We start from the raw sequence: 57671 nt of genomic DNA, 5'->3' as shown, positions 1-57671 counted from the left end.
GACGTTTACAGGAAGCACAACTTGCGGTAGTTTCACGACTTTGTGGTACAATGCGGCAACAAACCAAGCATTACCCAATTTGCCAACGACGCCACCGACAACCACTACATCGTACTATGCTCGTTGTCAAAATGCAGAGGGCTGTTTGAGTACGCCTAGCAACACCGTTACTTACACAGTGTTACCTGTGAACGTGGCGCCCATTGTGACTGCAAGTGCAGAATCAGTTTGTACAGGAACTTCGGTTACGCTTACTACAAACTGCCCATCAGGTGCGAGTGTTTTGTGGAATACATCAGCAACAGATGCCGTGTTGACAGTAGCATTTAACAACGCAATTACGCAATCATACTCGGCGCAGTGTATTTTTGCTAATGGCTGTCAAACGCCATTTAGCGAACCTAAAAGTATCCTTTGGAAGTCATTTGATATAACTCTAATCAACATTGGCCAAAGCCAATCGGCGGTGAAACCAGCGAATGACAAGGCGCTGTGGAGTAGTCAATTTATCACAAAGGATGGTGGCCCAGATTTAGATTTCAGTAACCAAGGTAATCCGACGATTTATTTTACAGAAAACGTAAATAAAACGGCTCCGCGTTATTGGACGATTCATGCCGATGCTTGTGCTTTGGGGACAAATGGTTCGTTGACGTTTGATATGAGAGCAACGCCTGAAACAGGTGTAGTGCGTTCGTTCAATACGCACGAAAACAATGCTCCTTATTTTATGTACGCAAACCGCGAAGGCTGGACAGAGTTATATGCGCCCAACCACCCTGCTTATGGCTTCTATCAACTGAATGAACAGGGTCAAAATATCTATGACGAAGGTTTGCCCAAAGGGTTGTACAAGCTTAGTGTTCGTTACTGGGATATGAAGGGTTGGGGAAGTATCTATCCAGCTACACGTCAAGCACAGGGTAATGTGTTAGCCTACCAAGAGTTTTGGTTCCGCATTGTTTCAAAAGATGGCCCAGGCCAAGGTGCTGCTCGGACAGCGGTGAGCGGTCATCCGTTAGCAGACGGAGATATGTCATCAAATTCTAGTTCTTTCGCGCAGGTAATGCCAAACCCAGTCACGAAAGTGATGCGTTTGGGTATTCAAGGTGCCAAAGGACAAGCTGTAAAAGCAGAACTGGTCGATGTAGCAGGTCGCTCAATGTTAGAGCGTAGATTTGTACCAGAAACCCAATCTCATCAAGAAGAGTTTGAGGTTGAGAAGCTGGTAGAAGGTATCTATTTCTTACGTGTAACTACCCCAGATAAGCAAGCAACGCTCAAAGTGGTGAAGTTCTAGTTGAATAAATAGAATCTATAAACAGAAAAGCCCCTGCTTTGGCAGGGGCTTTTCTGTTTATAAATATATTGATGTACTATAACAAGGTACTTGGACAAACATAATCTGAAACGGGGACTTTAGCTGTAGCTTTAATGGCGGCAAACCCACCTGCTACGTCCACAAAATTATCCCAACCTCTGGATTTTAAAATCGACGCAGCCAGCATACTGCGGTATCCGCCTGCACAATGTAAAATAAAGGGTTTGTCTTTTGGAAATTCGGCTAAATGTTGGTTGATGGTATTTAATGGAATATTGGTGACACCCTCCACGTGTTCTGAATCAAATTCACTTTTTTTGCGCACATCAATCACAATCGGCTGCTGCGTCGTGAATTGTTCTGCAAACTCCTCAGCGGTGATTCTATCGACGGTTTCGATGTCTTTGTTGGCAGATTTCCAAGCGTTAAAGCCACCTTTGAGATACCCCAATGTGTTGTCATACCCTACCCGAGAAAGACGGATAATAGACTCCTCCTCGCGGCCTTCGTCGGTCACTAGCAAAATCTCTTGTTTTACGCCAGGAATCATTTCACCGACCCATTGGGCAAAACTACCATCGATGCCAATGTTGATACTGTTAGGAATAAAGCCTTTGGCAAAGTCGGTTGCGCTGCGGGTGTCGAGTACCAGTGCTTGGGTTTCATTAGCTGCCGTCTCAAATTCTTCGGCCGAAAGTGGACGGTTTCCGCGATCCATGATATTGTCCAAACTTTCGTAACCTTTGATGTTCATCAAAACGTTTTGCGGAAAATAGCCAGGCGGCGTTGTCAATCCAGTCAATAAGGAGGTGATAAATTCGTCTTTTGTCATGTCAGGACGAAGGGCATAATTAAACTTCTTCTGATTGCCGAGGGTGTCGGTTGTCTCTTTACTCATCATTTTACCACAGGCACTACCTGCCCCGTGGTTAGGATAAACGATGAGGTCGTCGCTGAGGGGCATGATTTTATTTCGTAACGAATCGAAAAGATAACCAGCTAGTTTTTCTTCTGTCAAATCTGCAATGACGTGTTGTGCCAAATCAGGCCGACCAACGTCACCTATAAATAAGGTGTCTCCCGTAATCAGGCCATGCTCCTTGCCATTTTCGTCGATGAGCAAATAGGTGGTGCTTTCCATGGTGTGCCCAGGCGTATGAATGACCTTCACGGTGCAGTCGCCAACCTGAAAAAGTTGGTTGTCTTCGGCAACAGTAGCTTCGTAGGCAGGTTTGGCAGTAGGGCCAAATACAATGGTCGCGCCCGTTTTTTTCATCAAATCCAAGTGACCGCTGACAAAATCGGCGTGAAAGTGGGTTTCAAAAACGTATTTGATTTTGGAATTGTCTTTGGCCGCGCGGTCGATGTACGGCTGTACTTCGCGGAGAGGGTCAAAAATGGCTGCTTGGCCGTTGCTCTCCAAATAATAGGCCGCGTGGGCAATACATCCCGTGTAAATTTGCTCGATTTTCATGTTAGTAAATGTGTTTTTGTGTTGTTAATTGTTGGAACAAAAGTAGGGGGTTACCCCACGGCCTTTTGTAACATCTCTCACACACAAAAACTGATTGTCGTCAGCTTTTGTCATTGCCATTGACAAGCGTGGAGTGCCCAAAAAGCCTTTGCAGAATGCTGCTACAATTCGTATTTTTGTAAAATATTCGTTTATAGCTCTACATGAATTTCCCCTCCAAACTGATCGAAGAAGCCGTTAGTGAAGTAGCCAAATTGCCTGGTATCGGAAAAAAAAGCGCACTTCGTATTGTGTTACACATGCTCAAACGGCCAGAAAAAGATGTTCAAAGCTTGGCTACTGCTTTGGTGGCAGTGCGGACAAAAACGCAATACTGCAAACAGTGCCACAATATTTCGGATGATGAGCTCTGTGGGGTGTGCCTCAGTACCAAACGCGATCGTAGTATTTTGTGCGTTGTACAAGACAGTCGCGACGTTTTGGCCATTGAAAATACGGGGCAATTTAATGGGCTATATCATGTACTAGGGGGGATAATTTCACCCCTAGAAGGGATAAGTCCGAGCGATTTGAACATAGAAAGTCTGCTTTCACGCCTACAAAGCAATACGGAGGTCAAAGAAATTATTTTGGCCCTTAGCCCCACCATGGAAGGCGATACTACTTCGTTTTATTTGCAGAAAAAATTGAAGCCTTTTGGCGTAAAAACCTCAACCATAGCGCGTGGCATCCCCATCGGAGGTGATTTGGAGTATGCCGACGAAATCACCCTCGGGCGCAGTATCGTAAGCCGTATTAACTACGATTAAGACACACTTAAAAGTCTGTTTCTAAAATTTAGGTTTTTGTCAGTAGAATCGTGGAGTTGGTCGCTTATTTGGCAGTATTTATTCTTAGTTGAATTGCCAAAGTACCCGATGAAAAATTTTGCTCAGTACACCGTTGAGGATTTTGCAGCAGAACCACTTTTTATAAAGTGGGTGCAGCAACCTGACGATATGGAATTGAGTAACTTCTGGCAAGTTTGGCTCAATAACCACCCCTACAAATCAGATGAAGTCGAAGAAGCACGGGCATTGGTAGGCCAATTGTCGGATGCTTATATGGGTATGTCTGCCCAAGAGGTGCGTGGTCTTTGGAAGCGTGTGATTGAGACTGTAAACACCATTCCCGAAATTGACCCCCTCGATCAAGAAGTCAAACCTTTGGCTTCTGCCCTTTATTTTATTCGCTGGTTTATTGCCCTAGTGGTAGGGGTTGCTCTCCTTGGTTTGATTATCTGGAAAATTTCTTAGAAATAAATTACATCGGCAAAAAAAGCCTATTGGTGTACTGAAATAACTTTTTGATATTAAAATAGTACAAAAATATAGTCGATTGTTCAAAGTGAAAACAAAGGTAATATGCCTAAAAAAAAGGAATAAAACCAACTTTGAATTTGAAAACTACCATTTTGGCAACGTTCCCGATAACGTTTGCGTAGAATAATCTGGATAAAATATTGTCTGTTTTGAAGAGTAATCTTAAACTCGAACGTGTTTCAAACCTATTAGTAAATACAAAAACCCAAAATAATTCTATCTCCTACTTAAAATCACCTTGACAAATCATGAGGAAAATTTCTATCTTGTGTAGTGTGTGGGCGGCGGCTGTGGTGCTTAGTGCATCAGGGGCAGAGGCCAAAACCCCACCAACGAATGGCAGTGGCGTGAGAGTAACTGCAACTGTGAATGCAGATAAGACGGTGACAGGTAAGGTTGTGTCTTCCGAAGATAATACTGCAATCCCTGGCGTAAGTATTATCGTAAAAGGTACTACAACTGGGACTAATACCGACGCTGATGGTAACTTTAAGCTGACTGTAAAAGACAATAGCGCTGTGTTGGTTTTTTCGGCCGTTGGTTTTGAAAAGCAAGAAATCACCGTTGGAAACCGTACAACGATTAATGTGACGTTTGTGGTTGACCAAAAATCACTAACGGAAGTAGTCGTTGTGGGTTATGGTACGCAGAGAAAGAGCCAAATGACGGGGGCGATTTCGCAGGTAACGGCCAAACAACTTCAAGAGATGCCTATCACCAGTATCGGCCAGGCCATGCAAGGACGCGTAGCTGGGGTTGATGTATCTCAGTCAGGTTCGAGACCTGGGTCAGTTCCTAAAATTTTGATTCGTGGTCGTCGTTCGTTTAATGCTGGAAACGACCCACTTTATGTAGTTGATGGGATTCCTCTTTCGGCTGGTTATGAAGACTTAAACCCAAGTGACGTGGCCTCAATGGAAGTATTGAAAGATGCTACGGCTACGGCTATCTACGGTGCCAGAGGTGCCAACGGGGTAGTACTTGTAACAACGAAAAGAGGCCCAGTGAAAGGAAAAACGACGGTAACATTTGATACGTACGGTGGGGTTTCTAAGCCACTCGATAAGATTCAATTGTTTAGCGGGCCAGAATTTGCAGAATATGTTCGTGAAGCCTATCGTGCTACCAACGGTTATAAAGATGCTGCTGGAAATCCTGTTCCAACGGGTGTTGCTGATGCCGCAGCAGATGCCAAAGTGGCCGTTTTAGGTGGTGACCCTGCCGTAGCGAAAGGACTTGCCGCTGGTACAAATACAGATTGGCAGGATTTGCTTTTAAGAAACGGAGCTATGCAGAACCACTCTCTAGGTGTACAAGGTGGAAATGATAGAACGCAGTTTTATATCTCGGGAGGTTATTTTCAAGATAAAGGGATTACCGCTGGATTAGATTATACGCGTATTTCGTTGAGAGCTAATATCGACCATAGTGTTAACAAGTGGTTGAAGGTCGGTCTTTCTTCTTATACGATGTATAGTATCAGAAATGGCGAAAACTTAAACCCTTATGGTTTTACAATTCAGCAAAACCCATTGGCGCGTCCTTATGATGATAATGGAAACATCATCTTTTCTCCAACGAATGATGCCTTGTTGACCAACCCATTGGCCGAGATTGTTCCAGGTGCTCAGGTAGATAATACTAAAAAGTACCGCATCTTCAATAGTATTTATGCGGAAGTGAAAATTATTGAAGGCTTGAAGTATCGTGTAAACTTTGGCCCAGATTTTACGATTTCACGTTGGGGACGTTTTATTGGTGCAGCTACCAACGCACGTAAATTAGGCGATCCGCAAGCTTCTACACGCAATGACTTTGGTTTCAACTGGACATTAGAGAATATTGTAACGTACAATAAAACTTTCGCTCAAAAACACAACTTTGGTGCCACAGTACTTCAATCTATCCAAAGAGATAATTTTGAAAGATACACGACTGACGTACAGGGTGTTCCTGCTGAATCACAACAGTTTTATAACCTTGGAAACGCAGGGTCAGTATTGGGTGTAGGTAGTGGTTTGACTCAATGGACGATTAACTCGTACATGGCTCGTATCAATTACGATTTTAACGATAAATACCTCTTGACGGCTACTATTCGTCGCGATGGTTCTAGCCGTTTCGGTGAAAATACGAAATATGGTAACTTCCCTGGAATTGCATTGGGATGGAACATTAGCAATGAGCCTTTCTTGAAAGGGGTGACTTGGATTGATTTATTGAAACTTCGTGCAGGTTGGGGTAAAGTGGGTAACCAAGGGGTGGCACCTTACCAAACACAAGGGTTGTTGACAAGAACTGCTTATGCTTGGGGAACTACCGCAGCCTTTGGATACCGTCCAAATACCATCGGAAACCCTGACTTGAAATGGGAAACATCGGCTACTGCTAACATTGGGGTTGACTTTAGTTTCTTGAGAGGCCGTATCCAAGGTTCGTTGGAATTGTACGAAACAAATACAACCGACTTACTATTGTCTGATCAGCTGCCAGGTTCAATTGGTTTTGGAGCCGTGACTCGTAACGTTGGTCAAACGCGTAACAAAGGAATTGAGTTAGGCTTTACGACTGTTAACGTAAATACTGCGAGTGGTTTCAAATGGACTACTGATTTCACATTTACCAAAAATAAAGAAGAGATTATCTCACTTTACAACGGAAAAGTGGATGACTTAGGTAACCGTTGGTTTATCGGACAGCCTTTGAACTCGTACTTTGACTATAAAAAGTTAGGTATTTGGCAATTAGAAGAAAAAGAAACTGCTGCTAAATTCTATCCAGGCGATAAAGCGAACCCACTTGGCGCAGGTGTAGGCCAAATAAAAGTACAAGATACGAATGGAGACGGTGTCATCAATGCCTTGGATAGGGTATTGCTCGGCTCGGATATTCCTAACTTTAGCGCAGGGTTTACAACACGCTTTTCTTACAAAGGATTTGATTTGTCAGCCTTCTTGTTCGGTCGTTTCGGTAATATGATTGTAAGTGGTTTCCACCAAGATAGAAACCAATTGGCTGGTCGTTACCAACAAATCAAAGTAGATTATTGGACACCAAACAATCCAACGAATGAGTTCCCTCGTCCATTTAGTACCCAAGAATTCCCTCAGTACAATACTACATTGATTTATTTTGACGGAACATTCGTTAAATTAAGAAATGTTAACTTTGGGTACACGGTTCCACAAAGTGTTGCTAATAAATTGAAATTAGAGTCGCTACGTCTGTATGTGAGTATTCAACAGCCAAAAATCTGGTCTGAATACCGTAGCAAGTACAATGGTATCGACCCTGAAGCAACAATTACTTCATCGGGTAATGGTACAACATCGGTTAGCTCAAACGTTGTTCCTGCAACGTCGGTTACAACGGTGGGTTTGAACGTTCGGTTCTAATTTAGATTTTTAAACAAAGACTTTTAAAACATTCACGACAATGAAATTAAACAATATAATAAAACCCATTAAAATCTTTGGTGTGGCAGCGTTGTTATTAACAACTCAGTCATGTAAGGATCTTTTGGATGAAAAAGTCGTATCAGGCATTGGTAATGACTACATAAATACCCCGAAAGGATTTGAAGACGCAGTAAAGTCAGCTTATTCCTCACTTAGGTATTACTACGCAACTCAGCAAGGGCTTACCCTCACGGAGTATGGCACCGATATTTATGCGACGGGTGCGGATGGAGGTTATAAAGGTTTTCACTTTTACGATACCCAACTTAACCCAACTGTCGATTATATCATTAATACGTGGGATGAACTTTATCGCGGTATCAACACTTGTAATGCAATTATTGATAGAGCCCCAGCGGCAACAGTTTCGGATGCTGTCAAAAAATTGAGAGTTGCTGAAGCTAAGTTCTTGAGAGCGCATTATTACTATATCTTACACCAACAATTTGGTGGGGTTGATTTGCGTTTGAAGGAAACTTTGGCTCCTACCAAAGAGACCAAAAGAGCTTCGGATGCTGAAATGTATGCGGCTATCATCAAAGACTTGGAAGATGCCATTCCTGCATTGGAAGCAAAAGCACAATCATCTGACTATGGACGTGCAACAAAACCTGCAGCTGAAACTTTGTTGGCGAAAGTATATTTAGCCAAAGCTTATTCTGCTTCTAAAGCCGCTGACGACTTTGCCAAAGCTGCGGCTTTGTGCAAAACAGTAACTACAGCGTATGGCTTTAAGTTGTTGGATGATTTTGCAAGTGTTTTTGACGAAAACAACCAAGTGAATAGTGAAGTAGTATTTGCAGTTCAATATACGTCGGATCCTTTGACTAACTTGACCAACAACACAGGGGCAACTAACGGTGGAAATAACCTTCACTTGTTCTTTGGGATGCAGTATGATGTGCAGCCAGGTATGAAACGCGACGTATTCTATGGTCGTCCGTTCAAACGCTTGAGACCTACTTCGTATTTGTTGAATACGCTTTTTGCAGATAGAACCAATGACTCACGCTACAAAAAGACGTTCAGAGATACGTGGCTCTCAAATAACCCAGGAGCCAACTTGAATCCTTCTTTTGATGATTCAAAAACGAAGATAACCTTCGCTGCTGGCGACACGGCCATTTTTATTCCAGGAGTTGAATGGACTAAGGCGCAACGTGCTGCCAAAAAATACCAAGTATTGGTGCCAAGTATGTACAATGAGGCTTTATTTCCTACATTGACCAAGTTTTTTGATACCAAGCGCCCTGACCTAACGTATGAAGCAGGTAGCCGTGATTATTTTGTGTTCCGTTTGGCGGATGTGTTACTGATGCAAGCAGAAGCTTATTTGCAGTCAGGAAACAAGGCAGAAGCCGTCGCAGCATTCAACCAAGTACGTTTCCGTGCAGGTTGGCCAGGTAAAAAAGATGCCATGCTTATCAAAGAAGCTGACATGAACTTTGAGCAAATCATTGAAGAGCGGGGTCGTGAGTTGGCGGGTGAGCAAACTCGTTGGATGGATTTGAAACGTTGGGGTTTGTTAGTTGAGAGAGTACAGAAGTACAATCCGCAAGCCGCCACTAACATCAAAGCTATTCACAACGTGCGCCCAATTCCACAAACACAGATTGACCGTAGTGCAAAAAATGCAGAAGGGGTTTCTGTATTCCAGCAAAATCCAGGGTATTAATAATTCAATCAACCCCCACCAAGAAAAAAGAGGCGCAATTTGCGCCTCTTTTGCTTTTAAGCCTATCAAAAAAATTATTTGCGATTGTCTTGCCCGCCGACCATGCTCAAGTAGCTTTCGTAGCGACTCATGGCAATGGTACCTGCTTCTACGGCGTCTTTGACGGCACATTTGGGCTCGTCAATGTGAAGGCAGTTGTTAAAACGACATTCGTTCAACAAATCACGCATTTCGGGGAAATAGTGACTGATTTCCTCTTCTTCAATCTCCGATAAACCCAACTCTTTGATGCCAGGCGAGTCAATGATAAAGGTAGAGGGCGCCAGCTCAAACATTTCGGCAAAAGTCGTGGTATGGACGCCTTTGTTGGCAAAGGTCGAAACTTCGTTGGTGCGTAGGTTAAGATGCGGAGCGATGGCATTGACCAATGTTGATTTACCCACGCCTGAGTGCCCCGACAAAACCGAAATCTTCCCCGAAAGAAGCTCCCGAAAAGATTCCACGCCTTCACCTGTGACGCTCGATGTGGTAAAACACGTATAACCCAACCCTCGATAGAGCTGAATCAAGTAGTCTTGGTATTCTTTGGTTTCCTCGTCAAACAAATCTTGTTTGTTGAAAATGATTGCACTCGGAATCCGAAACGATTCGGCAACCACCAGCAAACGGTCGATGAACCCCAACGATGTACGAGGAAATGTCAAAGTGGCTACGATAATCGCTTGGTCAACGTTGGCGGCAAGTAAGTGAGAGTGGGCCGATTTTTGAACCGACTGCCGTGCAATGTAGTTGGCACGTGGTTCAATGTCGTTAATGATGCCCGTTTGCAACGATTCATCCTCAATTTCCCAAAACACACGGTCACCTACAGCCACGGGGTTGGTTACTTTTAAGTCCTGAAACTTAAATTTTCCCCGCAGTCGGCAGCGCCAGATTTGTGCTTCTTCATCACGAACGTCGTACCAAGAGCCTGTCGAACGAATCACCAAGCCTTTCAATGAATTTGCGTTGATTTCTTCGGTTCGTTTTGCAATGGCCGCCGCACTTTTGGTCTGAAATTTAGCGGGAGGTGTCTTTATTTTACCTGATTTTTTCAAATTACAGTCGTCTAAAAATTGCTTCGATGTCTGCAATTGTCACTTTCTCTCTCCAATCATACCCGACAGCATGATTCCACATGTGATCAAGCTTGTACGAGACATGGGCCATCGCTGTGATTTGCTCATCGGTCCAGTCTTTCGACAATCCTTGTGGTAATGTGATGTTATGTTGAGCCACCATTTGTTTAAATTCGGCTACTCCTTCTGGATAGTAATCTGCCAAATGATTGAAGGCGATGCAGTTGGAATAACAATGGCGCATTCCCAAAATCTTTGAAAGACCATAGCTAATCGCATGGCAAATACCCACTTCTGAATACGTCAAGCTCAAACCACCCATCAACGAGGCAACCATCAGTTTGTCGTCATTTTCGGCCGTTTGTCCGCTATTTTCACCCAAATAAATATCACGGCAAAGCTTCATCGATTGCTCCGCAAAAGCGTGCGAATAGGCATTGTTAAACTGCCCATTTTCTGACTCGATGCAATGAATATAGGTATCCATTCCCACATAAAACCACCAGTCGCGTGGAACAGTCGCAATCAACTCGGGGTCAAGTACCACTTGGTTAAAAACCGTCCATTCGCATTTTAAGCCCAGTTTTTTCTCAGGGCCTGTCAATACGGCCGTCATCGAAACCTCCGCGCCAGTTCCAGAAATAGTAGGAACGCCCACGTGGTAAATGCCTGGTTTTTTGATGAGATTTAAGCCTTGGTATAAGGTAGAAGACCCTTCGTTGGTTACCATCAACGACACGCACTTGGCAATGTCCATAATGGCCCCGCCGCCAATTCCAATGATGCCCGAAGGCAAACCTTTGCTGGCCAAAATCTCATCGCGCAAGGTGTCAATTTGCTCAGTGGTAGGTTCGTGCGGGTCAACGTCGATGAAATAAACGGTATCCTCGGGCTGAACGGGCAAGCGGCCTTCTAATTCTTTTCCTTTGAAATAGTTGTCAACAATAAACACCATGTAGCCGTTGTTTTCGCTACGGTGTGGGGCGATGATTTCACCCAATTGGCTAAAACTTCCCCGTCCAAAAACGGTTTTTTCGATTCCTTTGAAATTTTTATGCATGAATCTAAGGTGCTAAAGCACTGTTATCCGTTAATACAAATTACCATTGATTTATTAAAACTTTTGAAAATGAGCATTAGCACGTATAAGCTGCCATTGCTTTGCGAATCGCCTTTTCGAGGTTATTGGCAAGCGTTTCAAGCTCAGTTTGTGTCCACGTAACGCGTACTCCAAACGATATCAAACGTCCAATTACTTCTTGCGATTTTGGTAAATCAAGGTTAGCATAATCTTGCGGAGCACCCAATACTTGAACCGCTAATTTACCCGCTGTACGCATTTCTTTGAGGTGATCCCACTGGTTGATAAAGTGGTACATGTTGGTAAACCAATAGTTGAACCCACCTACACCTGCAGCGTTTAGTTCGGCCACTACGGCTTGGGCACTTTCAGTATCTGGCAACAATAAATTCAAAAACGTAGCTGAATCGCCTTCAGTATCGGGGATGCGCGCAAAAGAAACCCCAGGTACGTTGGCAAGGCGGTTCATCAACCACTTTTTGTGCTCGTTGTTCTTTTCTACTAAGTATGGTACACGACGCGTTTGGGCCAAGCCTACAGCCGCATGAAGTTCTGAAATGCGGTAGTTGAAGCCTATAATCGGGTGTTGTTCCATACCACGGTTGTTGCCAATGTGGTCGTGACCGTGATCAGAATAGCTATCGGCAAATTTATAGGCTTGTTCGTCGTTCGTTACGAATACGCCGCCTTCACCTGCGGTAGCGATCTTGAAAAAGTCGTACGAATAGGCACCTGTTTTACCCCAAAGCCCCGTAAACGTTCCTTTGTAATGGGCGCCCATCGCCTGTCCTGCATCTTCTACCAAAATAAGGTTATGCTCATTGACAACCTCCATAATGGCATCCATGTCAGCCATTTGGCCACACATGTGTACCAAACAAATGGCTTTGGTTTTAGGCGTGACAACTTTGCGGATTCCTTCGGCTGAAAGGCAAAGTGTTTCGTCGATTTCGGCAAAAACGGGTAAGGCACCAATCATCAAAACGGCTTCAACCGAAGCGATATACGTGAATGGTGGTACAATCACTTCGTCGCCTGTGCCAATACCTGCTGCTACAAGCGCAGTTTGAATGGCCGTCGAACCGCTTGAAACGGCATGGGCGTATTTGGCACCTACTACTTTACACACTTCCGCTTCCATTTCGCGGGCTTTCCAAATATTATTACGTTGTGCTTCGTGGTTAAAACGAAAGAAAACTCCTGTCTCTAAAACGTCATTAATTTCTTTGCGCTCTTCTGCGCCGTATAATTCTGTTCCTGGCATACAATTTACTGGTTATAGCCCCCTAATTCCCAAAAGGGAACTGTTTATTATTCATTACAAAGTTTTTAACAATAACGTCGCAAAGTTAGTGATTTTGTAGTGTAGAAGTATAACATTTTATGCGGTCATTCCTGATTTACAGTCGAAAGGAATGCTATATAAATCTAAAAAGTTTTTTTATCTTCGGCCTTTAGACCATTGATTATTAAACCTATGATGAACGTAGTAAAATCCTTTTTCCTTGCCTTGTGCGTGGGAGGGCTAGGGCTGTCTTCTATCGCACAAAATCCAGACATTCAACATTTGCATCCGACCAATTGGTGGATTGGAATGAAAAACCCGAATGTGCAACTGTTAGTCCACGGTAAAAACATCAGTACTGCCAAAGTGAGTTTGGCTTATCCAGGTGTTCAGATTAAAAAAACGCAAAAGCTGGAAAACCCCAATTACCTTTTGATAGACTTGGTGATTGCCAAAACGACCAAACCTGGGGTTGTTAAGTTGGTGTTTAGCAATGGCAAATTTAAAAATACCCAGCCTTTTCCTTTGGCAGCCCGCAAACACAAGCCAAACAACATTACCACCGCCGATTTTATTTATTTACTCATGCCCGATCGCTTTGCCAACGGCGACGAGTCGAACGATAAGTTTTCGGATATGCTCGACACGCAAGCGGATAAAAATGTGCCTTATTTACGCCACGGAGGGGATTTTCAGGGAATTATCAATCACTTGGATTATCTACAAGAATTTGGGGTAACGACGTTGTGGAATACGCCCGTCATTGAAAACAATACAGGCTTAAAAAAGGAGCTTCATGGCAATATGCAAGCGGCCTATCACGGGTATCACTTTAGCGACCATTACAAAATCGACCGTCGTTTTGGCGGCAATGAGGGCTATAAAAAGTTGTCGGCGGCGCTGCATCAGCGTGGAATGAAACTGGTTCAGGATGCTGTTTATAACCATGTGTCAGAAGACCATTGGATGTTTCTGGACCCGCCAACGAAGGATTGGTTCAATATGTGGCCGACTTATACCGCCACTAGCCACAAAGAACAAGTCATGCTTGATCCTAATGGGACAGAGGCCGACCGCCGATTGTTGATTGATGGTTGGTTTATGCCATTTTTACCCGACGTCAACGCCCGAAATCCACATTTTGCAACTTACATGATTCAACACGCTTTGTGGTCAACGGAAGAGTTTGGGGTGGACGGCTGGCGGATTGATACGTACAAATACAACGACATGGAGTTTATGAATCGTTGTAATAAAGCCTTGTTGGATGAATATCCTGACATGCTCATTTTTGGGGAAACGTTCGTGACTAACCCTGCTTTTATGAATTATTTTGTGCAAAACAACGTCAATTATCCCTTCCAATGTAACCTTCCTGGTAGTTGCGATTTTCCAAGTTACTCGGCTATCGGTGATGCCCTCACGCAGCCTTGGAGTTGGGATGGAGGAGTAAATCGCCTTTACAGTACGTTGGCGCAAGATTATTTCTACAAAAACCCGTCTAAGATGGTTACGTTTTTGGACAACCACGATACCGACCGTTTTCTGTCGGTGATAGGGGAGGACTTTGCCAAATACAAAATGGGAATCACGTGGCTGTTGACGACGCGCGGCATTCCGCATCTTTATTATGGGACAGAAGTGTTGATGAAAAACACCAAAAACCCCACCGATGCCGAGGTTCGCCAAGATTTTGTGGGAGGCTGGAAAGGCGATAAACAAAACAAATTTACGGCCGCTGGGCGCTCTGCCAAAGAAAATGAAGCCTTTGATTTGGTAAAAAAACTGGCCAATTACCGTAAAAACACCCCATCATTGTACAACGGTAAGTTTACCCAATACCTTCCCCAAAACGGCGTGTACGTGTATTTTAGGCACGATGCGGCCAAAACAATCATGGTGGTAATGAATAGCAATTCGGTCGAAACTACGCTCGAAACGGCTCGTTTTGCTGAACGTACAAAAGGGTTTATGGGGGCAACGAATGTTTTGACGGAAGAAAAGATAAATTCACTCGGAAGTCTCAAAATACCTGCAATGACAACTTGGGTATTGGAGTTGAAGTAAATTTCTTTGTCAATCCGACATTAGGAGGGGTCTACATCCAAATCGGGTATAGGCTCCTCCTATCGTCGGAGTGAAAAGGAATGTATGTGTCAAATTTTTATGCCATATTCCAAAAAATGACAAGAAAAATAAAAATCAAGCTCATTCCTATAATTGTAGGTGTGACAGCCTTTAATCTGTCTTCTTTGGGGATTACTTGAAGTCGTTTGTAATAGGTGTAAATCGATATTGTTGCGAATAAAGGTAAAAACCAGTATTGTTTTAATAATATCACCAATACAAAAAGTGAAATCAAGGTTAAAATTGTTATGGTTTTGTATTTATCCTGCAACATAATAATGTTTGATTTAGTAGTCATTCAACACAGTGAGCATCAAAATATGTTCTAATCTACTTTATTGCTGCTTTTGAATGTTTCTTCCGCATGGGTATGGGGAAAGATGGTCCAATCTAAATCAGAATTGAAAGAATTATTTTCGGTGCTGTTCAATTAATTTAAACAAGGCTTTTTGCTTTTCTAAATCAGGGAAAAAAACGTACAACTGCTCATGCGCATTGTAGTCGAGGGTGAGGGCAATTTCGAGATGAAGGAGTGCTTCCTTGTATTCGCCACCATGAAGCAAATAGGCCACCGCCCGATAATACATGGCGGCGCTGTCGGGAATGGTATCTAACCCTTCCTGAATTACGTCAAAGGCTTTCTTAAAATCGCTCTGGTCAAACAACGCCAACGACCACTTGAGCCAAACATCTTCAAAGTCAGGTTCAAGGTCAGCGGCTTTTTCAAACGCCTCCATACTAGAGAAGACATTCCCAATTTTGTATTCCAAGTCGCCCACCAACAACCAATAGTCGGCAATGAATTCATTGATTTTAATGGCTTTCCGAATGCAATTGAGCGCCTCTACCCATTTGTCCTCAACGGCCAAGCAAACCGCAACGCCGTACCAAGCTTCATCCCATTCTTTGTCCAGTTTGAGGGCATCGCGGTAATGTTCAAGGGCTTTGCCAAAATCTTTGATTTTTTCAAAACTAGCGCCAATGTGGCAATGCAAATCGGCCGTGGGAGATTCGTATTGAAGCGTACGTAAATAATTGGTATTTGCCTCCGCAAATCGGTCTAAGTTCATGTACGCATTGGCCATGTTGAAATAGGCCGACGAAAAATCTTCTTTGATGACCGTGGCATAATCATACGCATGGAGCGACTCTTCGTAGCGCCCGAGTTTGCTATAGACGATACCCAGGTTATACCAGGCATTGTAGGAATACGGATCGCGATCAATGAGTTCGTTGTAGTAGTCGATACTGTCTTCCAATTGTCCCATGATTTCGAGGCAAAAGGCCAGTTCGTACAACGCGCTTTCGTTGTCTAGGTTAATTTCAAGCGATGATTTGTAGTACTTTATTGCCTCGTCGTATTTGCCCGAATTTTGGTAGGCTTGGCCAATTTGGAACAGCACGTCATCTTTATCGCCGTCTTCGATGTAGCGAAGCATTTCTTCATATACTTCCACCGACTGTTCATAATCGCCCATCATGTTATAGATGCCACCTTGCATAAAAAGGACATCTAGGTCGTGGGGATGAAAAAGAGAGGCACGTTCAAGTAATGCGAGTGATTCTTCGTAACGTTGTTTTTGAGCAAGTAAATGTGCTTTGTCCAGTAAAAGCTCTAACGAATGTGGAAAATGCTCTAGTCCATACTCACAGGCTTGCAAGGCACGCTCCCAGTTCCCCTCTCCAATGTAATGTTCTACGATGTGTTCGTAGGTGTCCAAATCAAAAAAATCGTGTTCTTGGTTCTTGAGCATTACCTCAAATCGTTGAACCGAATCCCGCCAATCGGGTTGTCTCTCCTCGAATTCTGGTTGCATATCCTGAATGTATGGGGTCAATGTCTTAGTCGAAAGATAAGAAAATTTCTTTTCCTGTCAAATTTTTAACGTAATATCCTTCGACTAAATTCCGTCATTTACCCCACACATTTTCAAGATAATTGATAATCAGGTATTTTTTATTTCTTCATCACGTCTTCGATGATGTGTCCGATGTTTCCGCTTGGCTCCAATAATTTGAGCAATGCAGCCACGGTTGGAGCAGTATCAGCAACGGCCGTACGGCTGAAAGTTTCTCCTGGTTTGATTCCCCAACCGAAGAAAAGCAACGGAATGTGGGTGTCATAATTATAGGGTGCTCCGTGGGTGGCAGCAATGGAACTCGACATCCAGCCTGGTTCGGTCACAATCTGAATATCTCCGCTGCGCTTGGCGTGCGTCCCGTTTTTGTAGAGGGTAAGCAAATAATCGTTGATGTTGGCATTGCTCAAATCGTGGGTATTGAGTACTTCGGCTATGCCGTCAAAATCAAGCATGGTTGGGCGGATGGCTTCTACGATTTTATCAACCGATAAGTTTTTTTGTTTCAACAAATCGTGGTTGAGGTAAAACTGGTAATTTTCGGAAGCACGAATAAAATCACCGTCGCCAAATTTCTCTTTCAAAACTGCTTTTACGGCCGTATTGACTTGTCCAATGTTCAAACGTCCCGCAGGCAAACGGTTTGTTTTCCAAAGGTCTGTTACGTCCATTACTCCGTGGTCAGCTGATAGGAAAAGTAAGTAATTCCCTTTCCCCACTTGTGCGTCGAAAGCATTGAGCAATTCGGCCAAGTCGCGGTCGAGGCGGAGGTAAATGTCTTCTTCTTCTACTGAGTTGGGGCCAAAACCGTGTCCTACGTAATCGGGAGTGGAGAAACTTACGGCCAAGAAATCGGTTGATTTCCCTTTGCCAAGTTGCTCGTTTTTCAAGGCTTCCAAGGCCATTTCTTTGGTAATGGTGTTGCCGTGTGGGGTACTTGCCAACACACCAAACGCGTCACCTGCAATTCCTGCTAAGTCATACGGGAAAACTGATTTTTTTGCCCCAGGAAGCTTGGCTTCATACGGTTGGTCATCGGCCGTACTTTCGGTGTATTTTTCAATCGGAAGCAAAGTGTTCCAGTTTTGTTTCATCAACGCTGACGGACGTTTCTTCGCATTGTAATCTTTTACCCACTGTGGTAGGTCGTTCATATAAAACGTACTGGTAATCCAGCTTCCCGTTTTGCTGTCAAACCAATAAGCGCCGTTGGCCGTGTGACCTGCGGGTAAGATAGCCCCACGGTCTTTGATGGCAATTCCGATGGTTTTGTTTTGGTAGTTGGTACCGATGCGTAACTGGTCAGTAATGGTGCTTACCAACATATTTTTTGGCGACATTTTGCCTGCGGGAGCGTTGGTTGTTCCCACGGGCTGTACGGTTGAGTCAGCTACGCAATACATGCCTTTGCCGAGGCGTTTGTCGAACCAATCGTTCCCCACAATTCCGTGAATGGCAGGCGTAGAACCCGTATAGACTGAGGCGTGGCCAGCCGCCGTCACCGTAAGCGCGTAGTGATAATGGTGGTTTCGGCAGTTGAAACCTTCGCGCATGAGTCGTTTGAATCCTCCTTCACTGTATTTGTCATAGTAACGGAACCAATAATCGTAACGCATTTGGTCCACGACAACGCCGACCACTAATTTGGGACGTGCTAACGACGCGGGTTTGGTTGGTTTGGTTTGCGCCCAAAGCGTACTCATGCTCAAAAGCGCTAAGGTTAGTTTGAGGTACTTCATTTGTATAGGTGTAGTTAGAAACTAAAAAAATTGCGGCTAAGTTACGTTAAGTTTTTGAACCTTATCTTTATAAATACGAAACTCAATTCTATAAAGGCTACTACTGTTTGTTTCTAGTGCGTTGGCTGGATTTAAAAAAGTCCGTCTGCCAAGAAACCTCAGCAGACGAAACAAATGGATGAAAACTAGGTAGGTCAATGAATGCAAGCAAATTAAAAGGAATAGGTAAGGGAAGTCCAGAAACTGCGTGGCAAAATAATGCGCCCAATTTGCAACGAGCCTTTTTCAAAGTTTCCGTTCAATAAAAACTGGTCGCCACGTATATTCCCTTCGGTCAAGCCACGGCTATTGGTGAGGTTGTCGCCCCACACGCGGAAGCCCAACTTTTTGGTGATTTTGCAATCTAACCCCATCGAAAGTTCATCGTATCCACCCATGTGATAGACGTTACTCGGTGAGCTCCAACGCTTACCAATGTGGCGGAAACTGGCAAACAAATCGAAAATTTTGTAGTTATACGTTCCCGAAAGCTCCCAAATGACGTTCGGAATCCGCTCTGCGTAGTTGCCCGACCAAGAGTATAGCTTACCAGCTAAGTCGGCACGAGCATTGGAAGGGGCCGTCACTTCGTATTGGGTGTATTTGCTGTTTTGGAAAGTGGTGACTAAACGGAAATTGAGGTTTTTAGAAGGAGTATAAGTTGCTTCGATTTCGGCACTTAGGTTTCGGCTAGAGGCAAATGTACCAATGGAAATAAACCCAGCGGTTGTATTCGGAATCAACATACTAGAAGCAATATTGGTCAGTTTTGCATAGACCAATGAGTTAAATAATGAAAACTTAGGCGTGTTGATTTTGTAGCCTACTTCTGACATAAACACGCCACGGTCTTTGACGGCATCAGGATTAAAGGTAAAGTTAGAATAGTCGCCGATGTTCAAAGCACTGTACGTTCTTGTTGCGCGTCCAAACAAGGCGTGATGGTCATTGATTTTGTAGTTTAAACCCACCGACGCGGTGCCGTACGTTCGGGTTTCATCGAAGGGAGTGTAATTCGTGAACGGAGCCGTGTTTTGTAAACGTTGCCCTTTGATGTGGAAACGGTCGGCACGTAAACCAAGGTCAAGGGTGAGGTTTCCTAAACTTACTTCGTCGGAAGCCCAAGCCGAGGTAATGCCCGTCGTTCCTTTGCGGTAGGTACCAATGTTGATGCCGCTGTAGCCATTGCCAGTAGCAGCTCCAATAAGTAAGGTACGAGGTTGATTCGTGATTTCGGTGTTGAATGTTGCTCCTAGTGAGAAAAGGTCAATGTCATAAGTGTGAATTCCCGTCCCAAACGAAAGTGAATGTTTGCCTAATTGTTTGTTAAAGTCTAAGTTGTCAGAAAATTGTTTATCGGTACTGTTGGTTCCAATAAACGATTGCCCTGTGTAAAAACCCGTCGGATTATTAAGTTTTTGTCCGTCTAAAGCATAATAGTTGACGTTCGCTTTGTAGGCAGTGGCAGCGGTTACAATCGAACCAGTAAAATTGGAAGTAGTACTTTGGTAGCGCAAATTGTTCTTAATCGTCCACTCGTTTTTGGTAATGTGCTTAAATTCAATGCCTCCTGCTAATGACTTCAAATGGACGCCGTCCGAAAAATCGTAGTTGTAGGTCTTGCCAGTAGGTGCTACCAATGATACTTTGGTGTCGCGGGTGGCTAAGATTTGGGTCAACAAATCAAACTCTGGTAGTGCTTTACCTTGTCCTGAACCATCGTAGCTGTAGTACGAAGGCACGAGCCAAGCTGTTTTATCGTTGAGGTATTTTCCGTAAAAACGAAGGTAGCTATTGGGTTTGATTTCGTAAGTAAGGTTCATTTTCAACTGACCACCTTCGTTGGCGCGGTACGAAGGCGGGCGAATTCCATCGTCGGCGCGGTAAAAACCACCTACGTTAAACTTGAGCTTGGGTGCGATTTTACCCCCAAAATTGGCATCAAAACGATTGGCATTCTGCGACAAACCACGGGTGTATTTTACTTTCCCCGAAAATTTATCGCCCCCTGTATTTGAAATCACATTGATGAGGGCACCAGGGGTATTGGCCAACAACACGGCGGCGTGGCCACCGCGAACTGCTTCAACGGTTTTGATGGTTAAATCTACCTTGTAGTACTGGTCGGCGGAGGGGCTGGTACTAAAACCCGTCGGAAGCACAGGAAGTCCGTCTTCCATTACACCCATAAAAACGTAGCCACCGCCAGGTAATCCGCGAACGCGTACACTTCCTGGGCCGTCGCCTCCACTGCTTTCAACCGAAAGTCCTGGAATGGCCTTCAACATATCGGTACTGTTGAGGGGAGGGCGTTGGCTCAGTTGTTTGGCGTTGATGGTCGAAATTGCTACACTCGATTCAATTTTTTTCTTGGGCGAACCGCTAGAGGTAACCACTACTTGTTCGAGCTGAAGATTGTCTTCTTGAAGAACGATAGTGATTTGAACGTCGTTGCCTGCGACGGCTACTTCTTTTTTGAGCGAGATAAAACCAATGCTACTTAGGTTGAGGGTGTAGTTGCCATTGGGAATATCGCTAAAGGTAAACATTCCATTTTTATCCGCGACTTGGCCTTTGTTTTGGTAGCTCAAAATCACCGTCGTTCCGATCAGTGCGTCGCCTTTGGCATCGGTTATTTTTCCCGAAATGGTATGCCCTTCGGCTTTTGCGGCCTCCTCGTTTTGAAAGGAGGGCGGAAAGGAGGAGGAGCTTTTGGCGGTTCGACTGATAATGATGAGGTTGCCCGTTACTTTATAGTTGAGTTCCAACGATTTGGTTACGTCATCCAAAACTTTTTGTAGAGGTTGTTGGTCGGCATTGATGTTTATTTTGCGATTGGCCTGAATCATCTTTGAGCTAAAGACAAACTTGGCGCTTACTTGTTTTTCAATGAGGTTAAATACGGTTTCGACGTCTTGTTTTTGGAGACGAAGGGTGATTTTTTGGTTCAGCACCGACTGAGCGTTGCTGTCGGTAGCGTAGGCATTGCTCATGAACCAAACGGCGATTAAAATCTGAGTGAGCGAGATACGCATAGCTCGGAGGAATACTTGGAGGTGTACGCTTTTTTTCATACTTTTGAACTGTTTTATTAAGGTGAAAATTTGGTAAAACAATCCCCTGCATCCTTGAAAAAAGATGTGCTTAGGCGTCAGAACCATTAAGGGGATTTCGAAACTAGGAGGGCGATGCTGGTACCATTACCCTCCTTTTTTATTTACATCCTTTGCTGTGTACCACTATCTGCCCGTCGATGATTTCGTAATGGGCTTCAATGGCTTCACAAATGATGGTCAATTTCTCATAAAGGCTTTGGTTAGTCAATGTGGCGGTGAGGGGACAGTCAGAAAGCAAATCTTCGTCAAAAAGAATGTCAACTTGGTACGCTTTTTCAAGCATTTTAAGTACTTCCGTAACGGGCGTATTGTGAAATGTAAAGCTGAGTAGCTCATTGGCACTGGTCACCATTTGGGGCGTTTCACTGAGGGTTTTTACCAATTGATTGTTTTCGGGTTCAAACACCAGTTTTTGATTGGCCGTCAAAACAACGCCCTTAGATTCTTGACCTATGAGGTTTTTTTGGCTTTCAATGTCACGTTTTTTGAAGACAGAAACCCGCCCTTCTCGGACTTCAACGATGGTTTTGGCAGCGCCTTCTTGCGCATTTACCAAAAAACTTGTCCCCAATACTTTGGTAACCAAATCGTTGGCATCTACCAAAAAAGGACGCTTAGAGTCTTTGGAAACTTCAAAAAAAGCAACGCCCGAGAGATACACTTTTCGATGGTCTTTTTGGAAGGATGCAGGGTAACTAAGGCGCGCCTTGGGCTGTAGGGTTATTTTGCTGCCATCGCTCAACAAGACGGATTGGGGAGCATTGCTTTCGTTTATTTTTTCTACCAATTGTTGTCCCGCCGTGCTTTGCTGGTACGAACTTTGGGGTGATTGGGTAACTAAAAACCGAATGCCTAATCCCAAAACAACAACGGCGGCGACTCGCCAAATCCACGTCAAAACTGGCCGAAAACGTACTGTCGGAGTGGGCTCATCGGTGATCTCTAACACTTGTTTTTCTTTTTCGGCCCGCGCTTTTTCGACCAATTTTTGGATTTCAAGCTGAATCTCTACGTCGCTTATGGGCGACTGGTAACGGCGATACACGCTGCTCAAGAGTGTTTTCGCTTGCTTAATTTCTTGTGCTTGGTGTGGATTTTTTGCGAGGTAGCCTTCCCAAAACGCAACGTCTTCGGGCTGTTGGTAGCGCACCCACTGTTGAAAGCGGGCGTCCAACACAAAATCTTCGAGGCAATAGTCGTGGTATAAATTCATTGTAATAAAGGCTTCTATCTATACATAGGCAGCCTTTAACCTTGAATAATCAAAAAAAATCACATTTTTTTTCAAATGTTGATTTTGAGCCAATAGCGCTACATTTTTTCTTTCAATTCCTTCAAGGTACGGTACAATAAATTGGCTACGGCTTGCCTCGAAATAGACATTACCTGAGCGATGGATTCGTTGTCGAGGTTTTCGTAAAACTTCAAGTAAATGATTTCTTGTTGGCGTTTGGGCAGTTCGGCCAACTGTCGATTGAGCTGTTGAAGCAATTCTTGGTTGGTTTCAACCTCAATGATTTGTTGTTCCACCGAAATTTCCCCCAAATCTTCTGCATCGAAGTCTAGTTCGTCTTCGTCGGTGAGCCATTGTTGTTTCAAACTTTCGCGGTGAATTTTTCGTCGCAGCGATTTAAGAAGGTAAAATTTAACAAAGTCGGTGTCACCGAGCGTTTCGCGCTTGTACCAGAGTTCCATAAAAAGGTCTTGCAGACAATCCTTGATGAATTCTCGGTCTTTGGAAAATTTGGTTCCGTAGCTAAATAAGCTTCGATAATACTTTTGGGCAATTTGACCAAACGCATTTTCATCCCCTTCGCGAAAAGCATTCCACAAGTGAGCATCTTCGGGAGATGTGTTAGGTACGTTAGTCATATAGGTTAGTAGAATGGGAATTGGCGGGTAATCCTACGATAAATTATAGAAATTTGCAAAATTATTCAACCATTGTGCTGTAAAAAAGGAAGGCGTTGCCGTTATGGATTCAGTGTAGTCGGTTTCTCAAAACCGAATGAAGATTAGACCCAAGTTGATTTTGACTTTTGGGGCGTAAAGTGTACTATTAAAACATAAAATGAACTTATGAAAAAAATTGGTGTTTTGCTTCACGGAAGTGGGGTGTTTGATGGCTCAGAAATCCACGAATCGGTTTTTACGTTGTTGGCAATTGCCGAAGCAGGGGCGGAGGCGGTCTGTTTTGCGCCCAACGTCAATCAGCATCATGTGTTGAATCATACCACGGGCGAAGAAATGCCCGAAACCCGCAATGTGTTGGTAGAATCGGCGCGAATTGCGCGGGGCAATATCAAAGACATTGCCGATATTCAGGTGTCGGAATTGGATGGATTGGTAATGCCAGGAGGTTTTGGAACGGCCAAAAACATTACAAAATGGGCGTTTGAAGGGCCTAACGGGCCAATTTTGGAATCGGTGAAAAACCTGATTGTGGAGCTAGTAGCCCAAGGAAAACCGATTGCAGGGTTATGTATGAGCCCCACGACCATTGCCAAAGCTTTGGAAGGAACAGCATACCACGCGCATTTGACCGTTGGAACGCCCAACGAAGCCTCTCCGTACGAAATCGCGGCCATTTCGGCAGGCATGGAGTCGATTGGACAAGTGGCAACAATGGCGTCGGTGCGAGAAATTGTGGTGGACGAAAAACTCAAAATTGTAACCGCTCCCTGTTATATGATGGAGGCGAACATTGTCGAAGTTCGTGATAACATCAAGCAGGCGGTGGACGCGCTGATTACATTGATGTAGTTACCAACGAAAAAGGCGGCCATTCGGCCGCCTTTTTCGTTGGAGTTTATAGAAATTATTCGCTTTCGTTATCCGAAATAATACCTTCTTTTTCGGCTTGCGCTTTATAATCGTGAAGCTGAACAGGTTTGCTTCCCTTACGCATTTGAATATTGAGTACTTCCACTAGCAAGGAGAATGCAATGGCAAAGTATAAATAACCTTTTGGAACTGAACCCACGTGCGAACCAAAGACAGATACGTTGGCAAGGTGCGCTCCTTCGGCAATGAGCATAAATCCAATGGCAATCAAGAAGGCCAAACCGAGCATTTGCACCGATGGGTGGCGGTTGACAAAATCGCCAACAGGGCCTGAGAATGCCATCATAATAATGACCGAAAGCACTACCGAAATAATCATTACTGTGACGTTTTGGGTAAGACCAATGGCCGTCAAAATGGAGTCAATCGAAAAAACGACGTTGATAAGTGCAATTTGCATGACCACATTTGTCAACTTGCTTGCGGCACTTCCTTTTGGTTTTTGAACTTCTTCTTCCGCACCTTCTAATTTATGGTGAATCTCTGAGGTACTTTTGTACAACAAAAACAATCCTCCGACTACTAAAATGACACTTTGACCAGAAAAGGCCGCATGAAACCAGCCTGCGTCAATGTGCGTAAAGGGTTTTGATAGAGAAATAATAAATGAAATTCCAAATAACAGCGTCACGCGGAAAATCATGGCCAACAACAAACCGATGTTACGAGCTTTGGGTTGGTCTTTGCGGGCAAGTTTGTTGGCAGCAATTGAAATAAAAATGATGTTGTCGATCCCCAAAACAATTTCTAGGAATGTAAGGGTTAACAAACTAACGATGGCCTCTGCAGTAAATAGTGAATCCATTTTGATAAATGAGTGAGTAAATAAGTTGTTTAGTTAAGAAAGTTCAAAATTGAAGGGCTATTCGGTTTCAATAAGCTAATTTTACACGAAAAAACCAAACCCTCCATGAGTGGTAAAAAAATAACCTCAAAACTTCCCAACGTTGGTACAACGATATTTACGGTAATGTCTGCTTTGGCGGCAGAACACAAAGCCATTAACCTTTCGCAGGGTTTTCCTGACTTTGATATGCCCGATGAGCTGGTCAATCTTACGTGCGAAGCACTGCAAAATGGCTATAATCAATATTCGCCCATGGCAGGTTGGATGCCTTTGCGGGAAAGTATCGCGGCCAAAGTTCATGATTTGTACGGAGTTGAAATCAATCCTGGTTCCGAAATTACCATTACCCCTGGTGGAACATACGGGATTTATACGGCTTTTACCACCGTGTTACAGCCTGGCGACGAGGTAATTGTGTTTGAACCCGCCTACGATAGTTACATTCCTAACATTGAAATCAACGGTGGGGTGGCGGTTCGGATTCCGCTGGAGTTCCCGACCTATCGGATCAATTGGGAGTTGGTTCGGGCTAAAATTACGCCCCGCACCCGCATGATTGCCCTCAATACGCCCCACAATCCAACGGGCAGCATTTTGCGGGCTTCGGACATCGAACAACTGCGTCAGCTAGTGGAGGATTTTGATTTGCTCATCATGTCCGACGAGGTGTACGAACATTTGATTTACGACGAAGAACCTCATCAAAGTATTTTGAGGTACGAAGATTTACGCCAACGGGCGTTTGTCAATTTTTCGTTTGGGAAGGTTTATCATTGCACAGGCTGGAAAATGGGGTATTGTATTGCGCCACCTGCGTTTACGGCTGAGTTTCGTAAAGTACACCAGTTTAATTGCTTTAGCTGTTATACCCCCGCCCAAGTTGCTTTGGCCGAGTACCTCAAAAACAAGGAAGCTTACCGTTCAATTTCTGGTTTTTATCAAAAGAAGCGTGATTATTTTGCCGAATTGATGAAACAAACGCGTTTCAAGCCCCTCCCGAGTTACGGTAGTTATTTTCAATTGTATTATTTCGACCACCTTTCCGATTTGTCCGACAAAGACTTTTCTATTTGGCTAACCAAAGAACACGGCGTGGCTTGCATTCCTGTTTCGGCATTTTACCAAGAAGCTATCGACAACGGTGTTGTGCGTTTTTGCTTTGCAAAAAAAGAAGAAACGCTCGACAAAGCGGTGGAAAGATTGGTGAAACTGTAGTAGTGTGGCAAAATTGGGTTTCTCAAAATATCATGCAAAAAGGGCGGGTTGTGAGCAACCCTTTGCACGATGCGCAACAAAGAAGGGGCGGGTTTTGAGAAACCCTTTGCACACTCGACATTACTTAATCACTCTCCGCACACCTACATATCTCTTTTTGTAATAGTCGGCATGAAGGACGTCGTAGCGGATGCCACCTTTCCAGGCTGAGTGGATGAATTTGACGTAGCCATCGCTAACGGCGACAATCATTCCGACGTGGCCAATACGGGCGCTTTTTGAGTTGCTTCCTTTGAAGAAAATTAAATCACCTGGACGTGCTTCGCCAAGGGCGATTTCGACGCCGTGGGAGATTTGGGCGGCGCTAGAATGGGGAAGGAGCATCCCAAATTTAGAAAAACAGTATCGTACAAAACCTGAGCAGTCGAAGCCTTTGGGAGAACTCCCGCCTGAGCGGTAACGGTAGCTAAGGTGCTTTTTTGCAAATGACAGAATATCAGTCGTTAATGAGTTGGTTTGGGTCGAATCGACTGCTTGTTTTTGGGCAAAAGAAAAGGTCGATAAAAGGCATAATCCTAGAACAAAAATCCACTTCTTCATCAGTTAGGTACTTTTTTATAGGGTTGAACGCTTCCCCAAGTAAGTAAAGAAAGTTTTGTTAGCCAAATTTTTTGGATTAAAATTTATATCGTAACATTGCGATAAATTAGCATTTTTACACCAAATGGGAACAACAAAATCGGAGGTTTTTACCGAAGAAGAAAACCGAATTGCGGACTTGGCCAAGGCGTTTGCGCATCCTGCCAGGGTGGCTATTTTGCGACTTTTAGCCGAGAAAAAAGCCTGCGTTTGTGGCGATTTGGTGGATGAATTACCGCTTTCCCAAGCCACCGTTTCGCAACATTTGAAGGAGCTGAAACGCATCGGAATCATCAAAGGGGACATTGCTCCTCCGCGTGTTTGTTACTGCATCGACGAAGTTGTTTGGAACGAAGCAATGCAGTCTTTCGGGCTGTTGTTTTCGTTGTACCTTAAAAATGATTGCTGCTAAAATTTTTTGCTTATATTTATCGTAATATTACAATTAAAACCAATGCTTACAATGACAACAGACGAATCGCTCAAAAACTTGGTGCGTGAAAAATACACCGAGGTGGCTAATCAATCAAAGGATTTCAAGGCGGCTTCTTGTTGTGGCTGTGGCCCAAGTTGTGAAACAGACGGCGAATTTTTGGGAATCATGGCCGAAGACTACACACAACTAAGCGGATACGTGGCCGATGCCGACTTGGGCTTGGGATGTGGGCTTCCTACCCAATTTGCCCAAATCAAAGAAGGCGATACGGTCATTGATTTAGGCAGTGGCGCAGGTAACGATGCCTTTGTAGCGCGGGCCGCAACGGGGAATTCGGGCAAGGTGATTGGAGTGGACTTTACGGAAGCCATGATTGCCAAAGCACGGGCCAACGCCGAAAAATTGGGCTTCAATAACGTGGAGTTTCGCCAAGGGGATATTGAAGCGATGCCCGTTAGTGATAATGTCGCTGATGTGGTTGTGAGCAATTGTGTATTGAATTTGGTGCCGAACAAAGCCAATGTGTTCAAAGAAATTTACCGCACCTTGAAGCCTGGTGGGCATTTTAGCATTTCTGACATTGTGTTGGAAGGGGAACTGCCAGCGGGGCTACAACATGCCGCTGAAATGTACGCAGGCTGTGTGTCGGGGGCGATTCAGAAATCAGACTATTTGGGGTTGATTGAAAAAACGGGATTTGTCAACATCACTCTTCAGAAAGATCGTGAAATTGTACTTCCTGATTCGATTTTGGCCGAATACATTTCGAGCGAAGAAATTGAGGCGTACCGTAAAGGGAATTTGGGAATCTATAGCATTACAGTTTACGCCGACAAACCATCGCCAGCGGCGGCAGAAATCCGAATTCGTACGGCAAAACCAACTGACAAAGAATCGGTTACGGAATTGTTGCAATCGGCAGGTTTGCCTACGGAAGATTTAAACCCTGAGTTACCCAATTTCTTACTTGCATTTGTGGATGGTCAGTTGGTTGGTACGGCAGGAGTGGAGGTAACGGGCGACTACGGACTTTTGCGTTCGGTAGCGGTGAAAGAGTCCTTTCGGAACTATAAAATTGCGCAACGTTTGGTCAATGATTTGACGAAACAAATGCGCTTGCAGTGGGTAAAAGAACTGTATTTAATCACAACGACAGCCGAAACCTATTTTGCGAAACAGGGTTTTGAAAAAGTAGAACGCGCCGCTGTTCCCGCTGAAATAGCACAATCACAGCAGTTTAGCGGCCTATGCCCAAGTTCGGCCACGGTGATGAAGAAGTCGGTAGAGAAACCCAAAATCAAGCTGTTGGAGTTAGAACAAGCGTCGTCGTGTTGCACACCCAATTCGGGTTGTTGTTAGGATGTGCTTGGAAAACGGATTGAATGGATTAAACGGGTTTTTGTGGATAGAATCCGTTTAATCAAAATCGGTTTGATAGACCACTTTTCCCGTGTAGGAGTTGGATACTTTGACCCAATCTACAGAACCCGTTCCTTTAAACGTAAAACGAATATCGGTTAGGTTGAAAAAGTTTTCTCGGCCTTCATACTCGCCCTGAAATACCGAAATTCCATTGACAAACACTTCGACTTGCTTGCCCCTCAATTGGAGTTTAAAGGTATTCCATTCGTTGTGGTTTATCCCAAAATTATCTAAATCTACATTTTTGCCCTGTTGGAGGTTGCCTTTCCTAAAAATCGTTTTACCTACGATCAATTTGGCATAATCGGAGCAACCCTTCATCGTAAATTCTGACTCGGCAATATTAAGGTGTTTATCAGTTAGCAAAATATCGGTATTAAAACAGCTTTCGCCGCCTTCATTTTCAGGGTTTTTCAGGCGGGCTTCTAAGGTCACACTATCAAGACGAAGACCGAAATCTTGCGTGAGTGCATACACGGAGTGGCGATAATCGTCTTCTCCTTTTATTTCGTTGGGTAATTCGCGCGGATCCAAATGAAGCACCCCATCGTTGATGTAGGTCTTAACAGTGCTGATGTTGGTCGTCCAATTCTTTTCGTATGCTACCCCAAAACCCCAAGCTGCCCATTGATTTGGATAAGAAAACACGGTATGATAGTCGGTTTTGATGTTGTGTTTATTGACCAATAAATTGAGACGATAGACCCCAGGGTAAAAATACGTTTGAGAAACTGTGTCACAAGGCTTGGCACTGCTCGTGATGTAACTGACGTAATTGTTTGCGGATACAATTCTCCCAACCCCCAAAATCAATTCGACGTCTCGAACGCGTTTAAGCGACTGTACATCGTACATAATACGAACCGATTGAGGATATTTTCCCACCGTTTTGATGACATTAAACTGTACTCCTTTGACCTCTTCGGAAGAAAAGGGGCGGTTTTGCCACCAATTAAAACCCAAATAAATGAGAGCAAACACGGTCATTATTCCCAAGAGAATGGGTACAAATCTCGGGAGAGTGAACTTTGGTTGTATAATTTGAAACGTCGTATTAGCCTCATCAGAGAGCGGAATTATCTGCGTTTTACGAAGGGCTGGTAAAAAAGATTCTTCGATATTGACGTAGTTGATGTGGATATTTTGGCGGTCGATTTCGTTGTTTTTTTGTTGAAAGTCAGTCCAGTCAGCATAACCTAAATAGACTGCTATGACGTTGCGGAAGCGGGTCTGAATGCGTACCTCTTTGGTACCATATTCAAAAATAAAGCGACGCAGAAAATCTTTGCTGAAGAGTTCATTTTTGATTTCTCCATTGAGTTGTTGGTGTAAGACTTCCTCAATATCAGCCAGCAAGGCTTCCAAAAACGCATTTTTACTTTTAAGGGCTTCAAAACTGCTGAACTCCTCAAACTCCTTTTGCCATTTGGAAGGCCATTCATTGACCACCTGTTGTAAGAATTGTTCGCGAAGCTCGTGCAAGTAAATTTTGTCTTTAAGCAACATAAACCAGTGAGTAGTAGGGTAAAGGTAGATAAATATACCCTTTGCAAAATCTTTTGCAAAAATAAATCCTTGGCAAACCTGATTTTGCCAAGGATTTATTCTGTGCTGGGCTTTATTTCATGCCTTCAAACTCATCATTCATCCTCATGAAAAAAACAGCTATTTCCCTTCTGGTTCTATTTTTTGTCGCTTTTACCGCTTTTGGACAGAGTGTTACGCTAACCCCCACCACGGATAAGCAGCTTACCTTGACTGCGGCGGGGGTAGCAGTACCCAACATTACCGGGCAACGATCGGATGGGACATCGGCAGCACCGACTGCTTTACCGAGTGGTGCCTGGATGATGAGTATCTATGGACGAGGCTATAATGGCAGTGGATATTCCACTAACGCCAGCTCGGCCATTACTTTTGGAGCCGCCCAAGACTTCACCCCCACGGCAAACGGCTCCAATATTCAATTTTATACGACCCTTTTGAATACGCTCTCCACTCAGGAAAGAATGAGGATTGACCACAATGGCAGAGTAGGGATTGGACTAATTAACCCAGCTACCACTCTGGATGTAAACAGCCCTTCAAATTTTATTGCTAAATTCAACGGAGTGGGTGCACAAACGTATATAGCCCTTCATGAAAATGGAGTCTATCGCGGCTATTTGGGTTCCTTTGCTGGTGCTGCCGAAGATGTTGATTTTGGAACGGGTGCCAGCAACTCCACGGGAAAACTGCATTTGACCATAAAAGCCATTCCTCGACTCACCATTGACACAACGGGCAATGTGGGTATTGGGACAAGTATCTTCGCAACAGGCGAAAAATTTGCAGTGAGAAATGGTACAACGCAATTTGGGATATTCCCAGGGTATTTTGATGCCATCCCAGACGCCAACTGGACTACTTTTAAAACACCCTTGAGGATTCAGAATGATTTTTCAGTGAGTGGTAGGATAACCACCAATAATGCATTAGATGTAAATGGCTTTTCAAAATTAGGCAATGATGCCCCTGCCATCAAGGTGAAGAAATTGACAGGTACTACGGGGGCAGCACAGGGAGATATAATTCCTATCAGTCACGGGCTTACGAGCACAAAAATACTGTCAATTACTGTGTTGGTTCAATTTGAGACAAATGGGCAGTATGTCCCTCATTCTTACACAAATATGAATGGGTACCAGTTCGATTTTTATTCAGATGCAACTAATATTCAGATTCGAAACCACCCCACAAACAGTGGTCAAATTTTATCAAAACCTATTAAAGTTATGATTACGTATGAGCAGTAAAGAAGAGAGGGGTTATTGAACCCCTTTTATATCATCAATCAGCCATTGGTTGGCCACATTGTTGAGTGTGACGGTTGCGGCTTTTCCCCCAAACATCCATAACTCAAAAGTAGCTTTGGTAGCCGCACTGGAGATGGGCTTGATTTTAAATTGATCATCAAAATCTTGCGCCTGAACGATGGGGTCGTAGCCGCCTTCGTTGTCTTTTTCCATTTTCTGGTAAAAGACGGTTAATCGTTTACGAAACGCAGTATTAAACTCGGGTCGCTTGAGCACCTGACGCCATTCAAGCATGGCGCCTTTGGTAGTGTACCATTTGTAAAAGTCCTGAACCGTTTGAGCGGCGGTTTTGGTTTGCCCATAAGAGGTGTTTGCAAAGTACCCCAAAACGAAAAATAATACAAGAATTCTGCGCATTGTGAATAAATAAAAAGATAGAGTTAAAACTTGTTTAAAATAGCAATAAGTTGCTTTTTATCAGCACTATCAGCGGTTTTGCTAAGGATGTTTTTCCAATCATTTGCCGATTTTTTTACTAATTTTTTGTCGGCGGCATCGTAGGTTTTGGTCTCCGCTGGATCTGAGTACTTAAACTCTTCGAGAACGGACTGAACCAGCGCGTTGGCATTTTTTCCTTTGGGATGTCGTTTTAGGTATTCACCTGATTTGGATAGGGCACGGTCCAACACACACACCCAATAGCCTTCACATTCGCCACCCGTTTCGAGTTGGCTTGCTTCGTAGGCGATACGTTCTTTGAGCGGGTCGGTGGCAGGGACTGTCGCTTCCAGTTTCCACAAAAGGTCTTGTTGTAAAAAATGGCCTGCGTTCCCATAGTCGCTGTAATAGACCTCTTTTTTATGGCTATCAGTCCAAGATTTTAATTCATTGGTGCCAAACGGAATGCTGCGTGCAATGCGTTGAATGGTGACCAAACGAAAGAATTCTATCTCTGCCAATTCGGTAGGAGTGAGTGTTTTATCCGTTTTGAGGGAAGTAAGCCAGCTTTCCACTTCCACGTTGGCGGCTCCACCTTCTTTGGGTTTGTTGTTATAACTACGAGCGATGCTCAAAGAGACTTCCTTCGGCGTAGGTTTATCTAATGCCACAATTTGGGAAGGGGTTACCCAACCCGTGGCTCCTTTGTCTTGGCTAATTTTTAAAAATTTACCATTGGCTGATTTTTCAAGAAGTTTGACTTTGGCTCCGATTCGATAACTGCCTGCGGTTGCCCCCGTTGAGGCAGGATTTTTGAAGGCGCTCACTTTGGGTTGTGCGACCATGTATTCTTGAGCAACGACGCTCAAGGAAAAAAGCAATACAAAAAGTATAGAAAATAGGTTTTTCATTGGATTTAAAGGATAGGGTTTGAGTCATATTAGAGGTAAACGTCTTTGTAAATCGCGTACTGAACGGGTTTAAACGTTTTGAGTTTCAAGAGTGGCTTCTTGCCAATGTTGAGCTTAGTAACTTTGTCTTTTGGCGTATTTCCTTTGGCATCTTCTCCTGCACCTTTGGAAATCTCGGTGGCACCCGTGATGAGGTTAAAGTCGTATTTTTCGTACGAACCGTCGTGCGTAGAGCTTGCCGTGTATGTGGCACCAATCATAAACCAATCATTATCTTGGAATCTCCAACGGTAAGCATATCCCCATCGACTAGAGCTCCCTCCGTAAAAACGTACCAAAAGGGTGCCTCTTTCCACCGAAAGCCCTTCCCACGGGTCGCCAAAGACACCGCCTTCGTTGGACAGCATGATTGATTCGTTGGATTGAATCGCAAGTTTGTAACTTCCATCGGCTTGTTTGAACGCCACCAAAAGAATACGGGGTTGCTGGTCGTTGTCGGTTTCTTTTAGGTTTTTAACGGGTTTGTCGGCTTCAATAACCGCCGCGAGGTCGGGAAGGTTGTCTTTATTAAGGTCGCCTTCGGCTTTTTCGTGAATGTGCCAGCCCTTCGGCACAAACGATTCCACTTTGGTACCCGCAACGGGTAAAATGGGGTACTTATAGGATTGAAAAAATAGAGTAACTGAGAGTAAAGTAGGTAAGAACATTGTGAGTAAGTTTTGCCCAAATGTACGTAAGATTCTATTTTATTATCCATCATTTTGGGCTGTTTTTTATCGTCCCCCTTTGTTAGGAAGAACTTTCAAAAAAAACGTAATTTGCGTTGGTAAAAGAAAAATAGGAACGTATGGTTCAGCAAGTAACGATTGAGAATTTCAAATCTATCGAATCCTTAACCTTAGAGTTGGGGTGGGTAAATGTCTTTATTGGTGAAAACGGAAGCGGGAAAAGCAATATCCTTGAAGCAATTGCTATGGGTTCGGCAGCAGCGGAAAATAAATTGAGCAATGAGTTTTTAGTTTCGAGGGGAATTAGAGTGACTGAACCTCAGGCTATGCGGAGTGAATTTGTTTAAATAAATATATGCTTAAACGTGCTTAATGACGCAAAGGGTTATGTACTAATTGTGTCTACAGTTTTTTGTAATAAAAATATTCTTCCTAGAATAAACGTTGTTATTAAAGGAAGAATATTGTGGTTTATAAAATTGGAGAATCTAAAAGAAATATGTGCCTTTAATTGACGCATAACTTCGCCCTCTATACTCTCCAGAATTACCCCACCAACTTTTAAATCTTCCATGTTCATTATTCTCCCACAATGGGTTTATTTCTGCCATAAAGGAAAGCTTAGAAGATGCTAATCCAGCTCTAAAGAGAAGCCCAGAACATGACCCTAACGTAATTTCTCTATTATTATAGGCCATTAATTGCCCTTGCCCTCTGTAAAATGTACCTACTCCAGCTCCTATGAATGGAGTGAAGGTTTTTGTGTCATTTTTGAAATGTTTTTCGATTGTCAATGCCCAAGATAACAATGAGTTAGCTTTGATTTGCCCATAGTCGTTGCTTGTTTTTGCATCAATCGTGTAAGTAGCTCGGTAGTTTTTTAAGAAGGAATTTTCTAATCGTAAGCCTAGGTATAACCCCCTTGAGATTCTATATTGAGGCTCTAAGTGAATGGAAGGAGCCATTTTGGCTAACCAAAGCCCTCCATAACGGTAGGTAGAACCTAGTCCTACTCCAATGCCTAGCCGTAATTTTTTTGGCTTTGAGTCGGTTTCTTTGTTTTTTGAATCATTTTGGGATACGGCAGCCAATGAAATGGCAATAAATGCAAAAAAAAGTGTTGATTTTTTCATAATTCTCAATTGTTTATGTTTTTTTAGTATAAAATAAGTGTTCTAAAAAAAGAGCCGTATTAGTTGCAAATCTTTTATTGTAACACTCATTTATTAGTGAGACTGACTTTTTGTAAAAAGTAACATTTTTTTAATATTTTGTAAATTAAAAAAGCAAAATAATGACAGTAAATAGGATTTGGTGACTTGTTGATTTTATGTTGTTTGCTGTGATAACAAAAGTTTTATTGGTAAAATTTTAGAAAATGAAATTAGTATGAGGGTTTAATAGTTTTATAAAACTTTCAAAAAAAACGTAATTTGCGTTGGTAAAAGAAAAATAGGAACCCCTACACACATGACGCCTCAATTTGAAGGAACCGAAAAGTACGTCGCAACGCGTGAGTTGGCCGTGGCCGTGAATGCCTCAGTGAGTTTGCAAAAACCGCTGCTGCTCAAAGGCGAACCTGGCACGGGCAAAACCATGCTTGCCTATGAAGTGGCCAAAGCGTTGGGAAAACGACTCATTACGTGGCACATCAAATCAACGACACTGGCGCACCAAGGTTTGTACGAATACGATGCCGTTTCGCGACTGCGTGACTCACAGCTTGGTGATCAGCGGGTGTATGATGTGGAGAATTATATCAAAAAAGGCAAATTGTGGGAAGCCTTTGAGGCCGAAGAGCAGGTCGTGCTGTTGATTGACGAAATCGACAAAGCCGACATTGAGTTTCCTAACGACTTGTTGCAAGAACTCGACCGTATGGAGTTTTTTTGCTATGAACTCAACCGAACCGTTGCGGCAAAACATCGTCCGATTGTCATCATTACGTCCAATAACGAAAAGGAATTGCCCGACGCGTTTTTGCGGCGTTGCTTTTTCCATTTCATTCGTTTTCCTGATCGGGAAACCATGCTCCAAATTGTCAATGTTCACTATCCCGACCTTGATAAAGAGTTGTTGGAACGGTCGTTAAAACTATTTTTCGCCGTTAGGGACGTGAAGGCGCTGAAAAAGAAGCCCTCTACCAGCGAATTGATTGATTGGATTAAGTTGTTACTTTGGGCGAAAGTATCCGCCGATGACCTCAAAGACCTTGAGTCAATGCCCGAGGTGCCGCCTTTTTTGGGGGCATTGCTCAAAAATGAACAAGACAATGACTTGTACGCAGCCTTACGATCCAAAGGTTTTCGGCCTTATTAAGCGCTTGTGATTATCCATTAACTCTTTATTCCTTCGCTCACAAAGATGTTTTTAGACTTTTTTTTATTGCTCAAAAAACACGCACTTCCAGTATCAGTGGGGGAGTATCTGAACTTATTGGAAGGACTCAAGCAGCAGGTCATTCAAATGAGCGTGGAAGAGTTTTACTACTTCAGTCGGACGGTATTGATTAAGAATGAAATGCACTACGATTTGTTTGACCGACTGTTTGCGGAGTATTTCAAAAACGCCGAAACTGTCGAAGCCAAATTGTTGGAAGTGAATGTGCCGCCCGATTGGTTTGAAGACGCCCTCAAACGAGAATTGACGGAGGAAGAAAAAGAATTGATTGAAAAAATGGGCGGTTTGGAGAAACTCTTTGAGCGCTTTCAACAATTATTGCATGAGCAAAACGAACGTCATTCGGGAGGAAATACGTGGATTGGTTCGGGGGGAACGTCTCCTTTTGGCAATAATGGTTACAATCCTGAGGGTTTTCGAGTGAAAGGCCCTTCGGCAGGAAACCGAACGGCGTTGAAAGTGTGGGAGCAACGGGAGTATAAGAACTACGATGAAGACATAGAACTCAATACCCGAAACATGAAAATGGCACTTCGGCGTTTACGAATCCTGACGCGGGAAGGAGCCGACGAAGAACTTGACATGAATGCCACCATCGAAGGTACAAGCCGAAATGGTGGGATTTTGGATATTCATCTGCACCCGTCGCGCAAAAATAACGTAAAGGTGCTGTTGCTACTCGACGTCGGAGGTTCGATGGACGACCACATCGATTTGTGTTCGCAGTTGTTTTCGGCGGCCAAATACCAGTTTAAGCACATCGAATACTTTTATTTCCACAATTGTATTTACGAAACCCTTTGGCGGGATAACAGTCGGCGGTCGAGCCGAGTACCGACGCTGGAGGTTTTACATAAGTATAATAAAGACTACAAAGTAATTTTTGTGGGTGACGCTTCCATGGCTTCCTACGAAATCACTCATCCCAAAGGAAGTGTGGAACATTACAACGAAGAAGCGGGTATGACGTGGTTGAATCGTTTTAAAGAACAATACCCTCATTTCGTATGGTTAAATCCAATCGCGGTAGCAGACTACTGGAAATATACCCATAGTATCAGTATTATTCGAGAATGGTCCGAAAATCGGATGTTTCCACTGACCCTAAATGGATTGACGCAAGCCATGAAATGTTTGAAAAATCCTAAAATTAAATTTGAAACGAGCGTTTGAGTCCAACTATTTTAAAACACATAGGGCACAGATAGGATAAACACATAGTAAACATATTCATCTGCGGTCATCTGCGACTTTAAATCCGCGCAAATCTGCGGGGAAAGTTTAAAGGTAACGCAGCAAAGTTTAACTCCAAATATGCATTTATTTTTCCAACCTGATTTCTCTTCAATTTCTGCCCTCACCGACGATGAGGCTTTCCACGCCGCCAAAGTGTTACGCCTGCGCGAAGGAGAAACCGTTCAAGTAACCGACGGTCAAGGAAGTTGGTACGACGCCCAAGTGCGTCAGAGTACGCCCAAGCGGTGTGATTTACAGATACTAAAACAAACCACTTACGAGCCACGTCCGTATTCCATCGAAATCGCTTTGGCCCCCACCAAAAACATCGACCGCATTGAATGGTTTGTCGAAAAAGCGACGGAAATGGGAATGGATAAAATCTCGTTTTTCTATACCAAACACTCAGAACGACGTACGATTAAACTAGACCGCTTGCAAAAAATAGCCGTTTCGGCCATGAAGCAGTCGTTGCAAGCGTACTTGCCTCAGTTAGAAGAAGTGGGTGATTTTGAAAAATGGTTGCCCAAAGCGTCGGAAGCAACGGCGCAAAAATTTATTGCCCATTTACCTGACGATGTGCTTCCGCCGCATTTGTTGAAAAGTGCTCTTCCAAAACAAAACTACCTCGTGTTAATTGGCCCTGAGGGGGATTTTACGACCAAAGAAATCGAATTGACGCAACAACTTGGGTTTCAAATGGCCGTGTTGGGCAATACCCGCTTGCGGACGGAAACGGCAGCGTTGGTGGCGTGTCAGACTTTGCATCTCATAAACATACCATAAAGCTGCACGGTTTAGGTCGTGTTTGCTACGGTTTACTTACTTAATATCCCGATTCACTGTGACATTTTTTTTAATGGTGGCTACTTTCCTGAATTTTGGAATGTTGATTTTAACCCTTATAAATGCTACATCCATTATGTCACAGGCATCGTACTTTTCGCTCCCTCCGTTAAAAGAAAGCCGTTTATCGCATATATTTGTGCATGTGGGCGGTATTCCTAGACCTATCGACAAATTCCAAATCGTCTATATGCAGTCGGAGGTGAACTATACCCGACTTTTCTTAAAAAATGGGAAGTCTTATTTGGAGTCAAAAACTTTGAAGCATTTCAACGAAGTTTTGGGAAACGTTGATTTTGTACGTATCCATAAGTCGTACCTCGTCAATGCCAAACATATTGTAACGATGACTCCTGACAATGTGCTGTTGCTCAACGGCGAAGAATTGCCCATTTCGCGGCGGAAACGTAGGGCCTTAAAAAAAGATAATGCACTGACAAAATTTTGGGGAAATTAGTAAACCATACAAATCATGAATCAAAAACCATCTTCGGCATTTATTGGCGCTTCTTGGGTCGCACTGGGCGCAGGCATGGCAGGCTACATTATTGGGCTTTGGAGGGCCGAACTCCCACTTAATGAAAAAGGATATTATTTTACGGTTTTGATGTACGGGCTATTCGCCGTTGTGTCAGTACAAAAAAGCGTGCGCGACCGCTTGGAAGGTATTCCAGTGACGGATGTGTATTACGGAATCAGTTGGTTTTCAACTATTTTGTCCATTTCTCTTTTGGCCATAGGGCTTTGGAATGCCACCATGCTTCCAAGCGAAAAAGGATTTTATGCTTTTGCGTTTCTGTTGGCACTATTTGGAGCGATTGCTGTTCAAAAAAATACCAGAGATAGCCAAGACAGTCCTTCTTCTAAAACTGGTACTAAATTTGATAAGGATTCGTTGTAATTGGTGTACAAACTTGCGTGATTGAATCGTTTACGTTAAGTTCGTGCAACGGTTCATTCATCAAGACACCCCCATTATGCGCCTCCTTCAAAAGCTGTTTCTATCCCTGTTGCTTAGTGCCTTTATATTGACCACTGCTTCGGCCCAATATTCTTATAAAATCGCAAAACTCAAGTACGGTGGTGGGGGCGACTGGTACGCCAACAAAACATCAGTACCCAATCTCATCAAGTTCTGCAATCAGAACTTACGCATGAATATTTTCCCCGAGGAAGACATTGTGGAGCCTGGAAGCCCCGATTTATTTTCATATCCTTTTGTTCACTTGACAGGCCACGGCAACGTCCTTTTTTCTGATTCGGAAGCCCGAAATCTTCGTAAATACCTGATTGCAGGAGGTTTTCTTCATCTTGACGACAACTACGGATTGGATAAATTTATTCGCCGAGAAATGAAAAAGGTATTCCCCGAACTGGAGTTTGTCGAAGTGCCTTTTAATCACCCCGTTTACCACCAAAAATTCAACTTCACTAATGGGCTTCCCAAAGTTCACGAGCACGACTCTAAACCCCCTCAAGGTTTTGGGCTGTTTTGGCAAGGACGTTTGGTCTGTTATTATAGCTACGAATGCGACCTAGGCAACGGCTGGGAAGACCAAAGTGTCTATAACGACCCCGAAGAACTCCGCCTCCAAGCCTTGCGTATGGGAGCGAATTTGGTTCAGTACGCACTTACTGTCAATCAGTAAGCGGAAATTCGCTCGAAAAGGTTGTTTGTCAGCAAAGCTTTTCTTAGTTTTGTACAAGTTTATAATAAGTTTAAATAATCCATTTGCTTCATGTACGCAGTTTTGGTTGCCTTTTTTGGACATTGGTATCTTTCATTGTTTTGCCAAACATTCTTTTTGCACCGTTACTCTGCCCATAAGATGTTCACTATGAACAAGTTTTGGGAGAAGTTTTTCTACGCTTTGACCTACATTTCGCAGGGGTCTTCGTATTTGAGTCCACGTGCTTACGCCATTTTACACCGTATGCACCACGCGTTTAGCGACACAGAAAAAGACCCACATTCGCCGCATCATACCGAAAACGTGTTTACGATGATGTGGAAAACCAAAGATATTTACAATGCTGTTGTGCAGCGTAAAATGAAAGTTGAAGCTCGTTTTGACCGTGATTATCCATATTGGGAAAAACTCGAAAAATTGGGTGACTCATGGATTTCACGCGTTGGTTGGGGGGTATCGTACTCGGTTTTCTATATTTTTGCGTTTATCTATTTGGATATGCACTGGGCGTTTTTCTTGTTGTTGCCTATCCACTTTTTGATGGGCCCTGTTCACGGTGCTATCGTCAACTGGAGTGGTCACAAGTACGGTTACCAAAACTTTGACAACCGCGATGAGTCAAAAAATTCGTTGATTTTTGATTTATTGATGATGGGCGAATTGTTCCAAAACAACCACCACAAATTGCCAAACCGTGCCAACTTTGGTACTAAATGGTTTGAATTTGACCCAACTTATCCAGTTATTAAACTCTTGAGTTGGACTAAAATCATCAAACTTCGTGAATCAAAAGTAGGTGTTGAGGTACCAGCACCAGCGCACGAAAGAGAGGCATAAGAAGCTAAAGATATTTCCAATAAAAAAGCGGGTTAGTGTCAACTAGCCCGCTTTTTTATTGGAGAAAATTTTCAAAGTAATAACCCTACAAGAGACGTTTTAAAATTTCTTCCCAGTTCATGACACGCTCAAACTCCGTTTCCTTGAGATTATGAGGTGCGTTGAATAGTAATCCTTTTCCTTTGAATGTCTTCAGGTTTCGTGGCATATCGTCGATGAGGTAATCGCCGTTTAGGATACTTTTATCGCCACAAAAAACGATGTTTGACCAAGAAATAAACCCAAAATGACGGTGAAGCCAATCGTACTTTTCGCGAAAGGAGTTGGGAAATTCCATCGCTGCTGTTGCGACAAAAATTTCGTATTTTTTGCTCAATTCCAACACGGCTTCTTGGGCATTCGGAATGAGCGGAATGTCTGAAAAAAAGCCAGGTTCGTGGAGGATTTTGTAAAGTCGCTTTTGATCGGATTGCGACAGGGTTTCGTAAAAAGAGTCTTGGTGAAGTTCTTCCGAAGTTAATTGGGTGTCAAATTCACGAAGAACGATGTCCGCAAGTTTACCATGGGTATCGGCCAATACGTCGTCTTGGTCTAAAATGAGGCGTGGTTTGGTCATGTGTTTAAATAAAGGCGATTTTACTTACTATAAGTTGACTCGGTGGAGATACGAATCAGGAAATACTTTACCATTTATTGTATTCCCAACAAACCAAGAATTAGGCATTGTGACAACTGTTTTTAATGATTTTATCAAGCTCTCATTAGAGTCCATTAAGGTAATTGTCAACCCGTCATCCAAATGGCTATTAGAAATAATATCAATTAATTGTTTATAGTAATGTCGCTTTCCTAATTTGTTTATGTCATCTCTTGACAAAACTAATTTCCAGTTGTCGGCATCATCATCATACATCCAAAATACGATTGGAAACTTGAGCCCAGAGTTATCTAAACGCTTGATGATGCGCTTACTGCGCTCTATATCGCTTTCTACCAATGTTGTTCTAACCATAGGAGTATCCCGTTTTCGTTATCAACAATAGACAAATATAAATCATTCGCAGCTTGCATGCCGAATTTTTGATACCTACTTTTCTCATTCCAATCTTTTACTACTTCCCAGTTCGCTTTAAATATTGGATTTTCAATACAATAGCGCTGGTGAATAGGTTGTAAGCCTGCTAATTTTAGCAGTTTTTGAAGGTCATGTGTGTAACTATCATGGGCTAAATGCTTATCTGGAAAATCGAATTTACGAACTTGTTTGGCAATACATGCTTTCAAGGCACATTCAATAGAATAGCCAGCTAAATAATACGCTCCACTGTATTGTTTATGCTCAAGTAAAAGTTTGGCTTCTATTAAACGAAGCTTAGCTAGCTTTTGTAAGTCGCTTCTGTTCATTTAACTGAAATTATTTCGGCTTCAAAAACACAAAAGGTATAATCATTTCTTCGATAGAGACACCTCCGTGTTGGAACGTATCACGGTACATATTTACGTATTGATTGAAGTTGTTGGGGTAGGCAAAAAAGTAATCGCCAAGGGTGAAAACGTAGGCAGTTGATACGTTCAGTTTCGGTAAAAACAATCGCTCAGGACGGCGGCATACGTAAAGGTGGTTGTCGTCAAAACCAAGGTTTTTGCCCTGTTTGTAGCGCAAATTGGTGTTAGTTTCGCGGTAGCCGACGATTTTTACTGGTTTCTTCACACGCGTCATGCCATGGTCGGTAGTAATGATAATGCGGCCTTTTTTCTCCGCAATTTTCTGAATCAAATCCATGATGGGCGAATGCTGAAACCACGACTTGGTAATGGAGCGATAGGCAGCTTCGTCAGGTGCTAATTCTTTGATCATCATCATGTCGGTTCGGGCGTGCGAAAGCATGTCCACGAAGTTATAGACGATGACGTTCAAGTGGTTTTTCCAGAGATTAGGCAAGTTATCAACGAGGTTTTTACCTTGGTTCTGGTTGATGATTTTGTTGTACGAAAACCGTACTTGCATACGATTACGTTCAAATTGCTTCCGCAACAAATCTTCTTCGTGCTTATTTAACCCTTCTTCGCCTTCGGGAGTGTTTTCATCGTTTACCCACCAATTTGGGTATTGTTTTTCGATTTCACTCGGCATCAATCCCGCAAAAATGGAGTTACGTGAAAAACCCGTCGTCGTAGGGAGTATTGAATAATAAGAGCCTTCTTCTTCAATCGTAAAGTATTCATTCAGAAGAGGTTCTACTACTTTCCATTGGTCAAAACGGAAGTTGTCGATGAGAATAAAAAAGAGCGGCTCGCTGGGTTTCATCAACGGAAACACTTTCCGCTTCATTAACTGGTGCGACAGAATGGGTTTGTCGGAATGAGGGTCGTTGAGCCAGTCTTCGTAATTGTCAATGATAAACTTGCAAAAGTTGTTGTTTGCTTCTTCTTTTTGGGTGTAAAACACCTCTTCCATGCTTTTGTCTTTGCTCTGCTCAAGTTCTAACTCCCAGTATATGAGCTTTTTGTAAAGTTCTACCCACTCAGAGTGGCCGATGCGGTCTTGGTATTGCATGGCCAGCTGGCGGAACTCTTGCATGTAATTGTGGTTTGTTTTTTCACTAACCAAGCGCTTGTTGTCCAAAATCTTTTTGACCGACAATAAAATCTGATTGGGATTCAGCGGCTTGATGAGGTAGTCGGCAATTTTAGAACCAATGGCTTCCTCCATGATGCGCTCTTCCTCGCTTTTGGTAATCATAACCACGGGAAGGTTTGGGCGACTTTGCTTAATTTGAGCTAAGGTTTCAAGCCCCGTGAGCCCAGGCATATTTTCGTCCAAAAAAACGACATCAAAACGTTCTTGCTCTACTTTTTCGAGGGCATCTGCGCCGCTATTGACTGGAGTAATGGTGTAACCTTTGCCCGTTAAGAATAAAATATGGGGTTTAAGTAAGTCTATTTCATCGTCTGCCCAGAGGATATTTGCCATAGTGAATTGTGTTGAATTGATACAAAGGAGTTGGTGAGTACAAGAGTTCTTGAAACTTGACTTTTCTAACGTGCGAAGGTGCGAATAATTGTAGAGGAGTGACAATTATCAGCCAAGATAAATGCGTTTTATCATATTTTTTAGTGGGTTGAATAAAGAAATTTGACCTGTTCACCAACTAATTCTCCCTAAAAATGAAAACGATACTTGTCCCCACCGACCTGAGCGATGTCTCTGAATATGCCCTTGAGGTAGCCGTAGAAATTGCAAAAAAACAAGGAGCAACGGTGTCGCTGTTGAAGAAAATTGTTTTTCCAACGCTCGAATACACCATGATAGACAACGAATTTTATGAGTCGAAAGATGAATTTTATAAGTACTTAACGCAAGACTCGAAAGAGCGCCTTAAAGACATGGTGGACAAGCCAAAGTACGACAATGTAAAGTTTCGATTTAAAATCATGCGAGATACGGATACGCTGGCGTCGATTGTAACGCAGCAAAACGTTGACCTTATTGTGATGGGATCTACGGGGGCAACGGGCTGGAAAGAGTGGACAAAAGGCTCTAATGCAGAGCAAGTTGTGCGTTATTCCCGCTGCCCAGTGTTGGTGGTAAAAGCACCCGTTGCTGCGTTTAAGCGCGTTGTAGTAGCCATTGATTTTGAAAATATTGGATTTATTAAAACGTCATTGGCCTTGTTGGATACCGCGCAAATTGAACCATACTTTGTGTATGTTGATAACGGAATGGCAAAATTTGACGGGCCGCAATTAAAAAATGAAATGGGAAAACTTGCGCTTGAGTTGGGCTTGACAAATTACGAGTTTACCATTTTTAATGATGATACGATTGAGCAAGGAATTTTGGATTATGCCAAGGAAGTAGAAGCGGATATTATAGTGATGTACACGCACGGGCGCAAGGGTTTTGATCACTTTATCAATGGAAGTATCGCCGAAGACGTTGTTAATCATGCAGATATTCCAGTATTAGTGAGTCATTAACAACCGTCAGACGATAGTCAGACGGTGATTAGACGCAATACTGTCAGACGGTGATTAGACGTAATACTGTCTGACTATCGTCTGACAGTGACGTACAAAATCAGAAAAGAATGGTGCGCGGGGCGTGCCATTCTTTTTTTATGCGTAATTTTGCACCGCAAAATAGCGTATCTAGTAACTTCAAACTCGTGCATTTGCACGCATTTTCATGCAAAACCACTCGGATGTATCGCGTCAAATTGCGGCGCACTTACTCAATATCGAGGCCATTCGTCTTCGTCCCGACCAACCTTTCAAATGGAGTTCGGGCTGGAATTCACCCATTTATTGTGATAATCGCCTTTCACTTTCGTACCCCGAAGTACGAACTTACATCAAAAATGCCCTTGCAGATGCCATTCGCGTTGCTTTTCCAGCAGCCGAACTGATTGCAGGCGTTGCTACAGCGGGTATTGCTCAAGGAGCGCTTGTTGCGGATGTCCTCCACATGCCTTATGCCTATGTACGTCCTGAACCCAAAAAACACGGCATGGGCAATCAAATCGAAGGGCGTATTTTGCCAGGCCAAAAAGTAGTGGTTTTGGAAGATTTGATTTCGACGGGCGGTAGTTCATTGAAAGTAGTAGATGTTTTGCGTGAAGCTGGCGCTGAAGTGTTGGGAATGGCTGCCATCTTTACCTATGGTTTTGCGTTAGCCGACGAAAACTTTAGCCAAAAAGGAGTAGAGTTAATGTGTTTAAGCAATTACGATAGCTTATTACAAGAGGCTTTGAAATTGGATTATGTGACTGAGGGCCAGTTAGAAACGTTGGCGCAGTGGCGTAAAGACCCAGGAAGCTGGGGCGTATAACAAATTTGTCTCGCCTCGGCATTTTGTCGGGGCGTTTTTAATTCTTCTCGCATGAGCTCTGTTAATATCCCATCTATATTTTCTCCATTTAATCACCTAATTGCGGCCGAAAGTACCCGCCTTGGCGGAGTGAGTAGCCCACCTTTTTCGTCGCTAAATTTGGGAATTAATACCCAAGATTCTTTTGAAAATGTTCAAGCCAATCGGGCTATTTTTTTTCAACAATTAGGTATTGAAGAAACTCAGTTTGCGTCGTCATTTCAAGTGCACGGTGCCGAAGTGCAAATTGTCGAAAAAGGTGGCCGCACTGAAGGGTACGACGCGCTCGTGACCAATCAACCAAATGTGTTTGTGGGGGTGACGGTGGCCGATTGTACCCCGATTTTGATTTTTGACTCAAAACAGTTGGCCGTAGGAGCCATTCATGCAGGTTGGCGCGGAACGGTCGCCGAGATTGTTCGCAAAACCTTGACAACCATGGCCGAAACTTACGGGACGCAAGCCAAAGATTGTTTCGCCTACGTGGGAACCTGCATCGACGAGTGTTCGTTTGAAGTAGGAGAGGAGGTAGCCGAGCAATTTGAGGCCGAATTCAAACGCTTTGATACAGGGCTTAATAAATACTTCGTCGATTTAAAACGTGCCAATGCGGCTCAATTAGTAGCTTTTGGTATTCCAAAAAATCAAATAGAGATTTCCTCATTTTCAACCATCACGCACAACGACACCTTTTTCTCTTATCGATTAGAAAAAGGGCAAACAGGCCGAATGTTGGCCGTTATTGGGCGAAAAGAGTAAACTAGAGAATTATTCTACAATGCAACAATCTTCATCTTCGTTAAAACTTTGGGTTAATCTTCTGTTGGTGTACGTAATTTGGGGTTCTACCTTTTTAGGAGTTCGCTATGCCCTCGAAACGTTACCGCCGTTGTTGACCAATACCATTCGATTTTTAGTGGGTGGTGTCCTTTTATTTGTCTTTACCTTGCTCAGAGGATACGGCATTCCTTCGCTTAAACAATGGTTGTCAGCAGCCTGGGTAGGTGTGTTGTTGAGCGGCATCGGAAACTGCGCCGTAGCGTATGCCATTGGTTACATGCCGTCGGGCTTAGTGGCTTTGTTGGTAGCGACGTTGCCAGGCTGGATGGTGGGTTTGGATTATTACTTCTTTGCGCGTCAAAAACCCTCATGGATTACCGTACTTGGGTTGGGCGTGGGGTTAGTTGGAATGTATATTTTGTTAAACCCATTTGGGCAAGAACATACCCGTGAAATCCCGCTTTGGCCAGCATTTTTGGTATTTATTGGGTCAATCACTTGGGCGTGGGGGTCGTTGCAATCCCCTTATCTGGATATGCCACCGCGTATGCAAACGACTGCCATTCAAATGCTGGGGGGAGGAGTTTTTTCGCTGGTAATGAGTTTGGCATTAGAGCCAAAAATGAGTGAGTCCTTGTCGCACATGACGAACCAAACATATTTTTCTTTGGCTTACCTTATCGTTATGGGTTCGTTTGTAGGGTATTCGGCTTATGTGTGGCTGCTGCACCATGCGCCTCCAACGTTGACCGCTACCTATGCTTATGTCAATCCCGTTGTTGCCATCATTTTAGGCGCTTTGTTTATTCACGAAGTGCCAAGTAGCCGATCGTTAGTAGCTTCGGCTGTGGTGTTGGCGGGAGTGGTTTTGATTACGTTGGGGTGCCGCTTTTCGGTAAAAAGCTAAAATGACTGCTTTGTAAATAAAATGGCCTTAGCCTCAACATTATTGCAATAGAATGCGCAAAAGTCAAGGCTAAGGCTAAAAAAGATACCCACGCGTTTTAATCTAAACGCTTATTTAATGAATGGACCTGCAATGGCCAATACTTCTTCTTTTGTCAAAGGCTCGTCAAACGAATCTTGCGCAAATTTCATGGCTCTCATTTGAGAAGCATTGTTTTGGAACAATAGTTTTGGTTGCGAAAGCGCCACAATGTCAACTCCTGCTACGTGGGTTGTGTTGTTTTCACGCGCATAGATAGCGGCAGGAACCCCACCTGTGTTCATTTCGCTGGCATAGGCCGACATACTACGGATAATTCTAATTTCCCCAGCGTGACGAGCTTCCACGGAGTGAATACGAAGCGCTGCCTCTAAAATATCTCGGTTGCTTGCCAAATTAGGCGCTTGCCCCTTGTAAGCACGAACCCCCGTGTCTTCAAATGCTTGCGCTAGGGTAAGAAATACAGGATAATTGGTGTAAGGATTGGGAAAAGCACCTTTGGCAGTAAAATCAAACTCGGGTTTTGCTACTGCACTAGCTCCCAATGCACTTTTAAGAAAGGCAACGTGTTGTGCTTCGTGTTTGGCAATTTCATTAATAAGCCCTCGGTCTGCCCCAAAGTTAAGACTAGAGTTCATCCCTTTCATATAGAACTCTGCTTCAAGGTATTCCAGTACCAGTGCAAAGTTTAGCACGTCGGTTATTGTATTACTTTGCCCATAGGCTTTATTTAGTACACCTGCAAAAAAAAGGCCGCTCGTTGCCGCTGCAACAGAGGTTGTCTTTAACATTTTGCGGCGCGAGTAGTTGAATTTTTCGGCGGCATCACCGTCAATTTTTTCAATGTCAGAAAGAATATTGAAGATATTCATGGTTTTGCTATGATTTTAGGCGTTGGTGGTTGGTAAATTGGCTCCGCTTAGTTTTTGTTTGATAAACCCTTGCGCTACAGGAAGCACTTCCGATGGCTTATAGACGATATCCAAACCATTTGAATCAGTCGTACCAAATCCGAAAGAGTAAGTAGAGCCAGGGAGCGGCAAATACATGTGCCCCGTAACTGAAGCGTGGCGGGCTTCTACCGAAACAATTTTACCCGCAATTCCGATAATATCCGCGTTTTTGATGTAACGTGCCGCGCCATTATAAGCACCCACTCCAGTACTTTCTAGGATGTTAGCAACTTGAAAAACGTTGTTACGGTCATTGAAGTTGACCGTCGAAAAGTCAAAGTCTAGGTCAGGAATGGCATTTGCCCCCAATACTGCTCTGAAAAATTCGCGGTGTACCAATTCGTGCTCTCTAATTTCCTGCAAGATTTGGAGTTCATTAAAGGTTAATCCTGCCGTTTTTTCTTGAGCAACAGTGTAAAAAGCAGTTTCTAATTGCTCCAAAGCATACGCATAATTAAGGATTCCAATGTCGCCTGCTCCCAAATCAATGGAGCCATCAGCATTTACCCTTGCCCCAGAATGGGCCATCGAGCCACCAGTAGGTGAAAGGTCGAGGCTTTTTGAACAAGCCATCAAAAACGAAGTCGTAGATGCGGCAAAGATGCCCAAATGGCGTAAAAATAATCTTCGCTCTGCAGAAGGAATGCTTGGAACCGTTGGCCCTTTGGCTTTTGTTTCTGAAATAGTTGATTTTTCCATAGAAATAAGGCATTGTAACGTTTAACTGCATTTGGAAATCAAATACATCCGTACATACGGTTGGCTTTCATCTGGCGGATTTACGAGAAAAAAAATAGTCGTAAAAGAAGAGAATATAAAAAATATTGCAAATAAAATATTTAAAAGAAGAATATGTGTTTATGTTCAGATAATCAGGCTGTTACACTAATTTGAGTTGTGTTTTTATTGTATTAAAAACATATAAAAAATAATTATTTTTTGTTAAAAATCTCTAAAATAAAAAATTGATGACACGCAGCGTAGCCATTTTTCTCTTCGATGAGGTCGAAGTGCTTGATTTTGCAGGGCCTTATGAGGTCTTTAGTGTAGCTGGTTTACGGACGCTCCCGCAGAAACCGTTTGATGTTTTTACGGTGGCCGAAAAACCTTCCATTGTGGCACGAAACGGCCTAAAAGTTATCCCTGACTTTACGTTTGAAAATATGCCCAAAGCGGACATTGTATTGCTACCAGGTGGGGGTGGTTATACGCCCGACGGAGTAGCCTTTGGTAGCCGACGTGAAATGAATAACCCTGTGGTGCTGGAGTGGGTCAAAAAACAGGCGACACAAGTAGAACTCCTTTTGTCGGTTTGTACGGGGGCATTGATTCTGGGACAAGCAGGTTTATTAAATGGGTTAAAAGCAACCACGCATTTTATGGCGCTTGATTCGTTGCGGGCTATTTCTGCTGAGATTGAGGTAGTCGAAAAAGTTCGGTACGTGGATAATGGAACCGTAATTTTATCGGCGGGGGTTTCGGCGGGCATTGACATGTCGTATTACGTGGTAAGCAAGCTGCTAGGGTCAGAAATTGCTACCGAAGCTGCCCGTTATGCACAGTACGACTATTGGCCTTGAGCAGAGATATACCAAAACAAAATGCCCTTATTTGTAATTTTTCCAAAGATTTAATACTTTGCCTAAGAATTCTCAGTTATACATAGTAAGAAACCACTTTAACATTTCAATCACCATGAAAAAATACGTTTACGCATCTCTCTTTTTCGCAGTAGCACTTTTGGCAGGCTGCTCGAAAACGGAACCAGAACCAGAACCTGCTGAACAGGTGATTGGAACATACAACGTTGACAAAATAACCGAATCAATCAAATATGCTTCTGCGGCTTCTGAGATTTCTGAGACCATTTCTTTGCCAATCAAAGGCAACGGTTATGAACTAACGGCCGTATTGGACGTTGCTAAAAAAGCGTCAAATATTGTTACAATTGCCTTTGTTCAAACCGTTAAATACACCAATGGCCAAACTGAAAAAGACAGCGATGCGTTTGACAGTATTGAATTGAAAAAAGTAGAAGGCACGTCTGAATACGAAATGTTGGATACGGGCGTGAAGATTGGTACAATTGGGAACAATACCATCACTTTCGAGAACGTCTCAAATGACAAAGATAGCTTGGGCAGAGCTTATACTTATACTTTCCGTATGACGGGTAAAAAGTCGATTTAAGTAAACTTTTAATACTTTTGAAGGTTAGAAAGTTAGGAAAACGTTGCTTTTCTTTACTTTCTAACCTTTTTTCATTTTAATAATCCACATCTTATGAAGCGTCAATGGTGTTTGTGGTGGTTGGGGATGATGTTGATGGTTTCGGGAGTATATGCCAACGACCAGCAACGGTATTTGGCTTATCTTCAACTCAATTTGAGTCGGGCAGCGGATGCTGAACTCGACATGATGGAAGAGGCCGTAAAGGCGGGCTGTAATGCCGTTCACTTAACGATACATTGGGATTACGTGTATCCTTCGGCCACCTCTCAGCCCGATTGGAAAAAATACGATAGCCAAATTGCGTTGGCCCAGAAATTGGGCGTAAAAGTCGCGTTGCGTATTTATTTGGGCCGCAATGAGGGCAGAATTGCAGGTTTTATGTCCAATGAGGAACGGCAGCGCGACCAGCATGGCCGTGCGTTGGTATCGGGCTATGCGAGTACGTATTTTAGCTTTGCAAGTCAGCCAGCGGTTGATAAGGGCAATAGTTTTATCAAAGAAGTATGCGAGCGATATAAAACTGCGCAAGAGCAAGGCATTATTTCTTGGGTATCGGTGTGTCTAACTCCTACGCAAGAAACGGGTTATTTTTTCGAAAATTCGTCGGAGGGGTATCCTCACCCTACGGTGTTTGATTATTCGCCCGCCATGAAGCGAGAGTTCCGAATTTGGTTAAGTAGAAAATACACCAAAATCGCCCGTCTCAATGTCTTTTGGCAAACCGATTACAAAGACTTTCAAGAGGTAGAACCCCAAACGGCTTTGGCCAATCGCGACCAAGTATTTTGGGGGCAGGCAGGAAAAGACTGGTACGTGTTTCGGCATGCTATTTTTAAGCAGTTTATTGAACAAACAACCCGCACCATCAAAAATGTGCATTCGGGCTACCGCGTCATTACAGATTTTGGTTCAGTCTTTGACCAACTCAGCGCGGTTTGTGGCAGTGTGGCGTTTAGAGATTTAAACGCAGGAACGGATGGGGTGAAAATCAACAACGACGTTCGCTACGACCACCGTTTTTCGATGGATATTCTGCGGAGTAATGTATTGCCCAATCAGTGGATTTTGAATGAAGTTTTTCCCGATTTTAAGGCACAAAAAGCAAGTGATCTTATTACCAAGCAATTTGACGAAAGCTACGCCCATGGCGCACGCTGGATTAGTGTGGTACTTGGTACAAAAGAAGTATTGGAGCAAGCCAAACCTATTCTAAAAAGTACAGCAACTAAGTGGTTGTCAGCTCCTTTTGTTGATGTATTGCCCAAGGATTACATGACCTACAATCTTTCTCGGGTGTTGGAGTTTGGCTATTTTAGTGGAGGAGTTTATGGGGAATGGGCCAATCGCGCAGGGCCAGAGTCAAATCGAAGTCCAGTGAATATTCGGATGGTCGAAGATATTTTGGCTGATTCGCTGCAAGGAGCGATTAATCGCCCGCCTTATGTCAAAAACGCACTACCTACCAAGACCATTAAAGTCAACTCTCCCTTTTCTTATCGCTTGAGCTCGGAGGTGTTTGTGGACGTCGATGGTGCCATAAGTAGTGTCGTACTGCAAGGACAACCGTCATGGCTTAGGTTTTCTAATGGTATTTTTTCAGGAACGCCGACCCAAACGGGAATTTATACTTTTACCGTTCGAGCCACCGACGACGACGGGGCGACGGTTGAAACAACCTTTACGATTATTGTCGATAATTTAGGCCGTTTTAATCAAGCACCGACGCTTCGCAAACGTATCTCTAATGCTGTAGGGTTGTACAAACAACCCTTTATTTTTTCAATTTCAGACAGCACATTTGTTGATTCAGATGGTTTTATTAGTCGAATGGAAGTCATTGGTTTGCCTGGATGGGCGCAGTACCGCAAAGGAGAAATTCGTGGTTTGGCTGATACTGTTGGGGTGTATTCGTTGCGGGTACGGGGGTATGACGACGAAGATGCGGTCGTTGAAACATCTTTTACCATCACCATCAATTACCCTACGGTTTACTTTGATTTAATCCAAGCGGGAAAACCTGGACAGCGATTTTTGATCAAACGGTTGCAGCCCAAAGAACAATTGTTGCAACACCAATTGCCAACGGCGGTCAATGTGTATGCCAACTGCGATGCCGTTTTTGATGCTTTTGATTTGGAAATTACGGGTGCGCAGTGCCAAAAAACATCTACAACAAGCTCTCCTTTTTCGCTTTATGAAGGAGACGCTGGCCTTCCAGTGACGGCAGGGAAGTATTTTTTGAGAGGTAAGGCTTATTTTCGTAAACAACTGATTGCGTCAACAGAATATGAATTGGAGTTTTTGCCCTCAGATCCAGTCTCAAAACAACCTATTTCGGTAGAAGATTGGTCGGTATTCCCAAATCCAGCCACTGATTTTGTCCATCTCAAACATCCCTCGGGCAAACTGTCATCTCCTCGTTTTGTGACGCTTTTAGGGCAGGAAATCACTGTTCCAGAAGAAACAATGTACCGCTCAGGGACGCAAATTTCGTTCAATTTACGGCAGCTGCGGCTTGGTGCAGGCATTTATTTCTTAAAATTACAACTCGAAGATGCCACCTGGAAAGTGTTTCGCGTCGTCAAGTATTAATCAAGTGTAGAGGGTTGCTCACAACCCGTATTCAAGTGTCAAGGGTTGCTCACAACCCACTTATTATTCCAAAATGATAAAAATAGTAGGAATTTGGTTAGGAGTGATTTGGGCTACGATGGCGGTTGCACAGCAGGGAGCGCAACAGCGATACGTAGGTTTGCAGCTGTTGAATCTAAATGCCGAACCAGATTATGGCGCCGACATCATCGAGCAGTCAGTAGGAGCAGGGGCCAATTTAGTCGTATTGACGATTTATTGGGATGAAGTATATAAAACGGCCACCTCACAACCCGATTGGCGACAGCCCGACCGCCAAATGGAACAAATTGCACGGCTGGGCGTGAAAGCGGGCATCCGCATTATGCTTGGACGGAAAGCTGAGCGCCTCCAAGGGTTTTGGACGTCAAATGAAATCATGAACGATGATTTAGGACGACCGCTTTGGGGCGTGTATGGACGAACCTGCTTTAGTTTTGCCCATGCGCCAACAGTGACCAAAGCCCAAAGTTTTTTAAAAGAAGTATGCCAACGCTATAATGCCTATCAGTCGCAAGGAACTATCTTGTACGTGACTTTTGTCAATACCCCAACCCAAGAGCTTGGCTATCATTACGAGACAGAATTAAACGGTGATTACAAACAGGTGTATCCCACAGGTTTTGACTATTCGTCGCCCTCCTTGGAGGCATTTAAAGGTTGGATTACGCAGCAGTATAAGCGCATCAATAAACTCAATTACATTTGGGGAACCAAATTTACGTCCCTCAACGACGTTCGACCGCCAACGACTGCTTATCGCCCTTTACCTGCGTACCGAACCCGCGCGGGCAAAGATTGGTATTTGTTTTCGCACCTCCAGCTTAAAAACTTTATTGACCAAAGCATTCGTACCATTAAACAGGTGAATCCGTCGTATAAAGTGGTCAATGAATACGGCGCGGTGATTGACGTACAAGCTGCTGTTCGGGGTACGATTGCCTTTAAAAATTTGGACGAAAACGCCGACGGAACCAAGGTGCATAATGACCTTTATTGGAATCACCGTTTTATTACGGATGTGGTTCGGTCTAATCGTCCAGGAAAATGGATAATGAACGAAACGTTCTTTTCGCCCGTCTATTCGGACGATTTGCTCATCAAACATTTTGATGAATGTTTTGAAAACGGCTGTAATGTCGTGACCATGGTGGCAAGTACAAAAGATACCCGTTTGTCGTCCATTTTTGGTCCAGTGGCAGCACGATGGAAAAATAGACCTTGGAGTGAACTAAGGAGCAACGCGACCATAACTTACAAAGTAACTGAAGTACTCGACTCGACTTCAACAATCGTAGAAAAAGCGTGGAGAACCCATCCGCAGCCATCGCCCATTGATGTAAAATTAGAAGAGGATATTTTGGGCGAAGACTATTGGCGAATTTTGGCGGCCAATGTCTATCCAGTCGTAGCAAATCCAATCATTGACCGTGCCACAAAACCTAAAAAGACGTATTCTTACACCTTGCCCAAAGACGTTTTTTTAGACCCTGATGGCGAAATCGTGACCATCGAAGCCCTTGAAAAACCGCAGTGGTTGACGTTCTCAAATGGTACATTTACGGGCACAGTGCCCGATCAACTTGGAGAGTCAAAAATTACTTTGCGGGCAATCGACGATGAAGGAGCAACGGTGCAAACGAGTTTTTTGCTTAAAATAGTGAATGTCAATCAAAAACCTGTCGTCAAGCGAACGCTTCCCGATTTTGAATCTTCGCTTAATCAAACCATTTCGTACCCGATTCAGGGTGATATTTTTGATGACCCCGACGGCGTGATTGTTCGCACCCAGGCCATCGGTTTACGACCTTGGATGTCGTTCAATTCAAAAGAGTTTTCGGCGTATCCACAAGAACAAGGCACGTTTACGATTACGTTGCGCGGCATTGACGACGACAGTGCATACGCAGAGACTTCTTTTAAAGTGAAAATCCTAAATCGGTCGCCGATTGTCAAACAATTGTTGCCCGAAAAAACAATTGCTCAGAATAAAGCTTTTCGTTTCAAAGTCCCGACTTCTATTTTCACCGATCCTGATGGACAAATCACGAAAGTAAAAGCGGTAGGACTTCCTTCGTGGCTTACCTACGATGCCGCTACAAGCACGTTGACAGGAACGCCCACGCAATTGGGGACCTATCAATTAGGAATTCGGGCTTACGACAATGGGGGCGATTCGGTCGAGACAGCTTTTGTTATCAAGGTGGATTTGTACGGAACTCAAAATGTGCCTCCCGTGCTCAGATACACGCCTCCCAACGCTCAATTGTACGTAACCCAGCGTTTTTCATACAAAGTTTCAGACTCACTTTTTTATGATACCAATGGGTACGTCGATCGAATCGAAACCCCGAATTTGCCGTCTTGGCTAACGTTTAAAAACAATGAAATTTCGGGAATAGCGAACGCCGCAGGGATGTATTCGGTGACCTTACGAGCAGTGGACGATGACGAAACTTCAACTTCAACCACCTTCAACATAGAAGTAAAACAGGCTCAGTTGAGTTTTGAGCTGATTCAGGCAGGAAAAGCGGGGTTGCGAAAAAGTTTGGGGATTTTGAAAAATGGCGATGTTTTAACAGAAGCTACGCTGCCCCAAAGCATTACCGTGTATGCCAATAGTGAAGCCCCCGCGACCAAGGTGAATTTTGTGCTCCGAGGGCCGTATTCAAAAAATTATACAGCAACGCGCTTCCCTTTTACCCTTTTTGATGAAGAAATGGGTTTTGCACCAATAGCAGGTCGGTATGTTTTAGAGGCAGTTGCTTTTAATGATTCGGCCAAAGTGAGCGCCGCCACCATCCAATTTACGGTAAAATCAGACCAAACATTGCAAGATTGGGAAGCCTATCCAAATCCGTTTGATCGGGTATGCAATGTGAAACTACCCAAAGATTTGGAATTGGCATCGGTCGAGTATCAACTATTGACTGTGACGGGAAGTAGTTTGCCGTTGAACAAGTCAGCCGTTACGGTGGTAGAAGAGACAGCTTACATTGATATGACGTCATTGGCTTTGCCCAAAGGAACGTATTTTCTCAAAATCTTAGAAAGCGGTTCTCTTAAAAAAATCATTAAAATCCTCAAACTGTAAGCAAAAGTGAGCATTTACATGCCAAACTTGCCTTACTTTTGTACTTTCAAAAAAATAGAAAATCAACTCCATGTTTAAATCAACCAAGTGGGTGGTAGCTGCAATGGCGTCAATAACGCTTTGGAATTGTGGTACCAGTACAGATTCATCGACTTCAGAACAAACAACCGCATCTTCGACGTCCAGCCTTGTAAAAGCTCCTGCGTTTAACGGAGATTCTGCCTATAAATACATTGATAATCAGGTGAAATTTGGGCCACGAGTGCCTAATTCGTCGGCCCACGTGAAGTGTGGAGATTACTTGGTGGCAGAGCTGAAACGCCTTGGGTGTACAGTGACGGAGCAAAAATTCACGGCAACGCATTACGACGGCTCAAAACTCAATGCCCGCAATATTATTGGGAGTATCAATCCGCAAGCCACCAAGCGAATTTTGTTGGCGTCGCACTGGGACAGTCGCCCCGTAGCTGATGAAGACCCGACCAATAAAAAAGGAGCCATCGACGGTGCTAACGACGGCGCTAGTGGCGTAGGTGTACTCATTGAACTAGCCAGGGTGATTCAGCAGGCAGCTCAAAAACCATCGGTAGGGGTTGATATTATGTTTTTTGACGTAGAAGATGGTGGCAATGCCGCAGTCGCCAAAGATAAATTTACGGGATTTTGCCTAGGCTCGCAGTATTGGGCGGCCAACAAACACGTCCCCAATTATACGGCCTATTACGGAGTATTGTTAGACATGGTAGGGGCAAAGGGTGCAACGTTTCCTAAGGAAGCATTCTCAAATCAATACGCGGGAGAAATTACGCGCACTATTTGGAACATCGCAGGCCAGCTTGGGTACAGTTCGTATTTTATTCAAGAAGATGGAGCTGCCATCACTGACGACCATTTGCCAGTAAACGAAACGGCTAAAATTCCGATGGTTGATATTATTCATTTGCAAATGAACAACCCTACCAAAACGTTTTTTGACGCGTGGCATACCCACACGGACGACATGCGCAACATTGACCCAACAACGCTCAAGGCCGTTGGTCAAACTTTAGTGCAAGTGCTGTACCAAGAACAATAAAAACCCTTCACGGAATGTGCTTTCGGTTGCTCACAACCGAAAGCTTGCGCCGAGGTTTAGTTCGCAGTGGGCCGCGGTTATGAACTGTGTTAAAAACCAAATAGTAAGGCAAATATTATTTTGCGAGCGCCATTCTGTTAGCCTGAAAATCA

The 57671-nt window shown here is 43.6% G+C and carries 50 protein-coding genes (1 of these 50 running past the window's edge); 28 read left to right on the top strand and 22 right to left on the bottom strand.

The window, feature by feature from the left end; genetic code table 11:
* Positions 1-1300: the end of a T9SS type A sorting domain-containing protein gene (locus tag AC23N5_RS24670; RefSeq protein WP_487757662.1), read on the top strand. The gene continues 3845 nt to the left of window position 1, outside the view; only the last 1300 of its 5145 coding nucleotides appear in the window; its start codon lies off the left edge, out of view; it ends in the stop codon at positions 1298-1300.
* Between the two features lie 76 nt (positions 1301-1376).
* On the opposite strand, the gene AC23N5_RS24665 is transcribed toward AC23N5_RS24670, so the two are convergent.
* Positions 1377-2795, bottom strand: coding sequence for an MBL fold metallo-hydrolase (locus AC23N5_RS24665; RefSeq protein WP_487757661.1), 1419 nt, complete (start codon positions 2793-2795; stop codon positions 1377-1379).
* A 203-nt stretch (positions 2796-2998) separates the two neighbouring features.
* Between AC23N5_RS24665 and recR the strand changes: the two genes are divergently transcribed.
* The 4 genes from recR (at position 2999) to AC23N5_RS24645 (ending at position 9289) form a co-directional block, all read left to right on the top strand.
* Positions 2999-3604: a recombination mediator RecR gene (recR, locus tag AC23N5_RS24660; protein ID WP_028522309.1), complete on the top strand. Its 606-nt coding sequence runs from the start codon at positions 2999-3001 to the stop codon at positions 3602-3604.
* 108 nt (positions 3605-3712) lie between these two features.
* Entirely contained in the window at positions 3713-4090 is a 378-nt protein-coding gene (locus AC23N5_RS24655) for a hypothetical protein (RefSeq protein WP_028522310.1), read from the top strand.
* A 314-nt stretch (positions 4091-4404) separates the two neighbouring features.
* On the top strand, positions 4405-7551 hold the full coding sequence (locus tag AC23N5_RS24650) for a SusC/RagA family TonB-linked outer membrane protein (RefSeq protein ID WP_487757660.1): 3147 nt from the start codon (positions 4405-4407) through the stop codon (positions 7549-7551).
* A gap of 40 nt (positions 7552-7591) precedes the next feature.
* The gene (locus tag AC23N5_RS24645) at positions 7592-9289 is read left to right on the top strand and encodes a RagB/SusD family nutrient uptake outer membrane protein (protein WP_183975774.1); all 1698 of its coding nucleotides are present in this window, start codon (positions 7592-7594) and stop codon (positions 9287-9289) included.
* A gap of 74 nt (positions 9290-9363) precedes the next feature.
* Here the strand turns inward: AC23N5_RS24645 and rsgA are convergent, their stop codons facing one another.
* The 3 genes from rsgA to AC23N5_RS24630 all read right to left on the bottom strand — a co-directional run bounded on the left by rsgA (position 9364) and on the right by AC23N5_RS24630 (position 12752).
* Entirely contained in the window at positions 9364-10287 is a 924-nt protein-coding gene (gene rsgA / locus AC23N5_RS24640; protein ID WP_487757718.1) for a ribosome small subunit-dependent GTPase A, read from the bottom strand.
* Between the two features lie 100 nt (positions 10288-10387).
* Positions 10388-11467, bottom strand: a complete 1080-nt coding sequence (locus AC23N5_RS24635; RefSeq protein WP_487757659.1) for an iron-containing alcohol dehydrogenase family protein — start codon at positions 11465-11467, stop codon at positions 10388-10390.
* Positions 11468-11543: 76 nt separating this feature from the next.
* Entirely contained in the window at positions 11544-12752 is a 1209-nt protein-coding gene (locus AC23N5_RS24630) for a DegT/DnrJ/EryC1/StrS family aminotransferase (protein ID WP_487757658.1), read from the bottom strand.
* A gap of 213 nt (positions 12753-12965) precedes the next feature.
* Between AC23N5_RS24630 and AC23N5_RS24625 the strand changes: the two genes are divergently transcribed.
* Positions 12966-14840, top strand: coding sequence for a glycoside hydrolase family 13 protein (locus AC23N5_RS24625; RefSeq protein WP_487757657.1), 1875 nt, complete (start codon positions 12966-12968; stop codon positions 14838-14840).
* Between the two features lie 470 nt (positions 14841-15310).
* Here the strand turns inward: AC23N5_RS24625 and AC23N5_RS24620 are convergent, their stop codons facing one another.
* The 5 genes from AC23N5_RS24620 to AC23N5_RS24600 form a co-directional block, all read right to left on the bottom strand.
* The gene (locus AC23N5_RS24620; protein ID WP_028522319.1) at positions 15311-16717 is read right to left on the bottom strand and encodes a tetratricopeptide repeat protein; all 1407 of its coding nucleotides are present in this window, start codon (positions 16715-16717) and stop codon (positions 15311-15313) included.
* A 140-nt stretch (positions 16718-16857) separates the two neighbouring features.
* Entirely contained in the window at positions 16858-18498 is a 1641-nt protein-coding gene (gene pafA / locus AC23N5_RS24615) for an alkaline phosphatase PafA (RefSeq protein ID WP_487757656.1), read from the bottom strand.
* Positions 18499-18710: 212 nt separating this feature from the next.
* The gene (locus AC23N5_RS24610) at positions 18711-21611 is read right to left on the bottom strand and encodes a TonB-dependent receptor domain-containing protein (protein ID WP_487757655.1); all 2901 of its coding nucleotides are present in this window, start codon (positions 21609-21611) and stop codon (positions 18711-18713) included.
* A gap of 139 nt (positions 21612-21750) precedes the next feature.
* On the bottom strand, positions 21751-22866 hold the full coding sequence (locus AC23N5_RS24605) for a FecR family protein (RefSeq protein WP_487757654.1): 1116 nt from the start codon (positions 22864-22866) through the stop codon (positions 21751-21753).
* 98 nt (positions 22867-22964) lie between these two features.
* Positions 22965-23525: an RNA polymerase sigma factor gene (locus AC23N5_RS24600; RefSeq protein ID WP_122929838.1), complete on the bottom strand. Its 561-nt coding sequence runs from the start codon at positions 23523-23525 to the stop codon at positions 22965-22967.
* Positions 23526-23732: 207 nt separating this feature from the next.
* Between AC23N5_RS24600 and elbB the strand changes: the two genes are divergently transcribed.
* On the top strand, positions 23733-24416 hold the full coding sequence (elbB, locus tag AC23N5_RS24595; protein WP_487757653.1) for an isoprenoid biosynthesis glyoxalase ElbB: 684 nt from the start codon (positions 23733-23735) through the stop codon (positions 24414-24416).
* Positions 24417-24471: 55 nt separating this feature from the next.
* On the opposite strand, the gene AC23N5_RS24590 is transcribed toward elbB, so the two are convergent.
* Positions 24472-25302 (bottom strand): TerC family protein, encoded by an 831-nt coding sequence (locus AC23N5_RS24590; protein WP_183975804.1) that lies wholly within the window; start codon positions 25300-25302, stop codon positions 24472-24474.
* A gap of 105 nt (positions 25303-25407) precedes the next feature.
* Between AC23N5_RS24590 and AC23N5_RS24585 the strand changes: the two genes are divergently transcribed.
* Complete coding sequence (locus AC23N5_RS24585; protein ID WP_487757652.1) at positions 25408-26559, top strand: methionine aminotransferase; 1152 nt, start codon at positions 25408-25410, stop codon at positions 26557-26559.
* Between the two features lie 120 nt (positions 26560-26679).
* Here the strand turns inward: AC23N5_RS24585 and AC23N5_RS24580 are convergent, their stop codons facing one another.
* Complete coding sequence (locus AC23N5_RS24580) at positions 26680-27159, bottom strand: C40 family peptidase (RefSeq protein ID WP_183975808.1); 480 nt, start codon at positions 27157-27159, stop codon at positions 26680-26682.
* 124 nt (positions 27160-27283) lie between these two features.
* Here AC23N5_RS24580 and AC23N5_RS24575 point away from each other — a divergent pair, with 124 nt between their 5' ends.
* On the top strand, positions 27284-27610 hold the full coding sequence (locus AC23N5_RS24575; RefSeq protein WP_487757651.1) for an ArsR/SmtB family transcription factor: 327 nt from the start codon (positions 27284-27286) through the stop codon (positions 27608-27610).
* Between the two features lie 51 nt (positions 27611-27661).
* Complete coding sequence (gene arsN2 / locus AC23N5_RS24570) at positions 27662-28993, top strand: arsenic resistance N-acetyltransferase ArsN2 (protein ID WP_487757650.1); 1332 nt, start codon at positions 27662-27664, stop codon at positions 28991-28993.
* A gap of 57 nt (positions 28994-29050) precedes the next feature.
* Here arsN2 and AC23N5_RS24565 read toward each other — a convergent pair whose 3' ends face one another.
* Positions 29051-30562 carry a hypothetical protein gene (locus tag AC23N5_RS24565; RefSeq protein WP_487757649.1) on the bottom strand — a complete coding sequence of 504 codons (1512 nt, stop codon included), beginning with the start codon at positions 30560-30562 and terminating at the stop codon, positions 29051-29053.
* 146 nt (positions 30563-30708) lie between these two features.
* On the opposite strand from AC23N5_RS24565, the gene AC23N5_RS24560 reads away from it, so the two are divergent.
* A complete protein-coding gene (locus AC23N5_RS24560; RefSeq protein ID WP_487757648.1) occupies positions 30709-31851 on the top strand; it encodes a hypothetical protein in 1143 nt (380 codons plus the stop codon).
* A gap of 12 nt (positions 31852-31863) precedes the next feature.
* On the opposite strand, the gene AC23N5_RS24555 is transcribed toward AC23N5_RS24560, so the two are convergent.
* From AC23N5_RS24555 to AC23N5_RS24545, 3 genes are read right to left on the bottom strand one after another with little or no spacing between them, the layout of a single operon-like run.
* Complete coding sequence (locus AC23N5_RS24555) at positions 31864-32268, bottom strand: YqhG/Tai3 family protein (RefSeq protein WP_487757647.1); 405 nt, start codon at positions 32266-32268, stop codon at positions 31864-31866.
* A 23-nt stretch (positions 32269-32291) separates the two neighbouring features.
* The gene (locus AC23N5_RS24550; RefSeq protein WP_487757646.1) at positions 32292-33200 is read right to left on the bottom strand and encodes a hypothetical protein; all 909 of its coding nucleotides are present in this window, start codon (positions 33198-33200) and stop codon (positions 32292-32294) included.
* Positions 33201-33229: 29 nt separating this feature from the next.
* Positions 33230-33907, bottom strand: a complete 678-nt coding sequence (locus tag AC23N5_RS24545) for a hypothetical protein (RefSeq protein WP_487757645.1) — start codon at positions 33905-33907, stop codon at positions 33230-33232.
* Between the two features lie 140 nt (positions 33908-34047).
* Between AC23N5_RS24545 and AC23N5_RS24540 the strand changes: the two genes are divergently transcribed.
* Positions 34048-34275, top strand: coding sequence for an AAA family ATPase (locus tag AC23N5_RS24540; RefSeq protein WP_487757644.1), 228 nt, complete (start codon positions 34048-34050; stop codon positions 34273-34275).
* Between the two features lie 141 nt (positions 34276-34416).
* On the opposite strand, the gene AC23N5_RS24535 is transcribed toward AC23N5_RS24540, so the two are convergent.
* Positions 34417-35061: a hypothetical protein gene (locus AC23N5_RS24535; protein ID WP_487757643.1), complete on the bottom strand. Its 645-nt coding sequence runs from the start codon at positions 35059-35061 to the stop codon at positions 34417-34419.
* 337 nt (positions 35062-35398) lie between these two features.
* Between AC23N5_RS24535 and AC23N5_RS24530 the strand changes: the two genes are divergently transcribed.
* The 7 genes from AC23N5_RS24530 (at position 35399) to AC23N5_RS24500 (ending at position 40938) form a co-directional block, all read left to right on the top strand.
* Entirely contained in the window at positions 35399-36247 is an 849-nt protein-coding gene (locus AC23N5_RS24530; protein ID WP_487757642.1) for an AAA family ATPase, read from the top strand.
* Between the two features lie 45 nt (positions 36248-36292).
* On the top strand, positions 36293-37501 hold the full coding sequence (locus AC23N5_RS24525) for a vWA domain-containing protein (RefSeq protein WP_487757641.1): 1209 nt from the start codon (positions 36293-36295) through the stop codon (positions 37499-37501).
* Between the two features lie 141 nt (positions 37502-37642).
* On the top strand, positions 37643-38350 hold the full coding sequence (locus AC23N5_RS24520) for a 16S rRNA (uracil(1498)-N(3))-methyltransferase (protein WP_487757640.1): 708 nt from the start codon (positions 37643-37645) through the stop codon (positions 38348-38350).
* A gap of 58 nt (positions 38351-38408) precedes the next feature.
* Entirely contained in the window at positions 38409-38867 is a 459-nt protein-coding gene (locus AC23N5_RS24515) for a LytR/AlgR family response regulator transcription factor (protein ID WP_487757639.1), read from the top strand.
* 15 nt (positions 38868-38882) lie between these two features.
* Complete coding sequence (gene yiaA / locus AC23N5_RS24510) at positions 38883-39311, top strand: inner membrane protein YiaA (RefSeq protein ID WP_122929858.1); 429 nt, start codon at positions 38883-38885, stop codon at positions 39309-39311.
* A gap of 76 nt (positions 39312-39387) precedes the next feature.
* Entirely contained in the window at positions 39388-40059 is a 672-nt protein-coding gene (locus tag AC23N5_RS24505) for a DUF4159 domain-containing protein (RefSeq protein ID WP_028524808.1), read from the top strand.
* Positions 40060-40149: 90 nt separating this feature from the next.
* Positions 40150-40938: an acyl-CoA desaturase gene (locus AC23N5_RS24500; protein WP_183975832.1), complete on the top strand. Its 789-nt coding sequence runs from the start codon at positions 40150-40152 to the stop codon at positions 40936-40938.
* An 85-nt stretch (positions 40939-41023) separates the two neighbouring features.
* On the opposite strand, the gene AC23N5_RS24495 is transcribed toward AC23N5_RS24500, so the two are convergent.
* The 4 genes from AC23N5_RS24495 to porX are packed head-to-tail and all read right to left on the bottom strand — an operon-like array spanning position 41024 to position 43912.
* Entirely contained in the window at positions 41024-41554 is a 531-nt protein-coding gene (locus AC23N5_RS24495) for a 5' nucleotidase, NT5C type (RefSeq protein ID WP_487757638.1), read from the bottom strand.
* Positions 41555-41581: 27 nt separating this feature from the next.
* Positions 41582-41950, bottom strand: coding sequence for a hypothetical protein (locus AC23N5_RS24490; RefSeq protein WP_122929862.1), 369 nt, complete (start codon positions 41948-41950; stop codon positions 41582-41584).
* Positions 41929-42342: a HEPN domain-containing protein gene (locus AC23N5_RS24485; protein ID WP_487757637.1), complete on the bottom strand. Its 414-nt coding sequence runs from the start codon at positions 42340-42342 to the stop codon at positions 41929-41931. The genes AC23N5_RS24490 and AC23N5_RS24485 overlap by 22 nt, the downstream gene beginning before the upstream one ends.
* A gap of 10 nt (positions 42343-42352) precedes the next feature.
* Positions 42353-43912, bottom strand: coding sequence for a T9SS response regulator signal transducer PorX (porX, locus tag AC23N5_RS24480; protein WP_487757636.1), 1560 nt, complete (start codon positions 43910-43912; stop codon positions 42353-42355).
* A 194-nt stretch (positions 43913-44106) separates the two neighbouring features.
* Here porX and AC23N5_RS24475 point away from each other — a divergent pair, with 194 nt between their 5' ends.
* The 4 genes from AC23N5_RS24475 to AC23N5_RS24460 all read left to right on the top strand — a co-directional run bounded on the left by AC23N5_RS24475 (position 44107) and on the right by AC23N5_RS24460 (position 47495).
* Complete coding sequence (locus AC23N5_RS24475) at positions 44107-44919, top strand: universal stress protein (protein ID WP_487757635.1); 813 nt, start codon at positions 44107-44109, stop codon at positions 44917-44919.
* A 208-nt stretch (positions 44920-45127) separates the two neighbouring features.
* Complete coding sequence (gene pyrE, locus AC23N5_RS24470; protein WP_037300879.1) at positions 45128-45769, top strand: orotate phosphoribosyltransferase; 642 nt, start codon at positions 45128-45130, stop codon at positions 45767-45769.
* Positions 45770-45820: 51 nt separating this feature from the next.
* Complete coding sequence (gene pgeF, locus AC23N5_RS24465; protein ID WP_487757634.1) at positions 45821-46567, top strand: peptidoglycan editing factor PgeF; 747 nt, start codon at positions 45821-45823, stop codon at positions 46565-46567.
* 19 nt (positions 46568-46586) lie between these two features.
* On the top strand, positions 46587-47495 hold the full coding sequence (locus AC23N5_RS24460; RefSeq protein ID WP_487757633.1) for an EamA family transporter: 909 nt from the start codon (positions 46587-46589) through the stop codon (positions 47493-47495).
* 110 nt (positions 47496-47605) lie between these two features.
* Here AC23N5_RS24460 and AC23N5_RS24455 read toward each other — a convergent pair whose 3' ends face one another.
* On the bottom strand, positions 47606-48406 hold the full coding sequence (locus tag AC23N5_RS24455; protein ID WP_183975842.1) for a ferritin-like domain-containing protein: 801 nt from the start codon (positions 48404-48406) through the stop codon (positions 47606-47608).
* A gap of 15 nt (positions 48407-48421) precedes the next feature.
* On the bottom strand, positions 48422-49186 hold the full coding sequence (locus AC23N5_RS24450) for a ferritin-like domain-containing protein (protein WP_183975844.1): 765 nt from the start codon (positions 49184-49186) through the stop codon (positions 48422-48424).
* Between the two features lie 269 nt (positions 49187-49455).
* Here AC23N5_RS24450 and AC23N5_RS24445 point away from each other — a divergent pair, with 269 nt between their 5' ends.
* The 5 genes from AC23N5_RS24445 to AC23N5_RS24425 all read left to right on the top strand — a co-directional run bounded on the left by AC23N5_RS24445 (position 49456) and on the right by AC23N5_RS24425 (position 57519).
* Positions 49456-50067 carry a DJ-1/PfpI family protein gene (locus tag AC23N5_RS24445; protein ID WP_487757632.1) on the top strand — a complete coding sequence of 204 codons (612 nt, stop codon included), beginning with the start codon at positions 49456-49458 and terminating at the stop codon, positions 50065-50067.
* Positions 50068-50182: 115 nt separating this feature from the next.
* Positions 50183-50677: a hypothetical protein gene (locus AC23N5_RS24440; protein WP_183975848.1), complete on the top strand. Its 495-nt coding sequence runs from the start codon at positions 50183-50185 to the stop codon at positions 50675-50677.
* 93 nt (positions 50678-50770) lie between these two features.
* Positions 50771-53311, top strand: coding sequence for a putative Ig domain-containing protein (locus AC23N5_RS24435; protein ID WP_487757631.1), 2541 nt, complete (start codon positions 50771-50773; stop codon positions 53309-53311).
* Between the two features lie 73 nt (positions 53312-53384).
* A complete protein-coding gene (locus AC23N5_RS24430; protein ID WP_487757630.1) occupies positions 53385-56444 on the top strand; it encodes a putative Ig domain-containing protein in 3060 nt (1019 codons plus the stop codon).
* Between the two features lie 70 nt (positions 56445-56514).
* Positions 56515-57519 (top strand): M28 family peptidase, encoded by a 1005-nt coding sequence (locus AC23N5_RS24425; protein ID WP_183975854.1) that lies wholly within the window; start codon positions 56515-56517, stop codon positions 57517-57519.
* Positions 57520-57671 lie beyond the last annotated feature (152 nt).

Source organism: Runella sp. R5_40 (assembly GCF_057652295.1).
The sequence above is the reverse complement of the archived record's forward strand: the minus strand, read 5'-3'. Positions and strand labels throughout refer to the sequence as shown.

What these genes read in the sequence shown, in the direction of transcription:
- recR (WP_028522309.1), top strand. Translation starts at nt 2,999, where the DNA reads ATGAATTTCCCCTCCAAACTGATCGAAGAAGCCGTTAGTGAAGTAGCC.
- AC23N5_RS24585 (WP_487757652.1), top strand. Translation starts at nt 25,408, where the DNA reads ATGAGTGGTAAAAAAATAACCTCAAAACTTCCCAACGTTGGTACAACG.
- AC23N5_RS24430 (WP_487757630.1), top strand. Translation starts at nt 53,385, where the DNA reads ATGATAAAAATAGTAGGAATTTGGTTAGGAGTGATTTGGGCTACGATG.
- AC23N5_RS24500 (WP_183975832.1), top strand. Translation starts at nt 40,150, where the DNA reads ATGTACGCAGTTTTGGTTGCCTTTTTTGGACATTGGTATCTTTCATTG.
- AC23N5_RS24600 (WP_122929838.1), bottom strand. Translation starts at nt 23,525, where the DNA reads ATGACTAACGTACCTAACACATCTCCCGAAGATGCTCACTTGTGGAAT.
- AC23N5_RS24475 (WP_487757635.1), top strand. Translation starts at nt 44,107, where the DNA reads ATGAAAACGATACTTGTCCCCACCGACCTGAGCGATGTCTCTGAATAT.
- AC23N5_RS24650 (WP_487757660.1), top strand. Translation starts at nt 4,405, where the DNA reads ATGAGGAAAATTTCTATCTTGTGTAGTGTGTGGGCGGCGGCTGTGGTG.
- AC23N5_RS24490 (WP_122929862.1), bottom strand. Translation starts at nt 41,950, where the DNA reads ATGGTTAGAACAACATTGGTAGAAAGCGATATAGAGCGCAGTAAGCGC.
- pafA (WP_487757656.1), bottom strand. Translation starts at nt 18,498, where the DNA reads ATGAAGTACCTCAAACTAACCTTAGCGCTTTTGAGCATGAGTACGCTT.
- AC23N5_RS24580 (WP_183975808.1), bottom strand. Translation starts at nt 27,159, where the DNA reads ATGAAGAAGTGGATTTTTGTTCTAGGATTATGCCTTTTATCGACCTTT.
- AC23N5_RS24440 (WP_183975848.1), top strand. Translation starts at nt 50,183, where the DNA reads ATGAAAAAATACGTTTACGCATCTCTCTTTTTCGCAGTAGCACTTTTG.
- pgeF (WP_487757634.1), top strand. Translation starts at nt 45,821, where the DNA reads ATGAGCTCTGTTAATATCCCATCTATATTTTCTCCATTTAATCACCTA.
- AC23N5_RS24610 (WP_487757655.1), bottom strand. Translation starts at nt 21,611, where the DNA reads ATGAAAAAAAGCGTACACCTCCAAGTATTCCTCCGAGCTATGCGTATC.
- AC23N5_RS24545 (WP_487757645.1), bottom strand. Translation starts at nt 33,907, where the DNA reads ATGTTCTTACCTACTTTACTCTCAGTTACTCTATTTTTTCAATCCTAT.
- AC23N5_RS24425 (WP_183975854.1), top strand. Translation starts at nt 56,515, where the DNA reads ATGTTTAAATCAACCAAGTGGGTGGTAGCTGCAATGGCGTCAATAACG.
- AC23N5_RS24460 (WP_487757633.1), top strand. Translation starts at nt 46,587, where the DNA reads ATGCAACAATCTTCATCTTCGTTAAAACTTTGGGTTAATCTTCTGTTG.
- AC23N5_RS24485 (WP_487757637.1), bottom strand. Translation starts at nt 42,342, where the DNA reads ATGAACAGAAGCGACTTACAAAAGCTAGCTAAGCTTCGTTTAATAGAA.
- AC23N5_RS24560 (WP_487757648.1), top strand. Translation starts at nt 30,709, where the DNA reads ATGAAAAAAACAGCTATTTCCCTTCTGGTTCTATTTTTTGTCGCTTTT.
- AC23N5_RS24525 (WP_487757641.1), top strand. Translation starts at nt 36,293, where the DNA reads ATGTTTTTAGACTTTTTTTTATTGCTCAAAAAACACGCACTTCCAGTA.
- yiaA (WP_122929858.1), top strand. Translation starts at nt 38,883, where the DNA reads ATGAATCAAAAACCATCTTCGGCATTTATTGGCGCTTCTTGGGTCGCA.
- AC23N5_RS24635 (WP_487757659.1), bottom strand. Translation starts at nt 11,467, where the DNA reads ATGCATAAAAATTTCAAAGGAATCGAAAAAACCGTTTTTGGACGGGGA.
- AC23N5_RS24590 (WP_183975804.1), bottom strand. Translation starts at nt 25,302, where the DNA reads ATGGATTCACTATTTACTGCAGAGGCCATCGTTAGTTTGTTAACCCTT.
- AC23N5_RS24520 (WP_487757640.1), top strand. Translation starts at nt 37,643, where the DNA reads ATGCATTTATTTTTCCAACCTGATTTCTCTTCAATTTCTGCCCTCACC.
- AC23N5_RS24645 (WP_183975774.1), top strand. Translation starts at nt 7,592, where the DNA reads ATGAAATTAAACAATATAATAAAACCCATTAAAATCTTTGGTGTGGCA.
- elbB (WP_487757653.1), top strand. Translation starts at nt 23,733, where the DNA reads ATGAAAAAAATTGGTGTTTTGCTTCACGGAAGTGGGGTGTTTGATGGC.
- AC23N5_RS24625 (WP_487757657.1), top strand. Translation starts at nt 12,966, where the DNA reads ATGATGAACGTAGTAAAATCCTTTTTCCTTGCCTTGTGCGTGGGAGGG.
- AC23N5_RS24505 (WP_028524808.1), top strand. Translation starts at nt 39,388, where the DNA reads ATGCGCCTCCTTCAAAAGCTGTTTCTATCCCTGTTGCTTAGTGCCTTT.
- AC23N5_RS24535 (WP_487757643.1), bottom strand. Translation starts at nt 35,061, where the DNA reads ATGAAAAAATCAACACTTTTTTTTGCATTTATTGCCATTTCATTGGCT.
- arsN2 (WP_487757650.1), top strand. Translation starts at nt 27,662, where the DNA reads ATGACAACAGACGAATCGCTCAAAAACTTGGTGCGTGAAAAATACACC.
- AC23N5_RS24445 (WP_487757632.1), top strand. Translation starts at nt 49,456, where the DNA reads ATGACACGCAGCGTAGCCATTTTTCTCTTCGATGAGGTCGAAGTGCTT.
- pyrE (WP_037300879.1), top strand. Translation starts at nt 45,128, where the DNA reads ATGCAAAACCACTCGGATGTATCGCGTCAAATTGCGGCGCACTTACTC.
- AC23N5_RS24540 (WP_487757644.1), top strand. Translation starts at nt 34,048, where the DNA reads ATGGTTCAGCAAGTAACGATTGAGAATTTCAAATCTATCGAATCCTTA.
- AC23N5_RS24555 (WP_487757647.1), bottom strand. Translation starts at nt 32,268, where the DNA reads ATGCGCAGAATTCTTGTATTATTTTTCGTTTTGGGGTACTTTGCAAAC.
- AC23N5_RS24630 (WP_487757658.1), bottom strand. Translation starts at nt 12,752, where the DNA reads ATGCCAGGAACAGAATTATACGGCGCAGAAGAGCGCAAAGAAATTAAT.
- AC23N5_RS24435 (WP_487757631.1), top strand. Translation starts at nt 50,771, where the DNA reads ATGAAGCGTCAATGGTGTTTGTGGTGGTTGGGGATGATGTTGATGGTT.
- AC23N5_RS24605 (WP_487757654.1), bottom strand. Translation starts at nt 22,866, where the DNA reads ATGAATTTATACCACGACTATTGCCTCGAAGATTTTGTGTTGGACGCC.
- AC23N5_RS24655 (WP_028522310.1), top strand. Translation starts at nt 3,713, where the DNA reads ATGAAAAATTTTGCTCAGTACACCGTTGAGGATTTTGCAGCAGAACCA.
- AC23N5_RS24495 (WP_487757638.1), bottom strand. Translation starts at nt 41,554, where the DNA reads ATGACCAAACCACGCCTCATTTTAGACCAAGACGACGTATTGGCCGAT.
- AC23N5_RS24550 (WP_487757646.1), bottom strand. Translation starts at nt 33,200, where the DNA reads ATGAAAAACCTATTTTCTATACTTTTTGTATTGCTTTTTTCCTTGAGC.
- AC23N5_RS24665 (WP_487757661.1), bottom strand. Translation starts at nt 2,795, where the DNA reads ATGAAAATCGAGCAAATTTACACGGGATGTATTGCCCACGCGGCCTAT.
- porX (WP_487757636.1), bottom strand. Translation starts at nt 43,912, where the DNA reads ATGGCAAATATCCTCTGGGCAGACGATGAAATAGACTTACTTAAACCC.
- AC23N5_RS24455 (WP_183975842.1), bottom strand. Translation starts at nt 48,406, where the DNA reads ATGAATATCTTCAATATTCTTTCTGACATTGAAAAAATTGACGGTGAT.
- AC23N5_RS24530 (WP_487757642.1), top strand. Translation starts at nt 35,399, where the DNA reads ATGACGCCTCAATTTGAAGGAACCGAAAAGTACGTCGCAACGCGTGAG.
- AC23N5_RS24620 (WP_028522319.1), bottom strand. Translation starts at nt 16,717, where the DNA reads ATGCAACCAGAATTCGAGGAGAGACAACCCGATTGGCGGGATTCGGTT.
- AC23N5_RS24450 (WP_183975844.1), bottom strand. Translation starts at nt 49,186, where the DNA reads ATGGAAAAATCAACTATTTCAGAAACAAAAGCCAAAGGGCCAACGGTT.
- AC23N5_RS24565 (WP_487757649.1), bottom strand. Translation starts at nt 30,562, where the DNA reads ATGTTGCTTAAAGACAAAATTTACTTGCACGAGCTTCGCGAACAATTC.
- AC23N5_RS24575 (WP_487757651.1), top strand. Translation starts at nt 27,284, where the DNA reads ATGGGAACAACAAAATCGGAGGTTTTTACCGAAGAAGAAAACCGAATT.